Source organism: Arthrobacter sp. SAFR-044, from assembly GCF_059414985.1.
This window is the reverse complement of sequence record NZ_JBPFDN010000011.1, coordinates 1-57,210: the sequence shown is the minus strand read 5'-3', so window position 1 is coordinate 57,210 and position 57,210 is coordinate 1. Positions and strand designations below refer to the sequence as shown.

Annotated in this window: 51 protein-coding genes and 1 pseudogene (1 of these 52 only partly in view); 35 read left to right on the top strand and 17 right to left on the bottom strand. The window is 65.3% G+C overall.

Going from position 1 to position 57,210, the window contains the following annotated elements; all coding sequences use genetic code 11:
- From ACR65J_RS16540 to ACR65J_RS16520, 5 genes are all read left to right on the top strand, one after another.
- A protein-coding gene (locus ACR65J_RS16540) for a CoA-acylating methylmalonate-semialdehyde dehydrogenase (protein ID WP_440171113.1) crosses the window boundary here: on the top strand, positions 1-1,390 show its 3' portion. The gene continues 125 nt to the left of window position 1, outside the view; only the last 1,390 of its 1,515 coding nucleotides appear in the window; its start codon lies off the left edge, out of view; the stop codon is at positions 1,388-1,390.
- A 147-nt stretch (positions 1,391-1,537) separates the two neighbouring features.
- Positions 1,538-2,449, top strand: a complete 912-nt coding sequence (locus ACR65J_RS16535; protein WP_440171110.1) for a sugar phosphate isomerase/epimerase family protein — start codon at positions 1,538-1,540, stop codon at positions 2,447-2,449.
- Between the two features lie 30 nt (positions 2,450-2,479).
- Complete coding sequence (locus ACR65J_RS16530) at positions 2,480-3,493, top strand: Gfo/Idh/MocA family protein (protein WP_440171108.1); 1,014 nt, start codon at positions 2,480-2,482, stop codon at positions 3,491-3,493.
- A 73-nt stretch (positions 3,494-3,566) separates the two neighbouring features.
- Positions 3,567-4,442 carry a sugar phosphate isomerase/epimerase family protein gene (locus ACR65J_RS16525; protein ID WP_440171106.1) on the top strand — a complete coding sequence of 292 codons (876 nt, stop codon included), beginning with the start codon at positions 3,567-3,569 and terminating at the stop codon, positions 4,440-4,442.
- Complete coding sequence (locus ACR65J_RS16520) at positions 4,439-5,860, top strand: sugar porter family MFS transporter (protein WP_440171103.1); 1,422 nt, start codon at positions 4,439-4,441, stop codon at positions 5,858-5,860. The genes ACR65J_RS16525 and ACR65J_RS16520 overlap by 4 nt, the downstream gene beginning before the upstream one ends.
- A gap of 67 nt (positions 5,861-5,927) precedes the next feature.
- On the opposite strand, the gene ACR65J_RS16515 is transcribed toward ACR65J_RS16520, so the two are convergent.
- Both ACR65J_RS16515 and ACR65J_RS16510 read right to left on the bottom strand, forming a co-directional pair.
- Positions 5,928-6,947 carry a sugar phosphate isomerase/epimerase family protein gene (locus tag ACR65J_RS16515; RefSeq protein ID WP_440171101.1) on the bottom strand — a complete coding sequence of 340 codons (1,020 nt, stop codon included), beginning with the start codon at positions 6,945-6,947 and terminating at the stop codon, positions 5,928-5,930.
- Positions 6,944-8,122, bottom strand: a complete 1,179-nt coding sequence (locus tag ACR65J_RS16510; protein WP_440171099.1) for a Gfo/Idh/MocA family protein — start codon at positions 8,120-8,122, stop codon at positions 6,944-6,946. Before ACR65J_RS16510 ends, ACR65J_RS16515 begins: the two co-directional genes overlap by 4 nt.
- A 147-nt stretch (positions 8,123-8,269) precedes the next feature.
- Here ACR65J_RS16510 and ACR65J_RS16505 point away from each other — a divergent pair, with 147 nt between their 5' ends.
- The 9 genes from ACR65J_RS16505 to ACR65J_RS16465 all read left to right on the top strand — a co-directional run bounded on the left by ACR65J_RS16505 (position 8,270) and on the right by ACR65J_RS16465 (position 17,652).
- Positions 8,270-9,289: a LacI family DNA-binding transcriptional regulator gene (locus ACR65J_RS16505; RefSeq protein ID WP_440171097.1), complete on the top strand. Its 1,020-nt coding sequence runs from the start codon at positions 8,270-8,272 to the stop codon at positions 9,287-9,289.
- A gap of 130 nt (positions 9,290-9,419) precedes the next feature.
- Positions 9,420-10,412 (top strand): substrate-binding domain-containing protein, encoded by a 993-nt coding sequence (locus ACR65J_RS16500; protein ID WP_440171094.1) that lies wholly within the window; start codon positions 9,420-9,422, stop codon positions 10,410-10,412.
- Positions 10,413-10,490: 78 nt separating this feature from the next.
- Complete coding sequence (locus ACR65J_RS16495; RefSeq protein ID WP_440171092.1) at positions 10,491-11,561, top strand: ABC transporter permease; 1,071 nt, start codon at positions 10,491-10,493, stop codon at positions 11,559-11,561.
- A gap of 11 nt (positions 11,562-11,572) precedes the next feature.
- Positions 11,573-12,484, top strand: a complete 912-nt coding sequence (locus ACR65J_RS16490) for an ATP-binding cassette domain-containing protein (protein WP_440171090.1) — start codon at positions 11,573-11,575, stop codon at positions 12,482-12,484.
- Between the two features lie 131 nt (positions 12,485-12,615).
- Positions 12,616-13,611, top strand: coding sequence for a Gfo/Idh/MocA family oxidoreductase (locus tag ACR65J_RS16485; RefSeq protein ID WP_440171088.1), 996 nt, complete (start codon positions 12,616-12,618; stop codon positions 13,609-13,611).
- On the top strand, positions 13,611-14,651 hold the full coding sequence (locus ACR65J_RS16480) for a Gfo/Idh/MocA family protein (protein WP_440171086.1): 1,041 nt from the start codon (positions 13,611-13,613) through the stop codon (positions 14,649-14,651). The genes ACR65J_RS16485 and ACR65J_RS16480 overlap by 1 nt, the downstream gene beginning before the upstream one ends.
- 36 nt (positions 14,652-14,687) lie before the next feature.
- On the top strand, positions 14,688-15,794 hold the full coding sequence (locus ACR65J_RS16475) for a Gfo/Idh/MocA family oxidoreductase (RefSeq protein WP_440171084.1): 1,107 nt from the start codon (positions 14,688-14,690) through the stop codon (positions 15,792-15,794).
- Positions 15,794-16,621, top strand: coding sequence for a TIM barrel protein (locus tag ACR65J_RS16470; protein WP_440171081.1), 828 nt, complete (start codon positions 15,794-15,796; stop codon positions 16,619-16,621). The genes ACR65J_RS16475 and ACR65J_RS16470 overlap by 1 nt, the downstream gene beginning before the upstream one ends.
- Positions 16,618-17,652, top strand: a complete 1,035-nt coding sequence (locus ACR65J_RS16465; protein WP_440171079.1) for a Gfo/Idh/MocA family oxidoreductase — start codon at positions 16,618-16,620, stop codon at positions 17,650-17,652. The genes ACR65J_RS16470 and ACR65J_RS16465 overlap by 4 nt, the downstream gene beginning before the upstream one ends.
- Positions 17,653-17,663: 11 nt before the next feature.
- On the opposite strand, the gene ACR65J_RS16460 is transcribed toward ACR65J_RS16465, so the two are convergent.
- From ACR65J_RS16460 to ACR65J_RS16450, 3 genes are read right to left on the bottom strand one after another with little or no spacing between them, the layout of a single operon-like run.
- The gene (locus ACR65J_RS16460; RefSeq protein ID WP_440171076.1) at positions 17,664-18,683 is read right to left on the bottom strand and encodes a LacI family DNA-binding transcriptional regulator; all 1,020 of its coding nucleotides are present in this window, start codon (positions 18,681-18,683) and stop codon (positions 17,664-17,666) included.
- 29 nt (positions 18,684-18,712) lie between these two features.
- Positions 18,713-19,606, bottom strand: a complete 894-nt coding sequence (iolB, locus tag ACR65J_RS16455) for a 5-deoxy-glucuronate isomerase (RefSeq protein ID WP_440171075.1) — start codon at positions 19,604-19,606, stop codon at positions 18,713-18,715.
- Between the two features lie 18 nt (positions 19,607-19,624).
- On the bottom strand, positions 19,625-20,365 hold the full coding sequence (locus tag ACR65J_RS16450; protein WP_440171073.1) for a GntR family transcriptional regulator: 741 nt from the start codon (positions 20,363-20,365) through the stop codon (positions 19,625-19,627).
- 315 nt (positions 20,366-20,680) lie between these two features.
- Here ACR65J_RS16450 and ACR65J_RS16445 point away from each other — a divergent pair, with 315 nt between their 5' ends.
- The gene (locus ACR65J_RS16445; protein ID WP_440171072.1) at positions 20,681-22,078 is read left to right on the top strand and encodes a sugar porter family MFS transporter; all 1,398 of its coding nucleotides are present in this window, start codon (positions 20,681-20,683) and stop codon (positions 22,076-22,078) included.
- A 155-nt stretch (positions 22,079-22,233) separates the two neighbouring features.
- Positions 22,234-23,370: an LOG family protein gene (locus tag ACR65J_RS16440; RefSeq protein WP_440171070.1), complete on the top strand. Its 1,137-nt coding sequence runs from the start codon at positions 22,234-22,236 to the stop codon at positions 23,368-23,370.
- A 41-nt stretch (positions 23,371-23,411) separates the two neighbouring features.
- Here the strand turns inward: ACR65J_RS16440 and ACR65J_RS16435 are convergent, their stop codons facing one another.
- Positions 23,412-24,551: a VIT1/CCC1 transporter family protein gene (locus ACR65J_RS16435; protein ID WP_440171067.1), complete on the bottom strand. Its 1,140-nt coding sequence runs from the start codon at positions 24,549-24,551 to the stop codon at positions 23,412-23,414.
- A 266-nt stretch (positions 24,552-24,817) separates the two neighbouring features.
- Here ACR65J_RS16435 and ACR65J_RS16430 point away from each other — a divergent pair, with 266 nt between their 5' ends.
- A complete protein-coding gene (locus ACR65J_RS16430) occupies positions 24,818-25,042 on the top strand; it encodes a hypothetical protein (protein ID WP_440171065.1) in 225 nt (74 codons plus the stop codon).
- Positions 25,043-25,117: 75 nt separating this feature from the next.
- Here the strand turns inward: ACR65J_RS16430 and ACR65J_RS16425 are convergent, their stop codons facing one another.
- A complete protein-coding gene (locus ACR65J_RS16425; protein WP_440171063.1) occupies positions 25,118-26,644 on the bottom strand; it encodes a sodium:solute symporter family protein in 1,527 nt (508 codons plus the stop codon).
- 260 nt (positions 26,645-26,904) lie between these two features.
- On the opposite strand from ACR65J_RS16425, the gene ACR65J_RS16420 reads away from it, so the two are divergent.
- The 11 genes from ACR65J_RS16420 (at position 26,905) to ACR65J_RS16370 (ending at position 41,660) form a co-directional block, all read left to right on the top strand.
- Positions 26,905-27,480 (top strand): helix-turn-helix domain-containing protein, encoded by a 576-nt coding sequence (locus tag ACR65J_RS16420; RefSeq protein WP_440171060.1) that lies wholly within the window; start codon positions 26,905-26,907, stop codon positions 27,478-27,480.
- A 240-nt stretch (positions 27,481-27,720) separates the two neighbouring features.
- Entirely contained in the window at positions 27,721-28,785 is a 1,065-nt protein-coding gene (speB, locus tag ACR65J_RS16415) for an agmatinase (protein WP_440171237.1), read from the top strand.
- 3 nt (positions 28,786-28,788) lie between these two features.
- Positions 28,789-30,522: a thiamine pyrophosphate-binding protein gene (locus ACR65J_RS16410; RefSeq protein WP_440171057.1), complete on the top strand. Its 1,734-nt coding sequence runs from the start codon at positions 28,789-28,791 to the stop codon at positions 30,520-30,522.
- A gap of 154 nt (positions 30,523-30,676) precedes the next feature.
- Positions 30,677-31,171, top strand: a complete 495-nt coding sequence (locus ACR65J_RS16405; RefSeq protein ID WP_440171054.1) for a MarR family winged helix-turn-helix transcriptional regulator — start codon at positions 30,677-30,679, stop codon at positions 31,169-31,171.
- Positions 31,164-33,365 (top strand): MDR family MFS transporter, encoded by a 2,202-nt coding sequence (locus ACR65J_RS16400; protein WP_440171052.1) that lies wholly within the window; start codon positions 31,164-31,166, stop codon positions 33,363-33,365. The genes ACR65J_RS16405 and ACR65J_RS16400 overlap by 8 nt, the downstream gene beginning before the upstream one ends.
- Positions 33,366-33,581: 216 nt before the next feature.
- The gene (locus ACR65J_RS16395; RefSeq protein ID WP_440171049.1) at positions 33,582-35,315 is read left to right on the top strand and encodes an ABC transporter ATP-binding protein; all 1,734 of its coding nucleotides are present in this window, start codon (positions 33,582-33,584) and stop codon (positions 35,313-35,315) included.
- On the top strand, positions 35,312-37,360 hold the full coding sequence (locus ACR65J_RS16390) for an ABC transporter ATP-binding protein (protein ID WP_440171047.1): 2,049 nt from the start codon (positions 35,312-35,314) through the stop codon (positions 37,358-37,360). Before ACR65J_RS16395 ends, ACR65J_RS16390 begins: the two co-directional genes overlap by 4 nt.
- Positions 37,361-37,398: 38 nt before the next feature.
- Positions 37,399-37,815: an acyl-CoA thioesterase gene (locus ACR65J_RS16385; RefSeq protein ID WP_440171045.1), complete on the top strand. Its 417-nt coding sequence runs from the start codon at positions 37,399-37,401 to the stop codon at positions 37,813-37,815.
- A 67-nt stretch (positions 37,816-37,882) separates the two neighbouring features.
- Entirely contained in the window at positions 37,883-38,140 is a 258-nt protein-coding gene (locus tag ACR65J_RS16380) for a PLD nuclease N-terminal domain-containing protein (protein ID WP_440171042.1), read from the top strand.
- 69 nt (positions 38,141-38,209) lie between these two features.
- Positions 38,210-40,441: an McrB family protein gene (locus ACR65J_RS16375; RefSeq protein ID WP_440171039.1), complete on the top strand. Its 2,232-nt coding sequence runs from the start codon at positions 38,210-38,212 to the stop codon at positions 40,439-40,441.
- Positions 40,428-41,660 (top strand): 5-methylcytosine restriction system specificity protein McrC, encoded by a 1,233-nt coding sequence (locus ACR65J_RS16370; RefSeq protein ID WP_440171036.1) that lies wholly within the window; start codon positions 40,428-40,430, stop codon positions 41,658-41,660. Before ACR65J_RS16375 ends, ACR65J_RS16370 begins: the two co-directional genes overlap by 14 nt.
- A 12-nt stretch (positions 41,661-41,672) precedes the next feature.
- On the opposite strand, the gene ACR65J_RS16365 is transcribed toward ACR65J_RS16370, so the two are convergent.
- Positions 41,673-43,328, bottom strand: coding sequence for a sensor histidine kinase (locus tag ACR65J_RS16365; protein ID WP_440171035.1), 1,656 nt, complete (start codon positions 43,326-43,328; stop codon positions 41,673-41,675).
- A gap of 94 nt (positions 43,329-43,422) precedes the next feature.
- On the opposite strand from ACR65J_RS16365, the gene ACR65J_RS16360 reads away from it, so the two are divergent.
- The gene (locus ACR65J_RS16360; RefSeq protein WP_440171033.1) at positions 43,423-44,187 is read left to right on the top strand and encodes a response regulator transcription factor; all 765 of its coding nucleotides are present in this window, start codon (positions 43,423-43,425) and stop codon (positions 44,185-44,187) included.
- Here ACR65J_RS16360 and ACR65J_RS16355 read toward each other — a convergent pair.
- From ACR65J_RS16355 to bioB, 5 genes are all read right to left on the bottom strand, one after another.
- Entirely contained in the window at positions 44,160-44,570 is a 411-nt protein-coding gene (locus ACR65J_RS16355) for an Hpt domain-containing protein (RefSeq protein ID WP_440171031.1), read from the bottom strand. The two genes, ACR65J_RS16360 and ACR65J_RS16355, sit on opposite strands and share 28 nt — an antisense overlap.
- 170 nt (positions 44,571-44,740) lie before the next feature.
- The gene (locus ACR65J_RS16350; protein ID WP_440171028.1) at positions 44,741-45,211 is read right to left on the bottom strand and encodes a very short patch repair endonuclease; all 471 of its coding nucleotides are present in this window, start codon (positions 45,209-45,211) and stop codon (positions 44,741-44,743) included.
- Between the two features lie 19 nt (positions 45,212-45,230).
- Positions 45,231-45,665 carry a pyridoxamine 5'-phosphate oxidase family protein gene (locus ACR65J_RS16345; protein WP_440171025.1) on the bottom strand — a complete coding sequence of 145 codons (435 nt, stop codon included), beginning with the start codon at positions 45,663-45,665 and terminating at the stop codon, positions 45,231-45,233.
- Between the two features lie 70 nt (positions 45,666-45,735).
- A complete protein-coding gene (gene bsaP, locus ACR65J_RS16340; RefSeq protein WP_440171023.1) occupies positions 45,736-46,011 on the bottom strand; it encodes a biotin synthase auxiliary protein BsaP in 276 nt (91 codons plus the stop codon).
- The gene (bioB, locus tag ACR65J_RS16335; RefSeq protein WP_440171020.1) at positions 46,008-47,027 is read right to left on the bottom strand and encodes a biotin synthase BioB; all 1,020 of its coding nucleotides are present in this window, start codon (positions 47,025-47,027) and stop codon (positions 46,008-46,010) included. The genes bsaP and bioB overlap by 4 nt, the downstream gene beginning before the upstream one ends.
- Before the next feature lie 215 nt (positions 47,028-47,242).
- Here bioB and ACR65J_RS16330 point away from each other — a divergent pair, with 215 nt between their 5' ends.
- The 4 genes from ACR65J_RS16330 to ACR65J_RS16315 all read left to right on the top strand — a co-directional run bounded on the left by ACR65J_RS16330 (position 47,243) and on the right by ACR65J_RS16315 (position 51,966).
- Entirely contained in the window at positions 47,243-48,970 is a 1,728-nt protein-coding gene (locus ACR65J_RS16330) for a purine-cytosine permease family protein (protein ID WP_440171018.1), read from the top strand.
- Positions 48,971-49,160: 190 nt separating this feature from the next.
- Positions 49,161-49,856: a DUF6318 family protein gene (locus ACR65J_RS16325; protein WP_440171016.1), complete on the top strand. Its 696-nt coding sequence runs from the start codon at positions 49,161-49,163 to the stop codon at positions 49,854-49,856.
- Positions 49,857-49,897: 41 nt separating this feature from the next.
- Positions 49,898-50,779: a PKD domain-containing protein gene (locus tag ACR65J_RS16320; protein ID WP_440171014.1), complete on the top strand. Its 882-nt coding sequence runs from the start codon at positions 49,898-49,900 to the stop codon at positions 50,777-50,779.
- Between the two features lie 116 nt (positions 50,780-50,895).
- Positions 50,896-51,966, top strand: coding sequence for an alkene reductase (locus ACR65J_RS16315; RefSeq protein WP_440171012.1), 1,071 nt, complete (start codon positions 50,896-50,898; stop codon positions 51,964-51,966).
- Between the two features lie 237 nt (positions 51,967-52,203).
- On the opposite strand, the gene ACR65J_RS16310 is transcribed toward ACR65J_RS16315, so the two are convergent.
- Positions 52,204-52,500, bottom strand: a complete 297-nt coding sequence (locus tag ACR65J_RS16310) for a hypothetical protein (protein WP_440171235.1) — start codon at positions 52,498-52,500, stop codon at positions 52,204-52,206.
- Between the two features lie 160 nt (positions 52,501-52,660).
- Between ACR65J_RS16310 and ACR65J_RS16305 the strand changes: the two genes are divergently transcribed.
- The gene (locus ACR65J_RS16305) at positions 52,661-55,057 is read left to right on the top strand and encodes a Tex family protein (RefSeq protein WP_440171233.1); all 2,397 of its coding nucleotides are present in this window, start codon (positions 52,661-52,663) and stop codon (positions 55,055-55,057) included.
- Between the two features lie 45 nt (positions 55,058-55,102).
- Positions 55,103-55,438 carry a hypothetical protein gene (locus ACR65J_RS16300; RefSeq protein WP_440171010.1) on the top strand — a complete coding sequence of 112 codons (336 nt, stop codon included), beginning with the start codon at positions 55,103-55,105 and terminating at the stop codon, positions 55,436-55,438.
- On the opposite strand, the gene ACR65J_RS16295 is transcribed toward ACR65J_RS16300, so the two are convergent.
- From ACR65J_RS16295 to ACR65J_RS16285, 3 genes and pseudogenes are all read right to left on the bottom strand, one after another.
- The gene (locus ACR65J_RS16295; protein WP_440171007.1) at positions 55,435-55,860 is read right to left on the bottom strand and encodes a DUF2071 domain-containing protein; all 426 of its coding nucleotides are present in this window, start codon (positions 55,858-55,860) and stop codon (positions 55,435-55,437) included. The two genes, ACR65J_RS16300 and ACR65J_RS16295, sit on opposite strands and share 4 nt — an antisense overlap.
- Positions 55,861-55,895: 35 nt before the next feature.
- A pseudogene (locus tag ACR65J_RS16290) lies at positions 55,896-56,150 on the bottom strand (DUF2071 domain-containing protein); the annotation flags it as partial.
- Between the two features lie 152 nt (positions 56,151-56,302).
- Positions 56,303-57,082 (bottom strand): isocitrate lyase/PEP mutase family protein, encoded by a 780-nt coding sequence (locus ACR65J_RS16285; protein ID WP_440171005.1) that lies wholly within the window; start codon positions 57,080-57,082, stop codon positions 56,303-56,305.
- Between the last annotated feature and the right edge of the window lie 128 nt (positions 57,083-57,210).

Sequence of the window (57,210 nt, the reverse complement as noted above, 5' to 3'; positions counted from 1 at the left end):
GCGCCTGGCCAACCGGGCCGACCTGGACACCGCCGTCGCCGCAGCCCGCAAGGCCGCCGACACCTGGGGCGACATCTCCCTGGCCAAGCGCACCGCCGTGCTGTTCAAGTTCCGCGAACTCGTCGCTTCCCACATCGAGGAACTCGCGCAGCTCGTCACCGCCGAGCACGGCAAGGTCCTCTCCGACGCCAAGGGCGAGATCGGCCGCGGCCTGGAAGTCATCGAATACGCCTGCGGTATCCCCACCCTGCTCAAGGGCGACTACTCCGACCAGGTCTCCACCGGCATCGACGTGTTCAACTTCCGCGAACCCCTCGGCGTGGTCGCCGGCATCACGCCGTTCAACTTCCCCGTCATGGTGCCGCTGTGGATGGCCCCGATGGCGATCGCCACCGGCAACGCCTTCATCCTCAAACCCTCGGAGCGCGACCCCTCAGCATCGCTGCTGCTGGCCAAGCTCTGGAAGGAAGCCGGCCTGCCCGACGGTGTCTTCCAGGTCCTGCACGGCGACAAGGAAACCGTCGACGGGCTGCTGACCCACCCGGACGTGGACGGCATCTCCTTCGTCGGCTCCACCCCGATCGCCCAGTACGTCCACGAGACCGCCACCAAGCACGGCAAGCGCGTCCAGGCCCTGGGCGGGGCAAAGAACCACGCCATCATCCTGCCCGACGCCGACCTGGACAACGCCGCCGACCACCTCGCCGCCGCCGCGTTCGGCTCCGCCGGTGAACGCTGCATGGCCATCTCCGTTGCCGTGGCCGTCGGCGACGCCGCGGACCTGCTGGTCAAGAAGGTCGAAGAACGCGCCCTGGCCGTGAAGGTCAACAACGGCACCGAACCCGACGCCGAAATGGGCCCGGTCATCACCCCCGCCTCCAAGGAACGCATCGTACGGATCGTCACCGAAGCCGAAGCTGCCGGCGCAGCCATGGTCGTGGACGGCCGCGACCTCGTCGTCCCCGGCCACGAAGACGGCTTCTGGGTAGGCCCCACCGTCCTGGACCACGTCAAAACCGAAATGACCGCCTACACCGAGGAAATCTTCGGACCCGTCCTCGTGGTGGTCCGCGTCGACACCCTCGAAGAGGGCATCAAGCTGATCAACGCCAACCCCTACGGCAACGGCACCGCCATCTTCACCTCCTCCGGCGCCGCCGCCCGCAAGTTCCAGCGCTCCGTCACCGTGGGCATGATCGGTATCAACGTGCCCCTGCCCGTCCCGGTGGCCTACCACTCCTTCGGCGGCTGGAAAGCATCCCTCTTCGGCGACAAGCACATCTACGGACCCGAAGGCGTATCCTTCTACACCCGCGGCAAGGTAGTCACCTCCCGCTGGCCCGAAACCCACCACGCCTCCGGCGCCTCCTACAACTTCCCCTCCAACTGACCCCACCGCCACCCTCGCCTCGCAAGCTCGGCCAGGGAACCCTGGCGGCGGGGGCCCACCCACCACTTACCGTCGATTGCTCCGTAAACGCCGTTTTGAGCGTCCAAAACGACACCTGCGGAGCAATCGATGCAAAGGAAAAGACAAATGACTGAAAACAAGCTGATCATCGGCACGGCGCCCGACTCCTGGGGCGTCTGGTTCGCGGACGATCCCAAGCAGACCCCGTGGGAACGCTTCCTCGACGAGGTGGCCGAGTCCGGCTACAAGTGGATCGAACTGGGCCCGTACGGCTACCTGCCCACGGACCCCACCCGGCTGGCGGAGGAACTCAAGGCCCGTGACCTGCAGGTCACTGCCGGCACCGTGTTTACGGCCTTCCACCGGGGCCTGGACCAGTGGGAAACCGCCTGGGAGCCGGCCCGCAAGGTGGCCGAGCTGACGGCAGCAATGGGCGGTGAGCACATCGTGGTCATCCCGGCGATGTGGCGCGATGACGTCACCGGCGAAGCCGTGGAAAGCGGCACGCTAAGCGAGAAGGCCTGGAGTGACCTGTTCGCCGGACACAACCGCCTGGGCAAGACGCTCCTGGAAGATTTCGGCCTGAAGCAGCAGTTCCACTCCCACGCCGATTCCCACGTTGGCGCCCAGGAGGACATCGAGACGCTGCTGGCGGCCACCGACCCGAAGTACCTGAACCTCTGCCTGGACACCGGACACGCCGAGTACTGCGGCGCCTCCAGCCTGGAACTGATCAAGAACTACCCGGACCGCATCGGCTACCTGCACCTGAAGCAGATCAACCCGGACATCCTCAAGAAGGTCAACGAGGAGAACATGACGTGGGCCGCTGCCAACCTGGCCGGCGTCATGACCGAACCGCCCAACGGCCTGCCGGACCTGCGCGCGGTGATTGAAGCCGTGGAAGCCCTGGACCGTCCCATCTTCGGCATCGTGGAGCAGGACATGTACCCCGTGGCGTTCGACGTTCCCATGCCGATCGCCAAGCGCACCCGCAATTACCTGCTGTCCTGCGGCTCCCGCACCGCCGTCAGCTAATCCCGCCACAGACACCAGAAGGACAAAACAATGACTGAAACCCTCCGCGTTGCCGTCGTCGGCGCAGGCCGCATGGGCGCCGACCACATCCAGCGACTCAGCAAGCGCATCCACGGAGCCGAAGTTGCCGCGGTCGTGGACGTGGACCTGGCACGCGCCCAGGCTGCCATCGAAGGCATTCCCGGAGCAGTGGCCCTCGCCGACGCCGAGGAGGCCCTCAACAACGGTGACGTCAACGCCGTCCTGATCGCCACCCCCGGATTCCTGCACGAGGACATCCTGCTCAAAGCCCTCGCCAAGGACATCCCCATCCTCTGCGAAAAGCCCCTCACCCCCGACGCGGAATCCTCCTGGAAGATCGTGGAGGCCGAGGTGGCGCTGGGCCACAAGCGGATCCAGGTGGGCTTCATGCGCCGCTTCGACGCCGAATATGCCACCTTGGGCTCGATCATCCGCAACCACGAACTGGGCGAACTGCTGATGCTGCACCACCAGCACCGCAACCCGAGCACCCCCGCGGGCTTCACCAACGAGATGCTCATCAACGACTCCGTGGTCCACGAGTTCGACGCCATCCGGTTCTTCACCGGTGAGGAAATCACCAGCGTCCAGGTCCGCCTGGGCAAGGCCACCAGGAACGCGCCGTCCGGCCAGCACGATCCCCAGCACGTCCTGCTCGGGACCGAATCCGGCGTCCTGGCCGACGTCGAAATCTACGTCAACGCCAAGTTTGGCTATGAGGTGGCCACCCAGGCGTCCTTCGAGGACGGCATCGTCAGCATTGGCGGTGACAAGGGCCCGTATACCCGGAGCTCGGGCCGCTGGGGCGGCAACGTCACCCCCGGTTTCGAGGAGCGCTTCGGCGCGGCGTACGACGTCGAAATCCAGTCATGGGTGGACGCGGCACTTAAGGGCGAAATCGGTGGCCCCTCCGCCTGGGACGGGTACGCCACCGCCGCGTGCTGCGAAGCAGGCGTCGAAGCGCAGAAGAACGGCGAAAAAGTCGCCGTGAAGCTGGCTCCCAAGCCCGACCTCTACAAGTAGCACCGGAAAGGGGGCGGAGCCATCCGCCCCCTTTCGTGTCTCCACCCTTCCTGATCCACAATGGAGTGTTTACGTGAAAATCGCACTTGACCCTACCCCGTTCCACCACTCGCACAGCCTGCTGGAGTTCCCCCGGGTGGTGGCGGACCTCGGCTACAAGTACATGCAGATGACCCCGCACGCGGACTTCATCCCGTTCTACAACCACCCCAAAGCGGACGATGAACTGGTGGGCCAACTGGGCAGGGCCTGCAAGGATGCCGGGATTGAGATCGCCTCGATCCTCCCCGTGCTCCGCTGGTCCGGTCCGGACGAGGACGCCCGTGAAGCTGCCGTGCGCTACTGGAAGCGTGCCATCCAGATCGCCGTGGACCTGGGCGTCAGCACCATGAACACCGAGTTCAGCGGCCGGCCCGAGAAGGCGGAGGAGTCCGAGCGGGCGTTCTACCGTTCCATGGAGGAACTGCTGCCGGTCATCGAGCGGGAAGGCATCCACCTGCTCATCGACCCGCACCCGGACGATTTCGTAGAAGAAGGCCTGGCCGCCATCCGCGTGATCCGGGGCGTGAACTCGAAGAACGTGGGCATGGTCTATGTGGCGTCGCACAGCTTCCACATGAAGAACTCCCCGCTGGACATCATGCGCGCCGCGGGCGACAAGCTGCGCCTGGTCCACGTGGCCGACACCATGGACCACCACGCCTCGCACGGCCTGCGGTACATCACCAACCCGCCGGGCAACCCGGTCCGCGTCCACCAGCATTTGAAGATCGGCGACGGCGACGTTAACTGGGACGAATTCTTCGGCGGGCTGAAGGAGATCGGCTTCCTGGACCGCGACGACACCGTCATGGTGTCCAGTGTGTTCGCGGAGGACGAGAACGCCGACGAGGTCTCCCGCTACCAGCTCGAAACCATGAAGCAGTACGTCCAAAAGGTAAGCCTATGAGTTCGCCTGCGCATACCGCGCCGCGGGCCGGCAACCATCGACGGGCCCTGCGCACGGTCACCATCATTTCCACGTTCGGCGGCCTGCTGTTCGGCTATGACACGGGCGTCATCAACGGCGCCCTGCCGTACATGCAAGAGGACCTGGGCCTCACCCCGCTGACCGAAGGCCTGGTGACTTCGTCCCTGCTGTTCGGTGCCGCCTTCGGCGCCCTGTTCGGCGGACGGCTGGCAGACCGCAACGGCCGGCGCAGGATGATCATGGTGCTGGCAGTCATCTTCCTGGTGGGCACCATCGGCTGCACACTCTCGCCGAACACTGAGATGATGATCGCCGCCCGGTTCGTCCTGGGCCTCGCCGTGGGCGGGGCCTCGGTGACGGTTCCCGTGTACCTGGCCGAGGTATCACCCAGCAACCGGCGCGGCCGGATCGTCACCCAGAACGAACTCATGATCGTCACCGGGCAGCTGCTGGCGTTCATCTTCAACGCCTACCTGGGCAACTCGTTCGGCGAATCACACGGTATTTGGCGCTGGATGCTGGTCATCGCCACTCTGCCGGCCATCGCGCTGTGGATCGGGATGAACTTCATGCCCGAGAGTCCCCGCTGGCTGGCCTCCATGGGCAGCTTTGGCGAGACTCTCAGCGTGCTGCAGCGGATCCGGTCGCAGGCAGAAGCGCGGGCCGAGTTCGAGGAAGTCAAGGCCATGGCCGTGGAGGACTACAAGTCCAAAATGGGTTCCTGGAAGGACTTGGGCATTCCGTGGCTCCGCCGGATTTTCGTCGTGGGGCTCGGCCTTGCGGTGATCCAGCAGATCACCGGCGTGAACTCGATCATGTACTACGGGACCCAGATCCTGTCGCAGTCCGGTTTTGGGCGTGAAGCGGCACTGACTGCCAACATCGCCAACGGAGTCATCTCGGTACTGGCCACATTCGTCGGGATTTGGCTGCTGGGCAAGGTGGGGCGCCGCAGGATGCTGATCACCGGCCAGGTGGGTACCACCACGGCGTTGCTGCTGATCGGCTTCTTCTCCCTCATCCTGCCGGAAGGCTCCGCCCGGGGATTTGTCATCCTGGCCCTCACCGTAACGTTCCTGGCCTTCCAGCAGGGCGCCATCTCCCCGGTGACCTGGCTCATGCTCTCGGAGATCTTCCCGCTGAAGATCCGCGGCCTGGGCATGGGGGCTTCGGCCTTCCTGCTGTGGATCGTCAACTTCCTGATCGGGTTCGGGTTCCCGCAGCTGCTGGCGGCCATCGGCCTCTCCAACACGTTCTTCGTGTTTGCCGTCCTTGGCCTCGGTGCCATTGCGTTTGCCGCGAAATATGTTCCCGAGACCAAGGACAAAAGCCTTGAAGACCTGGAGCACTACTTCAAGTCCACGGCACAGGGGCATCCAGAACGCGTCACTGCCTGACAACTGCTGTGCTCCGTCAAGGGGAGGGAACCGGCCGGTTCCCTCCCCTTGACGTGCAGCTTGCTGCCTAAGGAGCGACCGCCAGTGATGCGCTGAGTGCGGCGTCCGCATCACGCAGGACCTTGGCGGCGACTTGGAGGCCTTCGATCCGCCCGAGGGAAGTGTCTTCGTGCTCGATGTTGACCAGCATGCCGGGGTCTATCGAGTACAAAGCCCGCAGGAACTCCGTCCAGTAGGCGGTGTCGTGGCCCCGGCCCAGGGCTACGAAGTCCCATGCGGAGTTTTTGGGCCATTCGTTGGCCCATTCGTCACCGCCCAGGTTGGTGCGGTTTTCCTCGGCCGAGAGCCTGCGGAAGCTGTTGTCGAGGACTCCGTACAGGGCGGCGTTGTCCCTGTTGATTCGCACGTCCTTGGCTGCTGCCTGGAAGACCAGCGGCCCCAGTTCGCGGACGACGGCCACGGGGTCCATCTGCTGCCAGAACAGGTGTGACGCGTCCAGTTCGACGCCGACGTGGGTTGCACCCGTGAGTTCGATGAGCTTGTGGACGTCGGCGGTGTTGAACACGATGTTTTGGGGGTGCAGCTCAAGTGCCACTTTGACGCCGTGGTCGGCGGCAAGCCGGTCGGTTTCCTTCCAGAATTTCGCAGCTATACCCCACTGGTAGTCGAGCACGTCGAGGGCGGCGGAGTTCCAGGCGTTGACCACCCAGTTGACCGTCGTGGCGCCCGGCTCACCACCTGGGAGGCCGGACATGGTCACAATGCGGTCCTGTCCCAGCCTTTGCGCCAGTCGGATGGAGCGCCGAATATCCTCCGCGTGCTTCAAGCCGATTTCCGGCTTGGGATGCAAGGGGTTGCCGTTGCAGTTAAGCCCTGCGATTGAGACCCCGCTGCCGGCGAAGATTTCCAGATAGTCGTCCCGGGCGGCGTCGCTTTCGAGGATCTGGTCCATCGTGGGGACGTGCACGGCCGGCAGGAAGCCTCCCGTATTGATCTCGATCCCAGTCAGGCCCAGGTCTGCGATGACCTTCAGGGCTTCAGGGAGGGGCCGGTCGTGCAGGATTGCATTGTAGACGCCGAGCTTCACAGCGTGACCTTCTTCCCGTTGTTCAAAGCGGATTCAGTGACGGCACCGAGGAGCTCCATGTTGCGGACGCCCTCGTCGAATGTGGCGCAGCGGGGGAGTGAGTTGTCTTCGCTGAGGCCGGCGACTTCTTCGAGGAATGCCCGGGCCTGGTATCCGAAGGCGTCATTTTGGCCGAACCCCACTTCGGGGGCGTCCATGGCCAGGCCACCGGCGATGTAGGGGTGCCCGGGGCCGAGGATGACCTGGCGGTAGCCGTTTTCGTTTCCGGAGCCATCGTTGAGGAACAGTTGGATTTCCGACGGGCGGCGTTGGTCGAACTTCGCCGCACCGTTTTCACAGAAGACTTCGAAGTTGAGGCTGTTGGCGTGCCCTGCCGCTACGCGCGATACTTCAAAGCTTCCGGCTCCGTTTTCGAACTCGGCCGAGAAGGCGGCGTAGTCGTCGTTTTCCACTGCCTCGTAGGTGTCACTGACGGCAGCGTGGTCGTGGCCCATGACCGCGCCAAGCGGCAGGGGCCGCTTGCCGATGACAGTGCTGAGACGGCCGCCCGTGATGGATTTGATGTCCCCGCAGAGGAACTCGGAAACGTAGGCCAAGTGGCTTCCCACGTCGGCCAGGGCGCCGGAACCCGGACCGCCCTTGTAGCGCCAGCTCATGGGGGCCGACGGGCTGAAACCGTAGTCTGTCCAGTAGCGGCCGCTGAAGTGCAGCACGTTCCCCAGGACACCGGTGCGGATGAGGTCCCGGATGTAGGCGATGCCGGGGGTGCGGCGGAAAGTGAAACCGATCCGGGCGATGGAGGAGGCCGCGCGGGCTGCATCAGCCATGGCACGGGCGTCCTCAAGTGAGTCACTCAGGGGCTTCTCGCACAGGACGTGCTTCCCTGCCGCCAGGAGCCCCTCGACCACTTCCCGGTGAAGGGAGTTCGCGATGACCACGCTGACCACGTCGACGTCGTCGGCCTCCGCGATCGCCTGCCAGGAGGTGTCGTTGCGCTCGTACCCGAAGCGGCGGGCGGCGAGGGAGCCGAACTCGGCATTCACGTCGCCGATGGAGACCAGCTTCACGGCTGGTAGAACGGGGCTGTAGAGGGTGGATGCGGTCCGGTAAGCGGCGGCATGCGCCTTCCCCGCCATCCCCGCGCCGATGACGGCCACCCCTAGGCTTGCAGCCATTGATTTCTCCTTTGAAAGTGCGTTCCGAGCAATCGCCGGTAACTTTTGGAGCGCTACAATTAGCGCTGGAGTCAAAGACTATTTATGTCCATATGTCCTGTCAATAGCCCGGCTCCCAACGGCCTTCAAGAGAGGAAGTGCTCCAGCATGCCAACCGGCGCTCCGGGTGCCCGTCGCCCGACCATCTATGACGTTGCCAAGCACGCCGGCGTCTCGCCCTCATTGGTGTCCCTCGTGCTGCAGGAGCCCGGCAGGGTCAGTGAGAAGCGGCGCGAGGCTGTCAAAGCGGCCATCGCCGAGCTTGGGTACCGGCCCAGCCGGGCCGCCACCGCACTCGCAAGCAGCCGGACCAAGAGCGTTGGCCTGGTCATTGATGATTACCGAAATCTCTGGTTCGTGGACCTGCTGCGCAGCATGCAGGCGGAGTTGTCCGGCCATGGCTACCAGGTCACGCTGGCTGATTCGCAGCCCGGGGAAGGCCGGATACAGGAGGCTGTTGGCGGGTTACTGGCCATGCACGTCGATGCGCTGGTGATCGCCGCCGAGCTGGAGGAAGCGCTGGCTGCCCCGGACGGACTGCCCCTGGTGGTGGCGGGCTGGCGTGAACAGGTACCTGGGCGGGCGGCCTTGATCGCCAGTGACGACGACGCCGGTGGAGGCATGGCCGCGGCATACCTGCTGGGGCTTGGCCACAGCGCCATAGCGCACCTTTCGGGAGCCGGCGGTGCCGCTGCGCACCGCCGCGACGGCTTTCGACATCGAATCCTGGAGGCCGGGCTTGAAGTGCGGATCGCTGGAGAGTCCGGTGGTACCTCGGAAGAAGACGGCTATGCCTCGGCCTGCTGGGTCCTGGATCGTTTTCCGGACACCACTGCCATCTTTGCTGCGAATGACACGATGGCCCTCGGGGTGTTGGCAGCCCTCAAAGCGCGCGGGTTGACGGTTCCATACGACGTGTCCGTCCTCGGGTATGACAACTCCGCGCTGGCCAAGTCGCGCTTCCTCGACATCACAACGATCGACAGCCGCAATGACCTGGTGGGCGTTGCCGCTGCCCGAATGCTCCTGGCGCGGCTCGGGAATCCCTCGCTCGGTCCTGACCGGCAGTTGATCGACCCGGAACTGGTGGTTCGGAGCACAACGGGACCACGAAATTTCCAACGATAGAGACGTAAAAACATTCTGATGTCAGGACAAAGTCTTGACAAAGTGTGATCCGACTCACGATGATCTCTGTAGAGGGCCTCGAGTTCCTGCAGTGAGGCAGGGCAGCAACCCTTATCAAAGGAGATATATCGTGAAGAAGTTTTCCTGGCGGAAGGCGACCCTTGTGGCGGCCGTCGTTCCGATGCTGGCACTGAGCGCTTGCTCCAGCAGCGGCGGCAAGGCAGAGACCGCCAACACCGGTGCTGCGGGCCAGGTGGCCGGCACCGCCCGTATCAAGGTGGCACTGATCACCCACGCAGCAGCAGGCGACACGTTCTGGGACATCGTCCGCAAGGGTGCGGAGGAAGCCTCGGCGAAGGACAACGTCGAACTGCTCTACACGTCCGACCCGGAAGCGGGGCGGCAGGCGCAGCTGGTCCAGCAGGCCATCGACCAGAAGGTTGACGGCATCGCCGTCACGCTTGCCACGCCTGACGCCCTGAAGGACGTTCTCAAAAAGGCCAGCGACGCCGGTATCCCAGTGGTGAGCCTCAACGCAGGTGAGAGCATCTCATCGCAGTTGGGCGCTTTCACCCACTTCGGCTCAAATGAAAAGCTCGCCGGCGAAGCTGTGGGTACCCGGCTTGCCGGCGAGGGCTACAAGCACCCTGTATGCGTGATCCAGCAGCAGGGCCACGTGGGCCTTGAAGCGCGGTGCGCAGGCGTGAAGGCGAAGGTCGCCGGAACAGAAATCCTCTACGTCGACGGCAAGGACATGACCGCAGTGCAGTCCACAGCCACGGCCAAGCTGCAGGCGTCCAAGGACGCCGACGTCATCATTGGCCTCGGCGCACCCATCACCCTCACCCTCCTCAAGTCCGTTACCGACGCCGGCAGCTCCGCCAAGGTTGCCAGCTTCGACCTGAACGCCGACCTTGCGCAGAAGATCGTCGACGGCGCCGTCATTTTCACCGTGGACCAGCAGCCGTGGCTCCAGGGCTACATGTCCGTTGACTCGCTGTGGCAGGCCAAGCGTGGCGGCTTCAAGCTCGGCGGCGGACAACCCGTCCTGACCGGCCCGACCATTGTGGATAAGTCCAACGCGTCCGACGTCCTCAAATTCGCCCAGCAGGGCGTTCGCTAAATCCGGGAACCAGGCCGCGCGGCTAGTTCAGGCCGCGCGGCCTGACCAACAAGGCATTACCAACAAGGAGTCCTTCCTATGGCAAACACAGCAACCCTGCCCCCGGCACCCGCGCCGGCGGCCCCTGGGCGGCACGGCGATGAACGGATCGGCCGGCGCAGCCCGTTCCAGAAGCTCCTGGGGCGGCCTGAGGTGGGCGCGCTCGTGGGAGCGGTGGTCCTCTTCGTCTTTTTCGCACTCGTTTCGGGCACCTTCACGCAGCCCAACGCGCTGGCCACGATCCTGTATGGATCCTCGACCATCGGGATCATGGCGGTAGGCGTATCGCTGTTGATGATCGGTGGGGAATTCGACCTTTCCACCGGCGTGGCCGTGATCTCGTCCGCGTTGACGGCCTCGCTCTTCAGCTGGAACTTCTCAATGAACGCGTGGGTCGGTGTCGTGCTGGCCCTGGTCGTTTCCCTGGGCATCGGCTTCATCAACGGATGGATCCTCATCAAGACGAAACTGCCCAGCTTTATCGTCACCCTCGCCACGTTCCTCATGCTGACCGGTTTGAACCTGGCGCTGACCCGCCTCATCGGCGGCAGCGTGTCCTCGCCGTCCATTTCCAAGCTGGACGGGTTCGACTCTGCCCGGGCTGTCTTCGCTTCCTCCATCAGCATTGGCGGTGTTGAGGTCAAGATCACCGTGTTCTTCTGGATCGTCCTTGTTGCCGTCGCGTCCTGGGTCCTGCTGCGGACCAGGGTGGGTAACTGGATCTTCGCCGTTGGCGGCGACGACAACGCCGCCCGTGCTGTAGGGGTGCCGGTGAACAAGACCAAGATCGGCCTGTTCATGGCCGTTGGCTTCTGCGGCTGGATCCTGGGTATGCACAACCTGTTCGCGTTCGATGCCGTGCAGTCGGGGGAGGGTGTGGGCAATGAGTTCCTGTACATCATCGCGGCCGTGATCGGCGGTTGCCTGCTCACGGGCGGCTATGGCTCGGCCGTGGGCGGTGCGATCGGTGCGTTCATCTTCGGCATGGCCAACAAGGGCATCGTTTATGCGCAGTGGAATCCCGACTGGTTCAAGTTCTTCCTGGGCCTGATGCTGCTGCTGGCCACCATCGTCAACCTGATCGTCAAGCGCCGAGCAGAGCTCAAGTAAGGGGCAGATCCATGAATGGCAACCAGATTGACCAGCAAACGCTGCTCAAAGACGAAAAAGATCCCCTGACCCACACCCCGGTCCACTTGCTGTCACTCGAGGGGGTGGGCAAGCATTACGGCAACATCATCGCCCTGCGCGATGTCACCATGGCCGTGGACAACGGCCGCGTCACCTGCGTGCTGGGCGATAACGGCGCCGGTAAGTCCACCCTCATCAAAATCATTGCCGGCCTGCACCAGCATGACGAGGGCACCTTGAACGTGATGGGGGATGCCCGGAAGTTTTCCTCGCCCAGGGACGCCCTGGACGCCGGGATCGCCACTGTCTACCAGGACCTCGCGGTGGTTCCCCTGATGCCGATTTGGCGGAACTTCTTCCTCGGTTCCGAACTGACCAGCGGCTTCGGTCCGTTCAAGAGCATGGATGTCCAGAAGATGAAGGACATCACCAAGCATGAGCTGTCCGAGATGGGCATTGACCTGCGCGACGTGGACCAGCCCATCGGCCAGCTGTCCGGCGGTGAGCGCCAGTGTGTGGCTATTGCCCGTGCGGTGTACTTCGGTGCGAAGGTGCTCATCCTGGACGAACCCACCGCGGCGCTGGGCGTCAAGCAGTCCGGCGTGGTGCTCCGGTACATCCTCCAGGCCCGCGACCGGGGCCTGGGCGTCATCTTCATCACCCACAACCCGCACCACGCCTTCCCTGTCGGTGACCGGTTCCTGCTCCTCAAACGCGGCAAGTCCATCGGCTACTACGACAAGAAAGACATCACCCTCGACGAACTCACGGCCCAAATGGCCGGCGGCGCCGAACTGGCCGAACTCGCCCACGAACTCGAACAGCTCGGCGGACACGGTGAGATCGTCAAGGAAGTAAAAGCCGAAGTCGCGGAAGTAGCCGAGGTCAGCGAAGCCCGCTGACGCCTGGGTATCAGCGCAAGGAAGCCTGCCCGTCCTTACGCAACCGCGACCGGGGCCCGCCGGAACTCCGGCGGGCCCGGCAAAGGTGTCCGGCAGGCTGAATGGAAGCAAGAATCAGACGGGAAGAAAGCATGCCGATCCGAGTGGGCGTCATCGGCGCCGGCGTCATGGGCGCGGACCACATCAGGAACCTTAACACCAGCGTCAGCGGGGCGGAAGTCAGCTATGTGGCCGACCTTGACGCCGACCGGGCGGCAGCCGTTGCGCCACCGTCCGCACGCATAACCACCGATCCTTCGGAGCTCATCAACTCCAGCGAGGTGGACGCCGTGGTGGTTGCGTCGCATGATTCCACCCACGCCGGGCTTGTATTGGAGTGCTTTGAGGCGATGACTCCGGTGCTGTGTGAAAAGCCGTTGGCCCCTACGCTCCTGGAAAGCATCGAAGTAGTGGAAGCCGACGCCGACATGGTGGCCGCCACCGGAGCGTCGCTCTTGTCCCTGGGCTTCATGCGGCGGTTCGACCCGGGCTACCTGGCGTTGCGGGAGGCCGTCACTTCCCGTGCCCAGGGTGATCCCCTGATGGTCCACTGCACCAGCCGGACCGCCGCCGCCGGACCGGGAACCAGCTCGGAATCCGCGATCACCAATTCGGCAATCCACGAGCTCGACATCCTTCCGTGGCTCCTGGACTCGCCCATCACGGAAGTTTCGTGGCAGGCGGGCCGGAGTTCCCGGCACAGCCTGGAGGGACTCCGGGACCCTGCATTCATGCTGCTGAGGACGGCGGACGGCACGCTGTCCACCCTCGAGCTTTTCCTCAACGCCCGCTACGGCTACACGACTGGTTGCGAGGTGGTTTCGGAGCTGGGCACCACCGCCCTCCCTGAACCCCCTGCCCTCGCCCTGAGGGAAGACGGGCAGCGCCGCGCCGGAATCCCGGCTGACTGGCGACCGCGTTTCGCCGACGCCTACCGCCTGCAGCTGCAGGCCTGGATCTCTGCGCTCGAAAAGGGGGAACCGGCACCCCTGGCTACGGCACAGGACGGTTTGCGTGCCGCCCAGGTTGCCCAGGCCATGACACGTTCACTGCACAGCGATGGTGCCTTCACCAAGGTGGCCTACTGATGGTGCATCCATCGCTGCCCGCATCCCGGGTCAAAGAGCCACGTGATGCCCCCGTACTTCGCTGGGGCATCATGGGCCCGGGCTGGATCGCTGAGCGCTTCACGGAATCCGTCCAGGCGCACACAGGGCAGGTGATCGCCGCTGTCGGTTCCCGTTCCCTGGAACGGTCGAAAGCATTCGCCGATACTTTCGGCGTGCCGGCCGCCTATGGAAGCTATGAGGAACTGGCCTGTGCTCCGGACATCGACATCGTCTATGTCTGCACGCCGCACAACTTCCACCACGGGGCAGCCGTGCTCGCCGTCGACGCCGGAAAGCACGTGCTGGTGGAGAAGCCCATCGGTGTTAATGCAGGGCAGGCCCGGGACATCGCCCGCCGGGCCGGGACCGCCGGGGTGTTCGCAGCGGAAGCCATGTGGAGTTTCTTCCTCCCCAAGTTCGACGTCATCCGGCAGGTGCTTGACGACGGCATCCTCGGAACGGTCACTACCGTCTTTGCGGAGTACGGCGAACACTTCCAGGCAAGCCACCGCATTTTCGATGCCAAACTGGCCGGGGGACCGCTGCTTGACCTTGGCACCTACCCGCTTGCCCTCATTACCGAGGTCCTGGGATCGCCCACCGGCCTGCACGCGTTTGGCCAGCCGCACGAATCCGGAGTGAACGCGCAAGTGTCCGCCGTGCTGCAGTTCGCGGACGGAAGCCAGGCCATGACCAACACCCAGCTGCACAACTTCACGCCTGCCACGGCCACGATCGTGGGCACAAAAGCCACGCTGACTATCGACGGCCCCTTCAACATGCCGGGCGGGTTCGAGGTCCGGTTCCCCGACGGTAATCGGCTTCGCTACGACGAGCCGGCCGGAGCCCACTTTGAAGGGCTGCACTATGAGGCCGCTGCCGTCGCCCGTGCGGTCGCAAGCGGTGAAACCCAGGTTCCGCAACGCCCCCTTGCCGCCTCCATCCGGACCCTTGAGGCCGCTGACGAAATCCGCCGCCAGCTGGGCATAACCTTTCCCGGCGAAGACCGGCCCCTCTGACTGACCCATAGCACCATCGACCGAAAGGACAGGCCCTTGGCCTACATCGAACAGCACACCCTCCAGGCCTCCGTTCCTGTGCGCCTGGGCCTCATTGGCTCCGGCTGGATGGGAGCCTTCCACGGCGAGAGCATTGCACGCCGGATACCGGGTGCGGTCCTCGCTGCCGTTGCCGACCCCAACGTGGAGTCCGCATCCTCCGTGGCCGCGCAGCTTGGCGCTGCAAAGGTCACCGCGGACGCCGCGGACATCCTGGCGGACCCCGACATCGACGCCGTGATCATCGCCAGCCCTGCCCGCTTCCACGCCGACCTGATTTCCCGGGCCGCGGCCGCCGGTAAGCACGTGTTCTGTGAAAAGCCCGCCGGGCAAAGCCTGGCAGAGCTTGATGCAGCCCTGCTCGCCGTCGAAAACGGCGGCGTCCACTTCCAGATCGGCTTCAACCGCCGCTACGCAGCCGACTTCCAGGCGGCCAAGAAGGACCTTGCAGAAGGAATCGTCGGAGAACCGCAGCTCCTGCGCTCGCTGACCCGGGACCCAGGCACGGGAAGCATTGGGCACGCTGCCAGGATTCCCGCCTGGACCATCTTCCTTGAAACCCTCATCCACGACTTCGATACGCTCAACTGGTTTAACGAGGGAGCCGAACCTGTGGAGGTCTACGCCGTCGCGGACGCCTTGGTGGAGCCTGGCCTGCGCGACCAGGGGTTCCTGGACACTGCCGTAGTCACCATCCGGTACAGCAATGGTGCGTTGGCGGTAGCAGAAGCAAACTTCAGTGCGCTCTACGGTTACGACGTCAGGGGAGAAGTGTTCGGCTCCAAGGGCATGGTCCAGGCCGGACGGCCCACCGAAACGGCAGCCCTGCGGTTCACGGCAGACGGGCTCTCAGCCGACACTCCGCGGCTGAATGTGGAGTTGTTCCGTGACGCCTACACAGACGAACTCGCTGACTTCACCGCAACGGTGCGGGCACTCCGGGATGGCGACGTGCCGCCGGGCGCCTTCACCCTCACGCCTGGTGCCTCCGACGCCCACCGGGCCCTGGCCATCGCGCTCGCCTGCATCGAATCCGTCCAGCAGGGCCGGCCGGTGGCTGTTCCGGCCCGCGCAGCCGCAGGCGCTGCAAAGGACGGTGCCTGATGCGGCTGGCAGTCTGCGCGGAAATGGTCTTCACGGGTTTGCCGTTCACCGAACGGGTGCGGCTGATCTCCGAGGCCGGGTTCGACGTCGAACTCTGGGATTCGAGGACCAAGGACATCCGTGCACTCAAGGCAACGGGCGCCGAATTTTCCTCCATGACCGGCTACACCGCCGGCAGCCTCGTGGACCCGGACACGGCCGATGACGTGGTGCGCACGGCCGAAGCGCTGGTTCCCACCGCCCTGGAACTCGGCGTCAAGCGGATGGTGGTGCATTCCGCGGAGCTCATCGACGGCAAGGCAGCCAGGCCCGCCTACCGTTCCACCGGCAGCATGTGGATCACCGGAGCCCGGACTCTCGAACGCCTGGGTGCGCTCGGCGAAAAGCACGGGCTCACGTTCTGCCTGGAGAACCTCAACACCGTCCTGGACCACCCGGGGATCCCGCTGGCACGGGCCAAGGACACCCTGACACTGGTGGAGGCGGCGGGGCACCCGAACGTCAAGCTCATGCTGGACCTTTACCACGCACAGTTGGGCGAGGGGAACCTGATCGAACTGGTCCGCAGCGCGCTGCCGCATATCGGCGAGATCCAGGTGGCGGACGTCCCCGGCCGCTGCGAGCCCGGCACCGGCGAGGTCAATTATGCAGCAGTGGCCCGGGCCCTGGCCGCCGCCGGCTATGACGGAACAGTGGGCATGGAGGCCTACGCCAGCGGCGACGACGGCGCCGCGCTTGAGGCTTTCCGCCGGGCCTTCACCGTCCCCGGCCCCGTGACCGCCCCTGGGCCGGATTCAACCCCTGTTTCCGCGGGGGCAACACTGTGAAGCACGTCGTTCTTGGCCTGGTCGGGGTGGGGCGCATCGGAGTGATGCACGCCCGCAACATCGCATCACTCAATGGGAAACTGAATCCGCAGGGCATCGCCGTGGGGTTGCGGCTCACTGACGTGGCGGCGGACCACGCCCGATCTGTGGCGGCGGAACTGGGCGCGGAATACCTCCCCTCCGTGGAAGCCCTGATTGCTTCCGGCATCGATGGCCTGGTCATTGCCACCGGGACCGGAACCCACCCGGAGCTGATCCGTGCAGGCGTGGAAGCAGGGATACCGGTGTTTTGTGAAAAACCGGTGGCCATGTCCGTGGCTGATGCCCTTCCTGTGCTTGATGACATCCGGGACCGGCAGGGTGTGGTGCAGATCGGCCACCAGCGCCGGTTCGACGCAGGCTACCTGGAAGCGAGGCGGGCCTACCAGGCGGGGGAGCTGGGCTGGATCCATTCCCTGCGGGCAGTCACCTGCGACATGACCCCGCCGCCTGTGGAGTTCCTCGCCACCTCAGGGGGCCTGTTCCGCGACTGCTCCGTCCACGACTTCGACATCCTCCGGTGGTTGACGGGCCGCGAAATCGTGGAGGTCTTCGCCAAGGGGTCCAACAACGGAGACCCGGCCATCGGTGCCGTGGGGGACGTGGACACGGCGCTCGCCGTGGTGACATTCGACGACGGTACGGTAGGTACCGTTTCGGCCAGCCGCTACAACGGGGCCGGCCACGACGTCCGGCTGGAAATCCAGGGCTCGCGGAGCTCCCTCATGGTGGGCCTGGATGACAAGGCAGCCATGGCGTCCGCAGAGACCGGGGTAACGTTTCCGGCGGGCCATCCCCACCAGACATTCGCGGAACGTTTCGACCAGGCCTACCGCTCCGAGATGGAGGCCTTCGTGGAGGTCATCCTGGGGCAGCGGGAGAACCCGTGCACGCCCGAGGACGCGGTTGCGGCCTCAAGGGTGGCCGATGCAGCCCAGGAGTCGCTGGCGACTGGTTTGCCCGTGAGCCTCGCCCGGACAGCCCTCGCGTAGCCAGCCGGCTCTCAGCGCACAGCGGGGACAGTGGAGTTTCGCACCACAAGGGACGGGGCCAGTTTCTCGACGACGGCTGGCCCCGTCCGCCCGTCCAGGCGCTCAAGCATGAGCCGGGCAGCCACCCGGCCCAGTTCGCCGGCGTGCTGGTCGATGGAGGTCAGCCCGATCAGGGGAGATGCTGCCACTTCGATGTTGTCGCAGCCCATCACCGCCACATCCCCAGGTACCGCAATGCCGCGGGAGGCCAAGGCTTCCATGGTGCCCAGTGCGGTGAGGTCGTTATGGGCAAAGACAGCTGTGGGCCGGGTGCCGCCTGAGTCGAGGAACTGCTCCATCACCGCCCGGCCGCCGCGTTCGGTCATGTCGCTGTGCACGAGCTGCGGCTCCAGCCCGAATTCCCTCATCGCGTGCAGGTAGCCTTCCCGCCGGGCAGTGTAGGGGAGCCAGTCGGAAATGCCCATGTGCGCGATCCGCCGGTGCCCGAGTCCATACAGGTGCTCCACGGCCAGCGCTCCGGAACGGAAGTCGTCGGTCAGGACGGAATCGACGCCGTCGACATCCATCTCCCTTGTGATGACGACGCCGGGCGTCCCGCGCAGGGCGGCTGCCAGTTCCTCCGATGAGCCGGTGTAGCCGGCGAGCAGCACACCGTCCACGCGCAGGTCCACGAAGGAGCGGACGGCCTCCAGTTCGGTTCCGGGATCAGCGGAGCCGACGGCGACCATCACCTGGTTGCCGCTGCCCGCCAGTCCTTCGGTGATGCCGTCATAGATGTCGGCAAAGACCGAGTTGTGCAGGTCGAGGAAGAGGACGCCCAGTGTGTTGGTCCGGTGACTCGCCAGCCGGCTCGCCAGCCGGTTGGGGGAATAGCCCAGGGCGGCGGCGCTTTCCAGCACCGCCGCCCGCTTCGCAGGTGAGACCTTGGGCGAGTCCCGCATCACCAGGGAAACCAGGGCGCGGCTCACGCCGGCGTCACGCGCCACGTCCTCCATGGTGACTGAACGCGAGGCGGGGAACGTCTGCTTCACAGGGCCTCACTTTGCCTGGCGGAGCGGTATCAGGCGCCGAACGGCAGTCGGGGATCGATGTTCTGGCTTTCCCAGGTCTGCCGGACCCAGCCGTGGTGCGGGTCGTCGCTGATCAGCCATTCGCGCACGGGGCCCGGGCCTGCCATGACGTTCAAGTAGTAGAGGTCGTAGCCGGGTGCGGCCATGGCTGGGCCGTGCCAGCCGTAGGGGACCAGGACGACGTCTCCGGTGCGGACTTCCGCGGCCACGTCTATGGGCCGCTCGTCCGAGGCGTAGACGCGCTGGTAGCCGATGGCATCGGTGTCAGCGGGTGCGCCCAATCCGACTGAAACCTGGGTCTCGAAGTAGTAGATCTCCTCGAGGTGTGTCTCGCCGTCCTTCTCCTCGTCGTGCTTGTGGGGAGGGTAGGAGGACCAGTTCCCGGCGGGCGTGAGGACTTCGCAGACGATAAACCGGTCTGCTTCCAGGGCGGCCGGAGTGCCGAAGTTGTGGACTTGGCGTGAGCAGTTGCCGGCCCCGCGCAGTTCCACCGGGGTCTCCGCGGCGGACACCAGGCGGGTGGGGTACGAAGCCTTGGCGGGCGCGGTTGCCACGGCCACGCGTCCGCCGTCGGCCGAACTGATGCTCACGGCGCGCCCGGTGCCCGAGTACAGCACGTCGCTGGGGCCCGAAAAGGCCGAGCGGCGTCCCGCAAGCGGGTAGTCCGTGCCGTCCACGGTCACGGTAAAGGACCCGTTGAGGGGCACCACGATGCGTTCCTCGTCCGCTGCGGGAAGATCGACGGCGGCGCCCGCCGGCAGGGTGGCCACCTTCAGGCCAGTGTGTGCCCAGCCGTCCACGGTGAGGGAGGAATCGGAGGTTCCGATCGAAACGTCCCATTTGCCGTCGGTGGCGGTGCCCAGGGGGTAGACCCAGTTGGTCATGAAAAGTGCTCCTTGCGGTTAGCGCTGTACGAGTGTCATTTCGAAGCTGTAGGAATCGGCCCGGTATACGTGCTGGCCGGTTTCCACCCTGCGGCCGGTGTCGTCCACTGCCGTGCGCTCCATGGTGACCAGTGCTGATCCCGGCGCGGTGTCCAACATGGAGGCCTGGTACTCGTTGGCTGTCACTGCCCCGATCCGCTGGGTTGCCAGGCGGAAGTTGACCCCGCCCCGGCGGAGAATGGAATAGAGGCCCTCCGCGCCAAGGGTTGCCTCGTCCATGTCGGCGATGTCGTCGCGGACCCAGTTCTCCATCAGCGCCAGCGGTTTGCCGCCGACCTTCCGCAGCCGGGTGAAATGGTAGACCTTGGATCCGGCGGGAAGCTGGAGCGTGCTCAGGATGGCTTCGTCCGCCTCCACATGCGAGAAGCTCAGGACTTCGGTGGTGGGCTTCTTGCCGTTGTTGGTGAGGTCGTCGTAGAGGCTGGACAGCTCCAGCGGTCGCCGGACCTGGCTGGAGACCACCTGCGTTCCCACGCCACGTTTGCGCACCAGCAACCCCGAGCGGACCAGTTCATCCATGGCCTTGCGCATGGTGGGCCGCGAGAGGTTGAGCTGGGCGGCGAGGTCGATCTCGTTATCCAGCCGGCTGCCGGGCTCCAGGACCCCGCTGTAGATGGCGGCCTCGATGCCCTGGACCACCTGGTGGTACAGGGGGACAGGGGAGGAGCGGTCAATACTGAGACCCAAGTTGTTCGCCACGATGCGTTCCCTCATGTTGTTTGGCAGCCCCTTTGTCCAGCCAGGACGCCGGTGCCGTCGGCGCTAGGCCGCATATGTCCGCTTGATAGGACATACTTTCTCCCTTGATCGTAGCAGGCGTCCATGGCGGGTCAAGGGATCAGGCCATGCGACCTGCAAAGCCGGGACGAAACCCTATTTGTTCTGACATTAGGACTTTTGCTTGACCGTGGCGTTAGAGCGCTCTAAAGTGGGTGTCACGCATCACATTCCTGGCCGGTCGTTCCGGTCCCCGAGAGAATTTGAGAGGCAACAATGCTGTTGCAGAAACAAACCATGGGCGCCACCGGCAGCAGGCGCCGCGGATACCTTGCCCGGCTCACCGTCATCTCCACCCTTGGCGGCCTGCTCTTTGGGTACGACACCGGCGTCATCTCCGGCGCCCTGCTGTACATGAACGACTCCCTCAACATGACTTCCGTCGAGGAAGCAACTGTGGTGAGCGCACTGCTGTTCCCTGGTGCCGCCGTCGGCGCCCTCACCGGCGGCCGCATGGCCGACAAGCTGGGCCGGCGCGGCTCGCTGCTGGTCTGCGCACTGCTCTTCCTGGTCGGGGCCATGGGTTGCGCCCTTGCGCCCACCGTGACCTTCATGATTGCCGCCCGCATCGTGCTCGGCCTGGGCGTGGGCGCCGCCGCCGTGACCTGCCCGCTGTACCTGGCGGAGATGGCCCCCGCCAACCTCCGTGGCCGGATGGTCACCATCAACGAGCTCATGATCGTGACCGGCCAGATGCTCGCCTTCGCCATCAACGCCCTCCTGGACGCGCTCATCCACGACAACGAAGTCTGGCGCACCATGCTGGGCATCGCCTCCGTCCCTGCCATCGCACTTCTGGCGGGCATGCTGATGCTCCCCGAATCCCCGCGGTGGTACGCCATCCGTGGCCGCCTGGAAGACAGCCGCCGCGTCCTTAACCTGAGCCGCAGCCCGGAAGAAGCCGCTGCCGAATTCGAAGAAATTGCCTTGGCAGCGCGCACGGCGAAGGAAGAACGGGGCCATGCCCTGCGCGACCTCCGCAACAACCCCTGGATGCGGCGTCTGCTCTGGATCGGCATCGGCCTGGCTGCCGTCCAGCAGGCCACCGGCATCAACACTGTGAACTACTACGCCCCCACCATCCTGGAAAAGAGCGGGCTCGGCGTCAGCGCATCACTCGTTGCCACCATCGGCGTGGGCGTGACCTCGGTGCTGATGACCATCCTGGGCATCTGGCTGCTCGGCTTTGTTGGCCGCCGCCGGATGCTGGTCATCGGATTCTCCGGAGTGGTCGGCTCCCAGGCCCTGCTGGCCATCGTCTTCCTCCTCCCGCAGTCCGACCTGGCCAGCTACACCATCCTGGCCGCCATGATGCTTTTCGTGGCCTTCGTCCAGTGCTTCATCGGCACCTGCGTCTGGCTCCTGCTCTCCGAAATGTTCCCGCTGGCCATCCGCGGCTTCGCCATGGGCATCGCGGTCTTCGCACTGTGGACCGTCAACGCGGCCATCTCCTTCCTGTTCCCCATCGTGGTCAACGCGCTGGGTTCCACGGGCACCTTCGGCCTGTTCGTCCTGGTCAACCTCGCCTCCCTGGCCTTCGTCATCAAGTTCGTTCCGGAGACCAAGGGCCACTCGCTCGAGGACCTCGAGGCGCACTTCCGCGACGGTGAGGTTCCGGCAAAGGTCACCGCCTAACCGCTTCTCCACCTGGCACTGAACCAGCAACGCGGGGTTCGGACCCAGCTCTTCCGGTACCAACCGGAGGGCCGCGGTCCGGCCCCGCTTTTGCGCCGGTTGGCCTAGGCTGGCTCCATGACCAGGACCGGGCTGACCTTCGCCGCGAGGCAGCCATGAACTTCGCCGGAAGCCTTGGTCCCCGCCCCCGCAACCTCGAAGTCCAGGACCTGGCCAGCTTCGACCGCTTGGTGGCCGGTGGCGCCGTCAACCTGCACGGCTGGCATGCGCAGTCGCTGGACCTGCGCGGCCGGTCCGCGGCGCTCAAGAGCGTCAGCGTCGAGGGCGCGATGTTCCTGGGCTGCATCTTCGATGACGGCATGGAAACCAACCTCCGCAGCCGCGGCGCCCTCATCTTCCCCAGGCTTGAAGGCGTCCCGTTCGACCCGTACCGTGGTTCGTTGTATTCCCCGGCCGAACTGTACGCCGGACTGGCAACTTCGCCCTATGAGGAGCTGCCGGATGCGCGCATCTACCACTGGAGCATCCAGCCCGGCCAGCGCCACCGGGTGGACTCAACGCTGGCCTCGGCACTGCACGACCATGCAATCGGCGACGCACTGGATGAGCTGACCCGGTCCGGGGCCTGGCCCCGCCGGACCATCGTCGGCGTGATGGGCGGCCACGCGGCACCCCGCGGCAGCAGGGATTTTGCGGAGGCGGCCCGGCTGGGCAGGCTGCTGGCCCTCGACGGCCACTCGGTGGCCACCGGCGGTGGCCCCGGAGCCATGGAGGCAGCGAACCTCGGGGCCTACCTCAGCCAGGCGTCCGACGGCGACGTGCAGGCAGCCCTTGCCACGCTCGCCTCTGTTCCCGGGTTCCGTCCCTCGGTGTCGGCGTGGGCACGTGCGGCCGCCGCCGTCGTCGAACGCCATCCGGACGGTACGCCGTCCCTCGGGATCCCCACCTGGTTCTACGGACATGAACCGCCCAACTACTTCGCCACGCACATTGCCAAGTACTTCGCCAACGCCATCCGCGAGGCCATCCTGCTGGAACTGTGCCATGGCGGAATCGTCTTCCTGCCGGGAGCGGCCGGCACCGTACAGGAGATTTTCCAGGACGCCTGCGAGAACTACTATGGCGCCCGCGAGAAGGTGGCACCCATGGTGCTGGTGGGGCGCCGGCACTGGGAGCAGGAGTATCCCGCGTGGCCCATGCTCCGCAGCCTTGCCGCCGGCCGGGCCATGGCGGACTACATCCACCTGGTGGACACGGTGGAAGAAGCAGTGGAGGTCCTCCGGCAGCGCTGAACGCTGCCCGAGGACCTCCATGAAGTGTCCTTTGACTGGGACTAGCCGACCGCCGTGCCGAAGAGCAGGCCCAGCAGGTACGTGATGGCTGCCGCGCCCAGGCCGATGGCAAGCTGCCGCAGGCCGCGGGTCAGCGGGGAAGTGCCGGACAGCAGGCCGACGGCGGCACCGGTCGCCAGGAGTGCGATACCCACCAGTGCGCCTGCCACCACGAGGGCAGCGACACCGGTGAGGCCGAAAAGGAACGGCAGGATGGGGACGATGGCGCCGGAGGCGAAGAAGCAGAAGCTGGACAGCGCCGCGCCCCAGGCCGTGCCCACCGCTTCGTGCTGGTCTTCTTCCTCCGGCAGGTCCGGCTGCAGTGACAGGCTGGGATCGCAGTCGCAGGGCAGCAGGCCCATGCGCTCGGCCACCCGGTGTTCCGCCGCCTCCCGGGACATGCCGCGGGCCAGGTACACCAGGAGCAGTTCGTTGTGTTCGAGGTCAAGCTGGGGCGCGGCCGCCAGCGTGACCTGCGTGGGCCGGGTGGCGGCCAACAGTTCGCGCTGGGAGCGCACGGAAATGAATTCGCCGGCGCCCATGGACATGGCACCGGCCAGGAGCCCCGCGATGCCGCTGAGCAGCACCACGCTGCTGGCCACGCCGGACGCGGCCATGCCCATCACCAGCGAGAGATTGCTGACCAGGCCGTCGTTCGCGCCAAAGACCGCGGCACGGAAGGTGCCGGCCAGGCGGTTGCGGCCGCGGGTTGCCAGTCCCCGCACCACTTCCTCATGGATCTGCTCATCGGCAGCCATGGCGGCGGTGGCGTTCGGGTCCTTGGCGTAAGGGGAACGGCCCTCGGCGCGCTGGGCCAGGGCCAGGACGAAGACGGAGCCGAAGTGGCGGGCCAGGAACCCAAGGAACCGGCTGCGGGCGGACGCCCTTTTCGGTTTGCCCGCCTGGTCGCCCAGCAGCGCCAGCCAGTGGGCCTCGTGCCGGCCCTCGGCCTCGGCCAGGGCAAGGAGGATGGCCCGTTCCTCGCCCTCGCGGTTCTGGGCCAGGTCCCGGTAGACCGCGGCTTCCGCGCGCTCGTCGGCCAGGTACTGGCGCCACCGCTTGATGTTCGACGGCGAGGGCTGGGCTGGGTCGGCGGACTCCGGGGGCGTAGCGTGGGATTCGGGCTGGGCGTGCTGCGACACTGAAACTCCTGGGCTGGAAAGGGCATGAACTCGCGCCTTTGCCCTGCCAGCCTACTGCGGATTCCCGCGGATTTTTGGCTGGCAAACCTCGCTGGGAAGTTTCGGTTGACCGTAAAACCTGCGGTTCTCTGCATCGCCGTGATGCGGTCCTTGGGGGACTGTTGTGGCTATTGACCCGTCCGCCCGGCCGGTGCTGTGATGAAGGTGTGGCGCAGGCTGCGCCCTACCTGAAAGAGCACGTCAGGCGAACACACGGAGGTTGAATCATGAGCACCACCGGACAGCACCCGGACATGCCGCACCTGGACGCCGTGGAAGCGGACCCCGCCTACGATTACGCCGAGGATGCACCGGTAGACGACGCGGACTGGGACGCGGAGGACGACTTGATCGACGAGGAAGAGCCGGTGGTCCAGCCGGCGCCGGTAGTCATCGACGCCGAGGACCGCGAGGTCCCGATGGATGACGAAGAGCGCGACACGGGGGAGTAGGACTGACGACGGCGGCACCTCCCCGCGCTGTCGAGCAAAAGGAGGTGCCGCCGTCGTACTTTTAATCGCTGCAGGTCAGCGGCCGGCGGGGACTTCCTCGGGAGTGGCTTCCTGCTCCTGCCCGGCAACGCGGAGCTGCCAGGCGCGCATGATCGTGGGAGCGGTGGGACTCGTCAGCAGCGAGGTGGCGACATACACCACGGCGGAGGTCAGCAGGCCGTAGTAGATCGGTTCGTTGGCGTAGATGCCGTCCAGCGGGACCTCGGCGTTTATCTCAAGGATGATCATGGTGCCGAGGGTGACGACCGAGCCGACGGCCATCGAAGCAGCGGCGGCGATGCCGGTGCCGCGCTTCCACACTAGGCCGCCGAGGATCGCGACCAGCAGGCCGCCCACCAGGATGTCGTAGGCGATGGTGAGCGCGGCGACTACGTCCTTGGTGATGATGGCGATGACGATCGCGACGATGCCCAGGCCAAGGACCCAGAGACGGTTGGCCTTGACGTCGTGCTCCGGGTTGTCCGTGTCGTCGGTGCTGATGGTCTTGCCGAACCAACCGGCGACGAAGGGCACGACGTCGGCACGGGCCACCGTGGCGGCCGCGATCAGCGCGCCGGACGCTGTGGACATCATGGCGGCGACTGCGGCGGCCAGCACCAGGCCGCCGATGCCGATGGGCAGCAGGTTGGTGGCTACCTCCGCGTACACAACGTCCTTGCCAAGGGCCTTCACATCGATGGCGGGCAGCGCCACTCGGGCCCCCAGGCCGATCATCGCGCCGGCGGCGCCGTAGAGGATGCAGTAGATGCCCGCCGTCGAACCGCCCCACCGGGCCACCTTGGGAGTCTTGGCGGTAAACACGCGCTGCCAGATGTCCTGGCCGATCAGCAGGCCCAGGGTGTAGACCACGAAGTAGGTGATGATCGTCTGGACGCCGATGCCGTCGATCTGGAAGAAGCTGGCATCCACCCGGCTGCGGATTCCGTCGAGGCCGCCGGCGGCGTTCAGCGTGAAGGGCAGCATCAGGAAGAAGATGCCTACGGTCTTGATGACGAACTGCACCTGGTCGGCAAGGGTGATGGACCACATGCCGCCGATGGTGGAATAGACCACGACGATGGCGCCGCCGACCGCGATGGCCAGCGCCCGGTCCCAGCCGAAGAGGACGACGAAGATGGTGGCGTAGGCCCCGGTGGAGGTAGCGCAGAGCATCAGCGTGTACGCGAGCATGACGATGCCCGACGCCTCGGTGGCCCTGCTTCCGTAGCGGAGGGTGAGCATTTGGGACACCGTATAGATCTTCAGCTTCTGGATGGTCCCGGCAAAGAGCAGGCTCAGCAGCAGGACACCGGCGCCGATGGCCACCACCAGCCACATTCCTGAGATTCCAAACTTATAGCCCAGCCCCACGCCGCCCACGGTCGAGGCTCCGCCCAGGACGACGGCGGCCATGGTTCCGGTGTAGAGGAACGGGCCCAGGCGGCGGCCGGCCACCAGGAAGTCGCTGTTGTTCCGGGTGCGCGACTTGCCCCACCAGCCGAAGGCCAGCATTGCGAGCAGATACACCACCACAATGGCGATGTTGATGGCACTTGCATCCATAAAGGGCTCCTTGGAGCTGTTGGGGCCGGGTGTGGGACCTTGCGCGGGTACGCCCGGAACCGCCGCGGACAAATACGGGGACCGTCCTGTAATTGCCTTATAGGCAACAGGAGTTTCCAAAGACTAGGGTGTGACGTGGACGACAGTCAAGGAGGTCCCGCCTGCGGCGCGGGGTGTGTGGCATGGGCGCGTCACAAAAGCCGGGCCTATTAGGATGGCTCGAGAGTGGAGCCGGACTGCCGGCCATGAAAGGTTCGTAGATGAAGGCACTGCCAGTTGAGCCGAGCAATGTCCCTGTTGCCATTGGCTCCAGGATCCGGGCCGCCAGGCAGTCCCAGCGGCTCACCATTGAACAGGTGGCGGACGCCACCGGGTTGACCAAGGGGTTCCTCAGCCGGGTGGAGCGGGACCTGACGTCCCCGTCCGTGGCTTCCCTGGTGACGCTCTGCCAGGTGCTCTCCATCTCCATCGGCGACCTTTTCGTGGCGCCGGAAACCCACCTGACCAAGCGGAACGACGGTCCGCGCATCTCGCTCGGCGGCCAGGGCATCGTGGAGCGGCTTCTGACAGCCCGCTCCGAACGCCGGGTCCAGATCATCCAGGCGGTGATCGAGCCGCGCGGCCGCGGTGAGTCCGAGCTGTACGCGGTGGACTGCGACGTGGATGTCCTGCACGTGATCAAGGGGTCCATCAAGCTGATCCTCACCAATGAGGAATACGACCTCGACACGGGCGATACCGTGACTTTCCCGGGCCGGGAGCCCCACACCTGGGTCAATCCCACGGACAAGCCGGTCGAGGTGCTCTGGGTCCTGGTGCCCGCGGCCAGCCGCTGATCCGCTAATTGCACGCTGCCGGCCTTGATCGGCGTCACGTGGAGCACTCTTTGGGCGCTTGCCTGCCTGGCTTTCCTTTAGAACCCGGGTTTCCTACAGCTTCCGGCTGCCCAAAAAGTGCTCTGCGTGACGAGGTATCCCAGGGTCGGGTCGGTTGGTAAACACTTGGTGCTCATTGGAAAACCGGGGTGTATGATGGCCGTCACACCGTCCCTCAACTCCTCGAAGGAGTGGCCTCCATTGGAAGAGCTGCGCATTGAAGCCAACGGCCACCTTGGCCCCATCGATTCATCCCGGATCCCCCGCTATGCCGGAGCTGCCACGTATGCCCGCCTCCCGCGGCTGGACCAGGTGGCCAAGGCTGATGTGACAGTGGTCGGCGTACCCTTCGACTCGGGGGTTTCCTATCGTCCTGGTGCCCGCTTCGGGGCAAACCACGTCCGCGAGGCCAGCCGTCTTTTGCGCCCCTACAACCCCGCCTGGGACGTTAGCCCGTTCGAGAACATCCAGGTGGCCGACGCTGGGGACATGGCGGTTAACCCGTTCAACATCAACGAAGCAATCGAAACCATCCAGCAGAACGCGCTGGACCTCACGGCCGCGGGCAGCAAGCTGCTGACCCTGGGTGGCGACCACACCATCGCCCTGCCACTGCTTCGCGCCGCCGCCGAGCGCGCCGGTGGTCCCATCGCCATGCTCCACTTCGACGCCCACCTGGACACCTGGGACACCTACTTCGGCGCCGAATACACCCACGGCACGCCCTTCCGCCGTGCGGTGGAGGAAGGCATCCTGGACACCGAAGCCATCAGCCACATCGGCACGCGCGGCCCCCTCTACGGCAAGAAGGACCTCGACGACGACCACCGCTTTGGGTTCGGCATCGTCACCTCCGCGGACGTCTACTACCAGGGCGTCCTGGAAACCGTTGCCAAGGTCCGGGACCGGATCGGCAACCGCCCGCTCTACATCTCGGTGGACATCGACGTCCTGGATCCCGCCCACGCGCCCGGCACCGGGACCCCCGAAGCCGGCGGCATCACCAGCCGCGAACTCCTGGAAATCATCCGGGGCTTCCGCGGCATGAACCTGGTGGGCGCCGACGTCGTCGAGGTATCACCGGCCTATGACCACGCCGAGATCACGGGCGTTGCCGCCAGCCACGTCGCCTACGAACTGGTGACCCTCATGGCGGACAACGCGGCGCCCGGCAGCCGTTTCGGAGCAGGGACGGGATACCAGGCCCAGGCCCTCGGCCAGGAAGCCCGCCGCCCCGCCGGCTTCGCTGCCGCCACCAAGGAGTAGGCCGTGACGGAATTGGCCACGCCCGCCCCGGTACAGGCAGGCGGTGTCCGCAACGGCGGGGACCTCGTCGTCGAGACCCTTGAAGCGCTGGGTGCGAAGACTGTTTTCGGCATCCCCGGCCAGCATGCACTGGGACTCTTCGACGCCATGGGCCGAGGCAACCTGCACTTTGTTTCCTCCCGGGTGGAGAACAACAGCGCCTTTGCGGCGGACGGGTATTCCCGCGCCACCGGCGAGGTGGGGGTGCTGTTCCTGTCCACCGGCCCCGGCGCGCTGACCTCGCTGGCCGGCCTGCAGGAGGCCTATGCCACCGGCGTGCCCATGGTGGTGGTGGCCAGCCAGATTCCCCTGGAGGGACTCGGCGCCCGGCGCAAGGGAATGCTGCACCAGCTCGATGACCAGAAGGCCTCCGCCGCCAATGTCACCAAGAGCCAGCGGCTGATCCAGCACGCCTCCGGGATCCCGTCGGCCATCCAGGACGCCTGGACCGAGGCCATCTCCTCCCCGCAGGGCCCTGTGTGGCTCGAGATTCCGCAAAACGTGCTCCTGGATCCGATCATGGTGCCGCCGGTGGAGGACGCGCTCGCCGAGGCAGCGGACAACCCGCCCCGGATTGAGCTGGTCCGCGAGGCCGTGAAGTGGTTGGAAGCGGCCAAACGCCCCGCCATCATCGCCGGCGGCGGCACGCGGCGCGGCAAGGCGGAGAAGTCCCTGCTTTCCATTGCCGAAAAGCTGCGGGCGCCGGTGATCTGCACTCCCGGCGGCAACGGCGCGTTCCCGTGGAACCACGAACTGTCCCTGCAGTCCTGGATCGAGGACCGGCACATGACCGACCTCCTCGAGGACGCGGACGTCCTGGTGGTCATCGGTTCGTCCCTGGGCGAGGTCACCTCCAACTACTTCACCTTCGAACCGCGCGGCAGGATCATCCAGATCGACGCCGAGCCCCGGGTCCTGGAGTCCAACCGCCCAGGTTTGGGGATCCGCGCCGACGCCGGCCAGGCCCTCGCTGCCCTGGACGAGGCCCTGGACGAGGCCCTGGATGTGGCCGGTGAGGCGGTCGTTGAGCCGGGCAGGACAACCACGCCGGACTGGCACGGCAGCACCCCGGAAGAGCTGGTCAGGAAGTCACTCGCCAAGGTCCGGGCCCGGCTGGAGTCGCAGGACCTGGCAAAGGAGCTGAAGTTCATGGCCGACATCCGCGAGGCCGTGCCCGCGGAGATGCAGACGTTCTGGGACATGACCATCGCTGCCTACTGGGGCTGGTCCTGCTGGGACGCGCGTGACGGCCAGTTCCACTCCGCCCAGGGCGCCGGTGGCCTGGGCTACGCGTTTCCCGGTGCCATCGGCGCGGCCGTGGGCCTGGAGACGCTGGGCAGGCCGGCTGGTTCTGCTCGCGTACTCGCTGTCTCCGGCGACGGCTCGTCCATGTACTCCATCGCCGAACTCGCCACCGCCAAGCAGCACAACGTGCCGGTCACCTGGCTGATTGTGGACGACGGCGGCTACGGGATCCTGCGCGAATACATGGTGGGTGCCTTCGGAAAGGCCACCGCCACCGAACTCGCCCGGCCGGACTTCGTGAAGCTCGCGGAATCCTTCGGCGTACCTGCCGTCCGGGTGGCCCCGGAGGATGTGGGGGACGCGCTGAGGGCAGCATTCGCTGCTGAGGGGCCCAACGTCGTCGTGGTTGAAACCCTCCTGAAGATGTTCGGCCCCACCCACCTGGCCCCCTGACCCAGCCGCCACCTGCAAGCTCCCTCACTTCCTGGACCCCGTCCGGCTGAAGCGGGGGAGCTTGCTGTTTAAGATCAACCGCAACAACTTCGTTTCCCTAAGCAACCTTTTTCTGATACAGTTGCTTGCAGCAACTAATTCTTTAGGGAGCATCATGTCTGTCGCACCGGCCACCGCAGCCGATCTCGTCGGCCATATCTTTGACCTCCAGCGCGCACTGCGCTGCGTGACCATGGTCAACGTGAAGGGCCAGGACACCGGCATCGCCCTCCAGGGCGTGCTCAAGTTCATCGGCGAAGGGGAAACCCGCGCGGCGCACCTGGCGGAGCGCCTGGGCGTCAGCCCGCCGGTGCTCAGCCGGCACATCGCGGAACTCGCCGACGCGGGCCTGGTGGTCAGGACGCCGGACCCGGACGATGGCAGGGCCCAACTGCTGGCCCTGTCACCACGTGGCAAGGAGAAGCTCGCGGAGCTCATCCAACACCGGGCAGAGACGCTGCAGGGCTATCTTTCCGACTGGAACGAGGACGACGCCGTGGCAACGGCCGCAATGCTGAACAAGCTGACAGCTTCACTGAAGAATTCCATCCGGGCAAGGGCGGCCGGAACCACCACCGAACACAAAACGCAGGAGTCCATCAATGGCTAACGTCACCGCCGCCGCGGACCAGGAGCAGGAGCGCCAGCGCGAACGCACCGCCAGACAGGAATCGCGGCAGTCCAAGCGCCACGAACCCGGCGCACCCATGAACCACCGGCAGATCATGGAGGCACTGACCGGCCTCCTCGCTGCCTTCTTCACCGCCATCCTCAGCAGCACCATCGTTGCCAACGCGCTGCCCACCATCATGTCCGAGCTCAAGGGCACCCAGACGGACTTTGCGTGGGTCATCACTGCGGCGCTGCTGGCCAACGCGGCCACCACCCCCATCTGGGGCAAGCTCGCCGACCTCTTCGACAAGAAGGTCCTGGTCCAGCTGAGCATCGTGATCTTCGTTGCCGGGTCCGTCATGGCAGGTTTCTCCGAGAACATCCCGTTCCTGCTCACGGCCCGCGTCATCCAGGGCATCGCCATGGGTGGCCTCACCGCCCTGGCGCAAGCCATCATCGGCTCCATCATCCCGCCGCGCGAACGCGGCAAGTACTCCGGCTACATGGGTGCAGTCATGGCCGTTGGCACCGCCGGCGGCCCGCTGTTGGGCGGTTTCATCGTGGACAGCTCGCTGGGCTGGCGCTGGACCTTCTTTGTCTGCGTGCCGCTGGCCGTCGTCGCCCTGATCCTGCTCCAGATCACGCTGAAGATTCCGCACGTCAAACGCCCCGCCAAGATCGACTGGCTCGGTGCCATCCTGCTGACCTCCGGCGTCAGCCTGCTCCTGATCTGGGTTTCCTTCGCCGGCAAGGCCGACTACTACGACTGGTGGTCCTGGCAGTCCGCGGTCATGGTGGGCGGCGGCGTCCTGCTGCTTGCACTGCTGGTGCTGGTGGAGTCCAAGGTGTCCGCACCGATCATCCCGCTGAAGATCATCTCCGAGCGCACCACCGCGCTGGCCATCGTCGCCTCCGTGGCTGTGGGTATTGCCATGTTCGGTTCCTCCACCTTCCTGGGCCAGTACTACCAGGTTGCCCGCGGTGCAACACCCACCGAGGCCGGCCTGCTGACCCTGCCCATGATCGCCGGCAACCTTATCGGGTCGGTCGTCTCCGGCCAGCTGATCAGCCGCTACGGCAAGTGGAAGCGCTTCCTGATTGGCGGCACCGTCTTGCTGATCGGCGGCCTGGCACTCGCCGGCACCATGGACCACACCACCGAACTCTGGCTGACCGGCCTGTACACCGGCATCTTCGGCATCGGCCTGGGCATGCTCATGCAGAACCTGGTCCTCGCCGTCCAGAACACCGTCCAGGCCAAGGACATCGGCTCCGCCAGCGCCTCCGTTGCCTTCTTCCGTTCCGTAGGCGGTGCCATCGGCGTGTCCGTCCTGGGCGCGGTCATGGCCAACCATGTCAAGGACCTGGCCACCGACGGACTGTCCAAGCTGGGCATCCAGCCCGGCGGCAACAGCGGTGCCACGCTGGACCTCAAGGACCTGCCCGCACCGATCGCGGACGTCATGCGCGCCGCCTACGGTGACGCCACGGCCGGCATCTTCATGATCTCCGCCGTCGTCAGCGTGGTTGCCCTCATCGCCGTGATCTTCATCAACGAAGTCCCGCTGCGCAAGACCGTTGACATCACCCCCAAAGCCACCCTGCAGGCCAACGCCGCCGGTGAAGCGGGCATGACCGCCATGACCGGCCAGTTGCCGATGGTGTCCAGCTCGGCGCCGGACGGGGACGTTCCCGCCGGCGCCATGGCTGCCCGGAGTTCGGTGCGTGCGGCCGCGGCCCCCGCAAAGGTGTACGACGGCGGTGCTGCCGCTGCGGCAGCAGCGTCCGGGAGGGTTGCCACGGACGACTTCGAGGAAGCCTTCGCACGAAGCTTCCGCTCCGAAGAGCTGGACCTGCGGTCCGCTGACAATGCGGACAAGGCCGCCGACGCGATCGCCAGCGCCGCTGCGACCCTGCAGAAACTGCAGGACACCCAGCACCTGCTGGCCCGGCAGCAGGCTGAACTCGGAACGCTGGTGCTGGACATCCAGGAACAGCTGCGCTCCCAGCAGGACGTGGCTGCCCGCCAGGCAGCCACTGCGGCAGAGCTCAGCCGGCTGCAGCGAAAGCTCCTGAAGGAACGCAAGATCCAGGCGGCAGCGGCGCTGTACCTGGCCGGGCACGGCAAGCACAGTGCCGCAGCCCCGACACCGTCCACCGCAGGCGCTGCCGAGCCGGCCCAGGGACAGTAGGCGGAGAGCAGGCCGTCCCGGGGGCTGGCCAAGCCCTCGACGGACAAGCAGGAAAGCCGCAGCCCGTACCCGGAAAACCATCCGGATGCGGGCTGCGGCTTTCCTGCATGCTGCGCCTCGTTCGCCGCTTGAACCCGACATCGAACTGCCTGTTCCACTCGGAAAAGATGCTTCCACGGGACCCAATTGTCGGTGGTCATTACTAGAGTTGAGTCCATGCTCCTCACCCTCATACGGCGCTACTCCAAACCGTATTTGCCGTATATCGCTGCTGTCGTGATTTTCCAGCTCGCATCCACCATCGCCGCGCTGTACCTGCCCAGCCTGAACGCCCAGATCATCGACGAAGGCGTGGCCCGCGGGGACACCGATTTCATCTGGCGCACGGGCGCGGTGATGCTCCTGGTGGCCTTCGCCCAAGTGGCTGCGGCCATCGCGGGCGTCTACTTCGGCTCCCGCACGGCCATGGCCGTGGGCCGGGACCTCCGCCGGGCCGTATTCCGCAAGGTCACCAGCTTTTCCGCCAGGGACGTCAACGCGTTCGGCGCCCCCACGCTGATCACCCGGGGCACCAACGATGTCCAGCAGGTGCAGATGCTCCTCCTGATGGCGCTGAACTTCATGGTGGCCACTCCCATCATGTGCATCGGCGGCATCATCATGGCGCTGCGCGAGGACCTCAATCTGTCCTGGCTGGTCTGGGTGTCCGTCCCCCTCCTGGCGGTCGTGGTCGGATACCTGGTGGTCCGGCTCATGCCGCTCTTCCGCTCCATGCAGCGGAAGATCGACCGCATCAACGCCGTCTTGCGCGAACAGATCATCGGTATCCGCGTGGTCCGGGCCTTCGTGCGCGAACCCTACGAGACGGACCGCTTTGGCGGTGCCAACAAGGAACTTACGGACGTCTCGCTTCGGATCGGGGCCCTGTTCGTCCTCATGTTCCCGGCCATCAGCATGATCCTGCACCTGTCCACCGCCGCCGTGCTCTGGTTTGGCGGGCAGCGGGTGGACGCCGGCGCCATGCAGGTGGGGTCGCTCACCGCGTTCCTGCAGTACCTGCTGCAGATCCTGATGGCCGTCATGATGGGCACCTTCATGGCCATGATGATCCCGCGCGCCTCCGTTTGTGCCGACCGCATCGGCGAGGTACTCGACGTCGAGCCCTCCATCCACGACCCCCGACGCCCCGAAGCCCCGGCGTCCCTGACCGGGATGGTGGAGTACCGCAACGTGACCTTCGCGTACCCAGGCGCCGAGTCCCCGGTGCTCAGCAACATCAGCTTCACCGCGCGGCCGGGACAGACCATCGCCATCATCGGGTCCACGGGCGCCGGTAAGACATCCCTCCTGTCCCTCCTGCCACGGCTCTATGACCCCGTCGAAGGCCAGGTGCTGCTGGACGGTGTGCCTGTGGACAGGCTGGAACGTGCCGAAATCACCAAACGCGTGGCCCTGGTGCCGCAGCGTCCGTACCTGTTCTCCGGCACCATCGGGCACAATCTCCGGTTCGGCAAGACCGAGGCAACGGACCAGGAACTGTGGGACGCCCTTCGGGTAGCCCAGGGCGAGTCCTTCGTCCGCGACAAGAAGAACGGCCTGGACTCCCGGATCTCCCAGGGCGGCACCAACGTCTCCGGCGGCCAGCGCCAGCGCCTCTGCATCGCACGGGCCCTGGTGACCAAACCGCGGGTCTACCTGTTTGATGATTCTTTTTCCGCCCTTGACGTCGCTACTGACGCCCGGCTCCGCGCCGCCCTCAAGCGCACCACCTCAGATGCCACGGTGATCATCGTGGCCCAACGGATTTCCACCATCACCGAGGCCGACCAGATCCTGGTGCTGGACAACGGACGCATCGTTGACCGCGGCACGCACGAAGAACTCCTGGAAACCTCGCCCACCTACCAGGAAATTGTCGAATCCCAGCTGAGCGTGGAGGAAGTGGCATGAGCCCCAGCAGGAAGGACACCGCTTCCGTGGAACAGACCACGCAGCCCGCACCGCCGCCTGAAGACGATGACTACTTCGAGGAGGAATTCACGCCTTCCGAGGCGGACGGGGACATGTTCGGCGGCATGCCCGCCAAGAAGGCCCAGTACTTCTGGCCTTCAGCAAAGCGGCTTATGGGCCTGCTGAAGCCCGAGGCTATGGGCATTTACGCGGTGGTGGGCCTGGTGGTCATTTCCGTGGTCCTGAACGTGATTGCGCCGAAGATCCTTGGCCAGGCCATGGATGTCATCTTCGCCGGGGTCGTGGGCAAGCAACTGCCTGCCGGCGCCAGCCAGGAGCAGTTCGTGGCAGGCCTGCGCCAGCAGGGCCAGGACAACTTCGCCGACATGGTTTCCAGGATGGAACTGGTGCCCGGCACTGGCATCAACTTCGGCAAGCTCAGCATGCTCATCGCCATCGTCCTGCTCATGTACTTTGTGTCCAACATCTTCATGTGGCTGCAGGGGTACGTGCTGAACCGCATCGTCATGAAAGTGATCCGGCGGCTCCGCGACGATACCGAAAGCAAACTGAACCGCCTGCCGCTGAACTACTTCGACACCCGGCAGCGCGGCGACGTGCTGTCCCGCGTGACCAACGACGTCGACAACATCCAACAGGCACTCCAGCAGGCGTTCGCGCAGCTGGTGAACTCCGTGCTGACCGTGGTGGGCATCGTGATCATGATGTTCATCGTCTCCTGGCAGCTGGCGCTGATCGCCCTGGTCGCGCTCCCGCTGTCCGGGGTGGCGGCCGGCCTGATCGGTGCCCGGAGCCAGAAGCTCTTCGCCGCCCAGTGGAAAAACACCGGGTCACTGAACGGCCAGATCGAAGAATCCTTTTCCGGCCACGACCTGGTCCGCGTCTTCGGCCGGGACGCGGACATGCTGGCCCTGTTCGAGGAACGCAACGAGGCGCTGTACAAGGCAAGCTTCGGGGCGCAGTTCGTCTCCGGAATCATCTTCCCCGTGATGCAGTTCGTGTCCTACCTCAGCTACGTGGGCATCGCCGTGGTGGGCGGACTCCGGGTGGCTTCCGGCGCCATGTCCCTGGGCGATGCCACCGCGTTCATCCAGTACTCCCGGGAGTTCACGCAGCCGTTGGGCCAGATGGCGGGCATGGCCAACATGCTCCAGTCCGGCGTTGCTTCCTCGGAGCGCGTTTTCGAATTCCTGGACGCCGACGAACAGGACGTTGAAACGGCCACCGAACACCTGCCCGGCAAGACCGACGGGCACGTGGACTTCAGGGACGTCACCTTCAGCTACACCCCTGACAGGCAGCTCATCGAGAACCTGTCCTTCACCGCAGAGCCGGGCAACACAGTGGCCATCGTCGGGCCCACGGGAGCCGGCAAAACCACCCTGGTGAACCTCGTGATGCGCTTCTACGAGCTCAACGCCGGCTCCATCACGCTGGACGGGGTGGACATCACCCACCTCAGCCGCTCCGAACTGCGCTCCAAAGTGGGCATGGTGTTGCAGGACGCGTGGCTGTTTGGCGGGTCCATCTACGACAACATCCGCTACGGCAACCTTGACGCCACAGAGGAGCAGGTCATGGCAGCCGCCAAGGCCACTTTCGTGGACCGCTTCGTCCGGGCCCTGCCCGAGGGCTACAACACCGTGATCGACGAGGAGGGCAACAACGTCAGTGCCGGCGAGAAACAGCTGATCACTATCGCCCGCGCGTTCGTGGCCAACCCGTCGCTGCTGATCCTGGACGAGGCCACCAGTTCCGTGGACACCCGCACCGAGCTCCTGGTGCAGAAGGCCATGGCGGCGCTGCGCTCGGACCGGACCAGCTTCGTCATCGCGCACCGGCTCTCCACCATCCGGGATGCCGATACGATCCTGGTTATGGAGAACGGACGAATCGTGGAACAGGGCAACCACCAGGTGCTGCTCGCTGCCGGCGGGGCCTACCACCGCCTCTACATGTCGCAGTTTGCCGGTGCGGACGCCGGGGACGCGCCGGTTGACGATTCGACGGCGGTGCGCAGCTGAGCGCGCACGGCAGCCAGCGGATCGAGGTGCTGGTGCCGATGCGCTGGGGCGACATGGACGCCTATGGCCACATCAACAACGTCCAGATCGTGCGGATGCTGGAGGAGGCCCGGATCGCAGCTTTCGGACCCCCGCGCGGTGCGGGCCTTCAGGGCATTGAGCCGCCGGTGTCGCTGTTCAACGATGTCCCAACCGGGACGCTTGCCCTGGTGGTGGACCACAAGATCCGTTACGTCCGGACACTGGAATACCGCAACGTTCCGGCGGTGGTCCAGGTATGGATCGGCGCCGTCAAGGGCGCCAGCTTCGACATCCACTACCTGCTCCAGGACCCCGTCACGGGGGAGGATTGCGTGAAGGCAAGCAGCCACCTCGCATTTGTGGATGAGGCCACGGGCCGGGTGCAACGGCTTACGCAGGAGCAAAAAGACCGGATGGCCCCCTACAGGCACTAAGACTCTGGACAGGACTGCACCGCACCCACTGGACTGGAACCACGTTTGTACAGCGAAAGGAAGCCCCATGGCCAGCAACAAGAACCGTACCGCCCGGAAGAAGAAGACCTGGAAGGAAATGTCACCTTCCGCCAAGGTGGGCACCATTGTGACGGCGTTCGTGCAGCTGTCCCTGCTGGTTGCCGCCCAGCGGGACATTTCCCGGCGGCCGGCAGAACTCATCAACGGGCCCAAGGCCGCATGGCGGGCGGCGTCCTTCGTCAATTTCATAGGGCCCATGGGGTACTTCATCTTCGGCCGGAAGCACTCCGCCACCGGCAAGTAGCCCTGTCCGGCGGGAGGACGGCTGCCCGGGTGGAGCGGCCGCCCAGCTTGACCCTGTAAATTTGAGGGCATGACCCCCACTGCCACTGTTGCCATGACCCGCGCCCTCGGCATCTCCAAGGAGATTGAGGATGCGGCGTGGTTCGTGCTGGGTCCCGGCCTCCAAGGCAAGGCCTCGCCCCTGGACGGCCGCACCAGGACATGGTCCGTTCCCGCGGCGACGGAGCTGCTGGACCGGCTGGATCGCGGCATCGCGGACCCCAAGGCCCCGATGATGACCAACCTCCGGGAAAACCTGGACGGTGCCACGCGCGGGGCCAAACAGCTGGCCGTCGAGCTGCTCTTCCTGCAGTCACTTCCGCTGGCCCACGAAGTGAAGTCACTCAAGGTCAAGCGCGCCCGCGTGGCCGAAGCCGCCGGCTGGCTGGAGCCGCCGCTGGAGCTTCCCGAGGAGTTGTACGCGGGGATGACCGACCACGGCGTGATCCGGGACCGGACCGCCGAATTCAACTGGACCATCTGGGACCACCTGAAGTGGCTGTGCCGGTTCGTGCGGAACGTCGCCCAGCGGCCGGCCGCGGTGGTGCAGGCGGCCATCAAGGACCCCTTGCAGTTCCACCGCCTCGCCGCTTCCACGCCCGACGACCAGCCCGCCATCCGCCGGAGCATCGAATTCCTGGCCTGGCCCAGCTACTTCGAGCCCGTGGTGGCGGACGTGGAGCGGCAGGAGATCCGCGACGCCTTCGCCTCCCTGGTGGGCGGGGCCAAGGGCGACACCGAAGAGGACATCACCGCGGACATCCACCGCATCCGGCTGCACCTGGACGAACAGGCGGGCCAGCGAATCGACTGGTACTCGCGCCAACTGGTCAGCCAGTGGCGCAAAGTGGGCGACCCCGGCCGGCGCGCCTGGCTGCTCCGGACCCACAGCGACCACGCCGAGCTGCTCACCGCCTGGCACGGCGAGGAGAAGGTGACCCTCGACGTCGAACATCTCCGGACGCTGGACCCCGGTGTCACCGCCGGCCTGGTCCAGCACGCCGTGGACGAGGACTACAAACACCTCGGTTACGTGGAACGCGAGGACACCAAAACCGCGGTCTTTGCCTTCCTGACCGTCATGAAGCCCGGCGACCTGGTGCTGTACCAGCACGCCGGAACCGTACGGCTGGGCGGCGTCCTGGGCGAGCCCGAGTACAACGACGACAACCGGCGCCTGCGCCGCAAGGTGCGCTGGTTCGACGACGGCCACACCGCCACCACCCTTCCCCGCCACGTTCAGCGTCAGCTCGCCACTCCCGGCATCGTGGTGGACGTGACCCGCGTGGTCCAGGCGCTGCAGGCGCTGCTGCCGGCCGAGGCGGAAACCGAGCCCGACGGCGATACGGACGGCGCCGCCGTCGTCCTCCCTGTGCAGGAGGGCTTCCGCCCGCTGACGCAGGAATTCGCGGCCTCGCTGCACATGGAGCTGGAACCGCTCCAGGAGATCGCCGACCTGCTTGAGGAGAACCGCCAGATGGTCCTCTACGGCCCTCCCGGCACGGGCAAGACCTACCTGGCCAAGCACCTCGCCGCGGAACTGGCGGATGACACCACGGACGAACGCGTCAAACTGGTCCAGTTCCACCCGTCCTACGCCTACGAGGACTTCTTCGAGGGCTACCGGCCTGATAAGACGGACGAGGGGCAGGTGTCCTTCAAGCTGGTGGCCGGGCCGCTGCGCAGGCTGGCGGAGGAAGCCGCGAAGCCAGGGAACGAGAAGAAGCCGTACTTCCTGATCATCGATGAGATGAACCGCGCCAACCTGGCCAAGGTGTTCGGCGAGCTGTATTTCCTGCTGGAGTACCGCGATGACCGGATTTACCTGCAGTACAGCCCCAACGAGCCGTTCACGCTGCCGGACAACCTCTACATCATCGGCACCATGAACACCGCGGACCGGTCCATCGCCATGATGGACGCGGCCATCCGTCGCCGTTTCTCCTTCATTGAGCTGCACCCCCAGACGGAGCCGGTCAAGGGCTCCCTGCTCCGGTTCCTGCAGGCCAGGCAGCTGGACACCACGCCGGCGCTGCTGCTGGACGCACTGAACGGCGCCATTGACGAGTGGGACCGGGACCTGATGATCGGCCCGTCCTACTTCATGAAGCCGGCAGCCCAGACCCCTGCCGGATTGCGGCGGATCTGGAAGTACGAGCTCATGCCGCTGCTGGAGGAGCACTACCACGGGCAGCTGACGCGGGCGCAGCTGGAGGAGCGGTTCGGGCTGGACCAGCTGCTGGGACGCATTGCAGCGCGCTGACCCCAGGACGTCCGTCCGGCACCTGGTCCTGGACGAGCTGTCCAGCGGGATGGTGGAACGGTTGGATGCGTCCACCGCTTCCACCCTGAACTCCAGTGGCCTGGCCAAGGCTTCCCCCATGGGGCTGGGGCTGTACCGGATCGAGCCGGTGGGCAAGGTGGGCTCGGTGCGCACCTCAACGGTCCAGCTGGACGTCCGGCCCAAGGACCGGCTGGGGCTCAGCCGGCTCCTGTTCCTGCTCAGCTACGCGGGGGAGCAAGGGTTCAGGCCCGAGCTGGTGGCGGCGGACGAAGACCGGGAGCTGTGGAGCGCGCTGGCGGAGTCGTTGGCCCAGTTGGCCGAGCGGGCCCTGGGCCGCGGCGTCCTGCAGGGCTACCTCACCGTGGACGAATCCCTGCGCACCGTCAAGGGACGGATCCGCATCTCGGACCAAATCTCCCGCCGCCCCGGGATGCTGGTTCCCCTGGAGGTCTCCTATGACGAGTTCACCGAGGACATCGCCGAAAACCGGCTCCTGCGCGCAGCCCTGGAACGGATGGGGCAGGTGCCGGGGGTCCGGCCCGAGGTTCTGGGGCGGCTGCGCCAGCTGAAGGGAAAGCTCGACGCCGTCACCCGCCTTCCAGCGGGCGCTCCAGTGCCGCCGTGGACGCCGACCAGGATGAACCTGCGTTACCACGCAGTGCTGCGCCTGGCGGAGCTGATCCTGCGCAATGCCTCCGCGGAAGCGGGTGCGGGGAAGCAACAGACGGCCTCGTTCGTGGTGGACATGGCGCAGGTTTTCGAGGACTTCGTGGGAACGGCACTGCGCAGTGCGATGGCTTCCTATCCGGGGGAGCTGCGGCTGCGGTACAACGCCCTCCTCAGCGAGGCCGTGCGCGATTCCGACCGGCTTTCCGTGCGCCCGGATGCCGTCCACATGCTCGGCGGACGCCCGGTGGTGGCCTACAACGCCAAATACCGTGCTGCGTCGGACGCCGGCGCGTCGCTGACCGCCGACCACTACCAGATGCTGGCGCACTGCACCGCCCTGGCCGTGCCCACCGCCTGGCTGGTCTACGCGGGAAAGGGCGAGATGAAACTCCGCCGCATCCTGAACACCGACATCGACATAGTGGAGTTTCCGCTGGACCTCAGCCAGCCGCCGTCGGCCATCCTGGCATCAATCCGGGAGCTTGCCTCCCAGTCCTGGGGCGAGGTGCTCAGGACAGCGGGAGATTGAAACTGCCGAAAGTCAGACCGGTACCCGGAAGGTAAACGTCGTCCCCTCGCCCAGCGTGCTGTCGACGTCGATGGTCCCGCCGTGCGCCTCCACGATCGCCTTGCTGATGGGCAGGCCCAGGCCCACGCCGGGAATGGCCGTGCGCCGGACGTTGCTGGTGCGGAAGAACTTGGCGAAGACCTCGGACGCGTCCTCCGGGCTCATGCCCATCCCGGTGTCCGTGACCCGGCAGGCCAGGTGCCCGTCTTCCTGTGCCAGCGATACCACTACCTCGCCGCCGTCCGGTGAGTACTTGATGGCGTTGGACACCAGGTTGTCCAGGACCTGGGAGATCCTGGCGCCGTCCACGCGGGCCTCCAGCCGTTCCGGGGTTTCCGCCCGCAGTTCGACGCCGGCTGCTGCTGCGCGGGGCATGGCCGAGGACACGCTGCTGCGCACCAGTTCGGCAACATCCGCGGCGTCCGGCGAGACGATCAGCTGGCCGTTCCGGCTGGCCAGCAGGTCTGACACCAGGGTCAGGAGCCGCTCGGAATTCCGGTGGATGATCTCCAGCATCCTGTGCTGGGGCTGGTCCGGTTCATCGGCCAGCAGCATCTCCACGTAGCCCAGGATGGACGTCAGCGGGGTGCGGAATTCGTGGGAGACGCTCGAGACGAAGTCGTCCTTGGCGGAGAGCGCGTTGACCAGGTCCGTGACGTCGCTGAAGGCGATCACGGAGCCGGTGAAGTTGCCGTCGGAGTCCCTCATGGCCCGTGCCGTGGTCACCACCGCCCTCTGGTCCTTACCGTCGCCCAGCCAGACCAGGTAATCGGTGAAGGTTTCCCCCAGGACGGCGCGGCGCACCGGTCGCTCCTGGACGGGGACCAGGGTTTTCCGGTCCGGCCCGTAGACCAGCAGCTGTGGTTCATTGGGGTCCGCAACGTTCCTTGGCCGGGCCAGTTCATGGTTGGCCCGCTGCTTCCGGTTCATCAGGATGTCATGGCCGTCGGCATCAACAGCAAGGACCCCCAGGTGCACGGTGTCCAGCACCGTGTTCAACAGGGATTCCTGGCGCTTGCTGGTGCGCAGGTTGGCCTGGAGCTGCTCGTCCTTTTCTTCGAGCTGCTCCTGCTGGCGCATCATGCTCAAGGTCAGGACGCTCACGGATACACCGATGCCCAGCATCATGACGGGCAGCAGCAGGGAACGGGCGAAGTCCTGCGGCATGTAGTTGCCCTTCAGGAGCAGCGGCACCCAGATGATGGCCAGCGGGCCAAGGAAGGAGAACCACAGGGCAGCGCGGGGGTAGTACCCGGACGCACAGAGCCAAATGACGGGGAACACGGCAAGGAGGGTGATGCCCGTCAGGCTTTCCTGGCCGCCTTCCCTGCCCGCTGCGATGGAGACGAAGTCCAGCAGCGGGATCACCAGGAAACTGGTGTAGGGCAGGCGTTCCCAGGGGATGGCGTAGCAGAGCGCCATGAGGGCCAGCTGCGAGACGAGGAACGTGACGAACAAGGGGCTGTTCATCGTGGCTGGGAAGAATGCCCACATGAGCACGGCCGTCAAGATGGTGGTCACGAACAGCGGCATCTGGCTCATGGCCACCCGGTCCGTCAGCCGGTATTCGTGGAAGGGCCGTTTGAAAAACTGCAGCCTTCCCGAGGACCAGGCCGTGCGGCTGCTCATGGCTCGGAGGACGCGGACGTCGTGGTGTGCGGGACCATACCAGCAGGATATCCGCAGCCAGCTATACTTCTGACGTTGGCACTGAGGGGGCTCTATGAGTGAGGCACGTGTGGGTCTGGTCATCGAGGATGACCACGACATTCGGGAACTGGTTCGCACTGTGCTGACCCAAGCTGGATTCGACGTGTCCGTCGCCAGCGGCGGCGCCGAGGGCGTCCTGATGGCCAAGAGCCTGAATCCCGATGTCATCACCCTTGACCTGGGCCTGCCGGACATCGACGGCTTTGAGGTCTCGCGGCAGATCCGCGAGTTCTCGGATGCCTACATCGTGATGCTGACGGCGCGCACCGAGGAACTGGATACCCTGATCGGGCTCGAGTCCGGGGCTGACGACTACCTCACTAAGCCGTTCCGGCCGCGGGAACTGCGTGCCCGGGTGGCGGCCATGATGCGCCGGCCGCGGTCCGTTCCGGACCCGCGCGAGGTTGCCGTTGACGCTTCCGCTGACAGCGCCGCCCACCCCGAGCGGGGGAACTTCAACCACAACGGGCTTGAACTCAGCTACGCCTCCCGCACCGTCATGGTGGACGGCAAGGAGATGAACCTGACCCGCACGGAGTTTGAACTCCTGTACGCGCTCCTGGAAGCCGGGCGGACGGTCAGGACGAAGTCCGACCTGGTACGCCGGCTCCGGGATGAGGATTACGACGTCGGCAGTTACATCAGCGAGGCCGACGAACGTTCCGTGGAGGTCCACATGGGAAACCTGCGCAAGAAGCTGGGTGACTCGCCGCAGCAGCCGCGGTGGCTGCAGACAGTTCGCGGGGTGGGCTACCGCTTGGCGCCCGGGCAGCACTGAGCCTGCAGCCGGTGGGTGGTTTGGCGGCTGCACTGGGTAACGGGCCGCAGATATGTGGCCGCCAACCTGGGTAACGCTACCGCCATGTCAGCGTGGCGGGCCTCCGCCCGGATTTCGTTCTCCAACTCGAGGGCCAGTCCTGCCAGGCGCTCCGCCCCCACCATTTGGCTCGAGGTCTTCAGGCTCAGGACCGCGTCGATGGATCCCTCAAGGTCTCCGGTGGTCAGGGCTAGCCGAAGCCGGTCCAGCCGCTGCGGCAGGTACGCGATGAAGTTTCCCACGAAGACCATCGTGTACCCCTCTTCCTCCTCGAGTTCTTCGCGCAACCGGTCCAGGACGGACTGGTCCACCAGCGGCCTCGGCGCATCGTCTGACGTGCTCATGACACTCCTTTCCGCCGGAATCGCGGTCCCTGGAATCAACGCGGTTGTGCGTGGCTGCTTGCTGTTTTTTCAGGTTAGGACCGTGTGCCTGAGGTGGCAGGAGACCGGGCAAGAATTGTGGTTTTCTTGATGGGAGTGCGGTGTTTGGCCGAGTAGTGGGGCCGAGGACCTCAGGTGTTCTTCGTCAGGCCGGCGTCCAGGAAATGGACCAGCTGGGCTTCGAGGGCTGAACGGTCCTTGAGTTCGCATTCCCAGACGGTCAGCACCTCCCAGCCGGCCGCTTCGAGCTCGCGGCGCTGGCCGGCGTCCCGCTCGCGGGTCCGGGTGCGTTTGGCAGCCCAAAAGTCAGCATTGGCTTTGGGGGCGTGCAGGCCCACCCTGCAGTCGTGGAAATGCCAGAAGCAACCGTTCACGAAGATCACCTTGTGGCGCCCCGCGAACACGAGGTCAGGATTGCCGGGAAGTTTTTTGCTGCCGGACCTTCCGTGCAGGCGGTAGCGGTAGCCTTTGGCGTGAAGGAGCCGGCGGACCAGCAGTTCGGGTTTGGTGTGCTTGCCGCGGATCCGGGACATGTTCCAGCTGCGTTGCTCTGGGGTGAGCTTGTCCGCGCTGGTTGCGTCGGTGCTGGAAGTGTCCGGCATTCCTCCAGTCTAGGAGCGCCTAGATCTCCCGTTCCGGTTGTTCGCCGAACACGAAGTGCCGGCCGCTGACCGACTTCGGCTGGATCTCCACATAGAAGTCCTTGAGCGTGGGTACCCACGTCTTCAGGCCAAGCTCTTCAATGGCTGCAAGCTCACTCGAGTTGCTGAGGACCCGCGCTGTTCCCCGGAGGACAACGGACCAGGCCTCCTGCGACAGGATGCCGTCGGTTTCGAACAACACCTGGTCGTTGATGGTCAGTTGTGCGAGCTTGTTCCCGGGCGCCGTGCGCAGGTAGAGCTTCCGGTTGGACGTCACATAGTTGACCGGGAAGATGTCCGGTTCCCCTGCAACGGAGACCACCAGCCGACCATGTTGGGTTGCAGCAAGGAGGCGCCATGACTGATCATCATCAAGTTCCAGGACGGGATTGCCGTCTGCGTGTTCAAACATCATGCGGCCATTCTTCACAGCCGGGCAGGAACGCACCAGAGGCCGGAGGCCCCTTTACGAAGCGTTCCTGCCTTTACCGGGCGTTCATGCCGTGCCGCGCGCAACTGGCCCACCACCCCATGGGCGAGACCTGGACTTTGAGCCGGCGCCCGCAGGACGCGCAATAGCGCGGCGGTTCCAGCTGCAGAAGGTCAGCGCACCTGGAGTGCTGGTACGACGGCGGTGCGTCGCCGCCGTCGTACTTTTCCTCCTTGGGCGCGTCCTTCTGCCGGGAGGACGGCTGAAGCGGAAGGCCGCAGAGTTCGCAGTAAGGGGTTTCGGCCGTGTGGGGCTGGCTTTGGGTGCTCATAGGGTTTTCTGGAGTTCCTTGATGGGCATGTTGAGGTCCACCAGGAGGTCGAGGTCGGCGGCGGCGGGGCGTCCCAAGGTAGTCAGGTAGTTGCCCACGATCACGGCGTTGATGCCGCCGAGCAGGCCACCGCGGGTGCCGAGGTCGCCGAGGGTGAGTTCCCTGCCGCCGGCATAGCGCAGGACGGTGCGGGGCATGGCCAGCCGGAAGGCCGCGATGGCGCGCAGCGCGTCTTTGCCGTCCATGATTTCCTGCTTTTCCAGCGGCGTACCGGGTCTCGGGTTGAGGAAGTTGAGGGGAACCTCGTGCGGCTCCAACGCTGCAAGCTGGGCGGCGAGCTCGGCGCGCTGCTCCAGCGTTTCCCCCATGCCGATCAGCGCGCCGCAGCACAGCTCCATTCCGGCGTCCTTGACCATGGCGCAGGTCTCCAGCCGTTCCTCATACGTGTGGGTGGTGACCACGTGGGGGAAGTAGCTGCGCGCGGTTTCGAGGTTGTGGTTGTAGCGGTGCACGCCCCATGAGGCCAACTGGTCCACTTGCTCCTGCGTGAGCATGCCCAGGGAACAGGCGATGTTGATGTCCACTTCCTGGCGGATGCGGTCGATGGCGAACTTGATTTGGTTCATCAGCTTGATGTCGGGCCCCCGGACTGCCGCCACAATGCAGAATTCGGTGGCGCCGGTTGCGGCGGTTTCCTTTGCGGCCCTGACGAGCTCGGGGATATCCAGCCAGACGCCGCGGACGGGGGAGTCGAACACCCCGGACTGGCTGCAGAAGTGGCAGTCTTCGGGGCAGCCGCCCGTCTTGATCGAGATGATGCCTTCAACCTCCACGTCCTCACCACAGTGTCGCAGGCGCACCTGGTGGGCCAGCTCCAAGGCGGCCGGGAGGGCGGCATCGGGGAGGCGGAGGACTTCCAGGAGCTGTTCCTCGGTGAGGCCGATGCCCATTTCGAGGACCTGTTGGCGGGCTGCTTCCAGGATTGGGTGGCCCTGGTGGTTTGGGGAGAAGTTCATAGCCGTCCTTTTGGCTTTGGGATATGTCTTCTTTGACGCTAGTTCCGCTGTGCCATCCCGATTTTGTGGGCTGCCCACAATGCGTGCGGGCACCTTTTGTTGACAATGTGAGTCAAGGCTTTACAGAGCTGAAACAAAACGGTGATCAGCCTGTCTTGTCGGGTGGATAGCGTCGGTCGCAACCTTCGAACCTCGAACGAAAGCGACGCACCAAAATGGCCAATGACTCGGAGACAACGCAACTACTGGAACCGTCCGCACCGCCGGGTGCCGCCGTCGTCGGACGTTCTCCGGCAATCCCCACGGCGGGCAACACCTCAGCTCTGAACGCCACCAAAGAGAGTCTGGAGGACTACACTCTGCGGTTCGCGCCGCGGTCGTACCGCAAATGGAGTGCAGGTGTGGTGGCCACCAGTGCGCTGGGCGGCATAGCCTACCTGGCGGACTTCTCCATCGGGGCGAACATTGGCATCTCCTACGGCACGGTCAACGCGATCCTGGGCATCCTGGTGGCCGCCGTGGTCATCTTCGCCACGGGCTTTCCCCTGGCGTACTACGCGGCCCGCTACAACATCGACCTGGACCTGATCACCCGCGGCTCCGGCTTTGGCTACTACGGGTCGGTGGTCACCAACGTCATTTTTGCCACGTTCACTTTCATCTTCTTCGCGCTGGAGGGCTCCATCATGGCGCAGGGGCTGGAACTGGGGCTGGGGATTCCGCAGTGGCTGGGGTACTTTGCGTCGACGGTCATCATCATGCCGCTGGTCATCTACGGCATGAACACGCTGGCGAAGCTGCAGGTATGGACCACTCCGTTGTGGCTGCTGCTGATGGTGGTGCCTGTCGGTTACCTGCTGATCTCGCACCCGGAGAGCATCGACAGCTTCTTCGCGTACACCGGTGCGACAGGCGACGGCGGCCCGAATCTGGCCTCCGTCATGCTCGCCGCCGGCGTGTGCCTGTCCCTGATGGCGCAGATCGCCGAGCAGATCGACTACCTGCGGTTCATGCCGCCGCGCACCGACGCCAACCGGGGCGCGTGGTGGCGGGCAGTGATCCTGGCCGGGCCGGGATGGGTGATTTTCGGGGCGATCAAGCAGATCGTCGGCCTGTTCATCGCCATCTATCTCATTGCCACGCTGGACCCTGCCGCCTCTTCCACGGCGAACGAGCCCGTCCACCAGTTCCTGGGGGTGTACCAGGAGATGATGCCCGCGTGGCTGGCGATGACGCTGGCGGTGGTTTTGGTGGTCATCTCACAGATCAAGATCAACGTCACCAACGCGTATTCCGGCTCCCTGGCGTGGACCAACTCCTTCACGCGCATCACCAAAACGTACCCCGGCCGCATGGTGTTCGTGGCCGTGAACCTGCTGATCGCTCTGGTCCTGATGGAAGCCAACATGTTCGACTTCCTCAACACCATCCTCGGTTTCTACGCCAACTGCGCCATGGCCTGGGTGGTCACCGTGGCGTCCGACATCGCCATCAACAAGTACCTGCTCAAGGTTTCCCCCAAGGTGCCGGAGTTCCGCCGCGGCATGCTGTACGCGGTGAACCCCGTTGGCTTCGTGTCCATGCTGGTGTCCGCAGGGGTTTCGATTGCCGTGTTCTTCGGGGCCTTCGGTGCCGCGATCCAGCCGTACTCACCGATCTCCGCGGTGGGGCTGGCGTTGGTGCTGCCGCCGGTCCTGGCCGTGCTGACCCGCGGTAAGTTCTACCTGCGGCGGATTGACGATGGAATCGACCTACCGATGTTCGATGGCGACGGGAACCCGAGCGACGCCAAGCTCCTCTGCCACGTGACCGGCCTGGAGTTCGAACGGCCGGACATGGTGCGCTCCGCGCAGGACGCGGCCGACGGCGGCCCGCAGTATGTTTCGTCGCTCGCCTTGTCCACGGACAAGACGGGGGAGTTGGTGCTGCCCGCCCAAAAGTAGGGTTTTTCTTCTGAAGGAAGCCGGTGCAATTCCTGCACCGGCTTCCTTCATGAATTTTTGCTTTCCGGGCTGGTGGTAGAACGTTTGGCGGTGCCTGTGGATAAGCCTGACCACCGGATTGTGACGTGGGCTACCCTTAAGGCACTGTTCGGAGCAAGCCGTCTTGAAAGTACTGGGGGAATAGCGGCCCATGACATCACAGAGCTTTTTTACTTCCCGCTTTTCAGGGTCCAGTGTTGCGCGGTCCCGTGTTGGGCGGTCAAGTGCGGCGGCGGCGCTTGTTATTGGTTGTGCGCTCGCTTTGTCCGGCTGCAACTCCGGCGGCTCGCCGGGGCCGGGCAGTACTTCGTCCCAGGTGGCTGCCGAGACACCTACTGCCAGCGCCACGGCTACTCCCACACCCACGCCAACAGCCGTCTATAAGCCAGCCGACGCGACCGGTCCCGCCCAGAACGTCCCGGTCCCCGTGCTTCCCGAGGTGGCCAAGACGGAGACGAAGGAAGGGCTTGAGGCGTTCACACGGTACTGGTTCGAGCTCCTGAACTATGCGTACCAAACAGGCGACATAGCGCCTGTTCAAGCTGTAACTTCACCAGCCTGTGAGTTCTGTTCGAACATTACTAGTTCCCTGACAACGAACTACCGGGGGGACCGGTGGCTTGCTGGAGGCAGAATTACAATTCCAGCCGCAAGCACCTCTTTCGAGCGCTCAGCAGACGCCAACTACCAAGTGATCCTCCAGGTTCTGCAAGACACGATCACCTATTATGAGAGAGGCGGATCAGAATTTAGGGCGGCCACGAAGTCGTCAAATACCGGCAATGTAATTCTGGTTGGATTTGAGAACTCGGCATGGCGTGTCAACGGCCTGCACCCGCTTCGCTAATGAGTACTTCAAATGTGGGCCGGGGCGTTGTACAAACTGTTTTGGTTTTTGTCATCATGCTCACCGCGCTTCAACCGGCGATCGCAGATAGCGGTACTGATTCCGGTTTCATCGACAACGGGGTGGGCGTTGATACTTGGGTCGTTGACAAAAACACGGGTAAGGGGACCTTGGAAACGCCAAGCTCAGGAGTTGACGACCCCAACGAGTACAAATATGAACTTCAATGCCATCTCGGCGGGGGCGACTTTGATACGCCCTGCCTTGCCCGCCAGCTCGACTGCAAGGACCGGGAGGACGGCGCCAAAGGCATTCCGGTCATGTGGCTGTCACGGCCGCGAGGCGTACCGGGTGCGGTGTGGGCGCATCACTCCGGCCCTACCTGCCTCTATGATCCGAAGCCCGAGGACCTCCTGCCCCGGATCGCCGCGGATATCCAGCGGCAGTTCCAGAACCTGCCGGTGAACGCCGGGGTGGTCGTGGCCCAGCCCAGCCCCAACACGTTGCGCGGCGCCGAGACGAACTTTTACGCGGAAGCGGTTGAGCAGCAGTTCGACATCACCATGTTTGGCCAGAAGGTTCACGTTGTGGCGACGCCGGTGCAGTACACGTGGAACTACGGTGACGGCACAGTGTTCGGCCCGCAGCCTTCCATGGGCGGCCCGTTGCCGCAGGATCGGTGGGGCGAGAAGACCCGGACCAGCCACGCGTACGCCTCAACAGGGGATTTCCAGGTTGTCCTGACCACCTCGTTCCAGGGCACCTACTCGGTTAATTCCGGGCCGCCGCTGCCGATCCCCGGTCAAGGCCAGTTCAACGCCCCACCCCAAGGGATCAGTGTGTGGCGCTCGCTCACCCGCAACTACGCCGACGACTGCAACACCAATCCACAGGGCCAGGGATGCCCGGGTGTTGGAGGATAGCCCAGGAACAGAAGGGAGCATGTGATCCCGATCCCACCGGTCAAAGACCGGAATAGTTGCACGGGCCCCAAAGTTGGCAAAGACAGTACGTCTTCAGCCTTCGAAAGGAACTGCGCATGCTGTTTTCTCCACTCACCCTCGGCGAACTTGAACTTCCCAACCGACTGGTGATGGCACCCCTGACCCGCCTCCGCGCGGGTGAGAAAGGTATCCCCGGCCCGCTCCTGGCTGAGCACTACCGCCAGCGCGCCTCCCTGGGCCTCATCGTCAGCGAGGGCACGTACCCCGCCCCTGCCGGCCAGGCGTACCCGGGCCAGCCCGGCATCGTCACCGAGGAACAGGTTGCCGGATGGAAGAAAGTTACCGACGCCGTCCATGCCGAGGGCGGGCGCATGTTCGCTCAGATCATGCACGGCGGCCGGGTGTCCCACTCCGACATCACCGGCGGCCTGCCCATCGTCGCTCCCAGCGCCGTGGCCATTGGCGGCGTGGTCCGGACACCGGCCGGCAAGAAGCCGTATCCAGTTCCGCACGCACTGACCACCGACGAACTCCCCATGGTGATCCAGGAGTTCGTCAACGCTTCCCTGAACGCCATTGAGGCAGGGTTCGACGGCGTGGAGCTGCACTCGGCCAACGGTTACCTCCTGCACGAATTCCTGGCGCCGAACTCCAACGTCCGGACGGACAGCTACGGCGGATCGCCCGAGAACCGCGCCCGCTTTGTCATCGAAACCATCAATGCCGTGGTGGCAGCCCTGGGTGCCAACCGCGTGGGCGTGCGGATCTCCCCTGAGCACAATGTGCAGGGCATCGCGGAGACGGACGCGGCGGACGTCCGCGCCACCTACGAGGTCCTCGTGGACAGCATCGCACCGCTCAACCTGGCATACCTGAGCATCCTGCACCACGAGCCGGCGGGCGACCTTGTCCAGGACCTCCGTGCGCGCTTCGGCGGGACCTTCCTGGTCAACACCGGCTTCGGCGTCATCACCACACGGGAAGAAGCCGTGAACCTGGTGGCGGAAGGCCACGCTGACGCCGTTGTAGTGGGCCGGCCCGCGATCGCCAACCCGGACCTTGCACGGCGCTGGAAGGAAAGCCTCCCCCTCAACGAGCCGGATGCCTCCACGTTCTATGCGGATGGCGCCACTGGTTACACGGACTACCCGCTGTACCAAAGCTAAGCGCGGTCCCACCAGCCAACCTGCTGAATAAGACGACGACGGCGGCACCCATCACGGGTGCCGCCGTCGTCAGCTGTCAGGGGTGCTGGTCCCGGGCAGCGGCGCCGAAGGCCATCCGACGACCTCCGGCTCAAGACTTGTGTGGCCCGCCGGACTCCACTGGAAGCCGGCGGTGATCAGATGCTACTCCAACGAATGGACTCTTACCAGAGCCAGTTTTGCCACCTGGGAAGTTGGCTACAGAACAGCTTCGCGGCCAGTGCCTTCCTTCATCAGCAGGCGCCCGTCCTCAATCGATACCAGCACGCTTTTGGGTTTCCCACTGACCTTGGTAATGGCCTTCAGCCCCCGGTTGGTAACCTCGACTCCCACCTGTGCGCCCTTTGCCGGTAACTCCACGGACACCTCGGATGCGATGCCGAGCAACGGGTTGGTGGAAACCCCCAGGTCCCGGCGCACCTCCTTGCCGTTGACCGTCACGGTGATGTTGGCCTCGTCGAACCCCTCCTGAAAAACCACAAGCAGTTCCCGCATGATCGCCTCTTCCTCGAGCGTCGGCGCCAGTAACGGCATGTCCACTACAGCACTTTGCAGGGCCCAGCGGAATACCCTTTCTTTCCCCGCTGCACCCTCGTCAGCACACCGTTCGGTGGAGCCCGGCTGGCCGGTAGGGCAAGATGTTCTGGTGACTCAACTGCCTGCTCCCTCCGCCGTTCCCACCTCCTCCCGCGCATCGGAGGAGGACGCAATCTTCGACCAGATCGCTGCCGAGTTGGGCGTCAAGGCCTGGCAGGTGAAGGCGGCGGTTGGATTGCTCGACGGCGGGGCGACGGTCCCCTTCGTCGCCCGGTACCGCAAGGAAGCCACCGGCACGCTGGACGACACCCAGCTTCGCGACCTCGACGAACGGCTGCGCTACCTCCGCGAACTGGCAGACCGTCGTCGTGCAGTCCTCGAAGCGATTGAGGGGCAGGGCCAGCTGACGCCTGAACTGCGCAAGGCAATCCTGGCAGCGGACACCAAGTCGCGGCTCGAAGACATCTACCTGCCGTTCAAGTCCAAGCGCCGGACCAAAGCCCAGATCGCCCGGGAAGCAGGTTTGGAGCCGCTCGCGGACACCCTGCTGAAACGGCCGGACCTGGATCCCGAACACGAGGCCGGGAAGTACCTCAACAGTGAGCACGCCATCGGTGACCCCGCCGCCGCGCTCGCAGGTGCACGCGCCATCATGGTGGAGCGGGTGGCCCAGGACCCTGACCTCGCCGCGACCCTGCGGGACAGGATGTGGACCCAGGGCAGGATGGTCTCCCGCGTCAAAAAGGGCAAGGAAGCCGAAGGCCAGAAATTCGCGGATTACTTCGAGTTCGCTCAGGCACCAGACCGGATGCCCTCGCACCGGACACTCGCGCTGTTCCGCGGCGAGAAGGACGGCGTCCTTGAACTTGACCTCGCCGAAGCCGACCCGTCGGACGACGCCGCCCTCACCGCCGCCCGCGCCCGCTACGAGTCCGCAGTGGCCAGGTTCCTCGGGGTCGCCGACCGTGGCCGTCCCGCCGACGCCTGGTTGATGCAGACAGCCCAGGTGGCCTGGCGCTCACGCGTGCTGGCCCGGCTCACCTCCGACCTCCGCGCCAGGTTGTTCGCAGCAGCTGAGGACGAAGCCGTCAGGGTGTTCGCCGCTAACCTCCGCGACGTCCTGCTGGCCGCCCCTGCCGGCAACCGTGCCACCCTGGGCCTGGACCCCGGCCTGCGGACCGGGGTAAAAGTCGCGGTGGTGGACGGCACCGGCAAGGTAGTGGCCACTGACACGGTCTACCCGCACGCCCCGGCGCGGAAATGGGACGAAGCCCTGGCCACCCTGGTGCGCTTGGCGCGGCAGCACGCCGTCGAACTTGTGGCTATCGGCAACGGGACGGCGTCGCGCGAGACAGACAAACTGGCTGCCGAACTGATCAAGCTGCTCCCGGAGGTGGACCGGAAACCCCAGAAAATCGTGGTGTCCGAGGCCGGTGCGTCCGTCTACTCCGCCTCCGCGCTCGCCGCCGCTGAACTGCCGGGAATGGACGTTTCGCTGCGCGGCGCCGTGTCCATTGCCCGGCGCCTGCAGGACCCGCTCGCCGAACTCGTCAAGATCGATCCCAAGTCCATCGGCGTGGGGCAGTACCAGCATGACGTGACAGCGTCCAAACTGGACCGCAGCCTGGACGGGGTGGTGGAGGACTGCGTCAATGCCGTGGGTGTTGACGTCAACACCGCCTCGCCCGCACTGCTGAGCCGCGTGGCCGGCGTCGGCCCCCTTCTGAGCGAAAACATCGTGGCCTACCGGAACGAGCACGGACCCTTCAGGAAGAGGACCGACCTCAAGAAAGTGCCGCGGTTGGGCGCCAAGGCGTTCGAACAGTGCGCAGGATTCCTGAGGATTACCGGGGGAGCGGAGCCCCTGGACGCATCAAGCGTGCACCCCGAGTCTTATGCGGTGGCGAGGAAGATCCTCGTGGCCGCCGGTTCGGCACCTGCCTCCTCCCTGGATCCGCAGAAATTCGTGGACGGCTCGGCCGGCCTTCCCACCGTCAAGGACATCCTCGCTGAGCTGGATAAACCGGGACGCGACCCACGTCCCGCCTTCACTACCGCCACGTTCTCGGAAGGCGTTGAGAAGATCTCGGACCTGGTGCCGGGCATGGTTCTCGAAGGAACGGTAACCAACGTGGCCGCGTTCGGCGCATTTGTGGACGTTGGAGTCCACCAGGACGGCCTGGTCCACGTGTCTGCCCTGTCCAACCGCTTTGTGTCCGACCCGCGCGAGGTGGTGAAGTCCGGCCAGGTGGTCCGGGTCAAGGTACTGGAGGCTGATCCGGAGCGGAAGCGGATTTCCCTGACGTTAAGGCTCGACGACGAACCAGCCGGCGGCGGTGCAGGTTCCGGGCGGCGGGACGCAGACGGCCGAAAGGCTGGGCGCGTTGGACGCCCCGACCGCCAACAAGCGGGGCAGCAGGGATCGACCACTGGTGGTGGCCGGCCGGGTCCCAAACCCCAGCCCGCCAATACGGCCATGGCCGAGGCACTCCGCAAGGCCGGCCTGGGCAAGTAGTCCGCGGGCCTTTTGACGGTGGCGGCTTTTCTGCAAGGGTGGGGTATGACCTACTTCCTGGAGTACACCGTTCCTGTTGCCCCCGGTGATGCCGAGTTCGCGTTCCCCAACGATGAGATCAACGCAGGCACCACGGTCCCGCTGACCCAGACGGAGGCCGACGTGGTGCACACGACGGTTCTTCCGGCGCGTACCGGGATTATCGGCGCAACGGTACCCGAGGCGAAGCTGGAGGCCGAGCAGCTGATTACGCACAGCCGGGCATCGGAGGGGGCCTTGTACTTCGATCCCTCCGACTCCCTCCAGGCTGGTGTGGGTACGTTGGTGAGCAGGTTCAGCGAAGGCCAGGGCTGGCAGGATGTCCAGGAGACTGGTCGCTAGCCGGCAGTCCCCAGGATGCGCGGCCTGCCGAATCTTGTCCGGACTCCAGGGGAGTAGAGGACCGACTCTGGCGGGCCGCTGACGCTGATGCCGGCAGCTCTCACCAATCCATCGCTGAGATGGTGGACCTCGGCGCCGAAGAGGGGCCATTCGTGGTGGGTGTTCGGAACGTAGATGGTTCTGCCCCGGAAGCGTCCGTGCATGCCATACCTGGCGGTCAGGAAGATGGACAACGGGTCGGCAGCCGCGGTCTGCAGCCTGGGAATGACCACGAACTTGCTGCGGGCGGCGGTGGCGCCAAACCGGTGGACCGAGTAGCCGACCGGAAGTTCCCCGCGCTGCCGGCTGTGGTCCGGCTGCTGCCATCCTGACGCCCGCTGTCGCTGCCCGGAAAGGGTTGCACCTGCAAAATACGCGACCACACGTAAGGGATTCCGGCAGCCCGGGTGGCCAGCACGACCGGCAGCCGGTTTGCGTCCAGGGTCAGGAACACCACCCCGCGGGTCCCATCCGGCTCACGGGAGTAAAGCCGGACATTGACCTCGTTGAAGCTTCCGAGGTAGGGAATGCCGGGACCGTGGCCGAGCCCGGCCTGCACCATGCGGAATCCGATGAGACCTACCCACGAACTCCCGTCGAAGACATCCGGTTGGAGCCCGTACGGCATGAACGTGGCCGCTAATGCTTCAGGGATCCGCCAGTGGAGGAACACTGCGTCAAGCCACCGCTGGTCGGAAAATACCGGCGTTGGCAATTCCGGCGGGCGCGGCCACAGGAAAGCCGCAGTCAGGTTCTTGGTCAACGTTCTTCCGCTCCTTTCTGGCCTGGCGCGACGGAGACCCGGATCATTGGGCCAGGCAGCGCTTAGCTCAGCGGGCGTGTGTCTTCGGGTAGCTGGCCACCGGCGAGAAGCTTGGCGGCTGTGTCAGCCAGGGCTGTCAGGGCTACCCGCTGCGTCCAAGGGCCGTACGAGATGCGTGCAACACCCAGTTCCTGCAGCTTGGCCGGCGGCAGGGAGCCGGGGACGCTAATGACCGAGATTTTGTTCCAGCCGATGCCCTCTACCAGTGCGGTGACCGTGGGCTCGTCCAGGAGCCCAGGGACAAAAACTGAGGTGGCGCCGACGTCCAGGAACGCCTTGCCGCGTTCGATCGCATCTGCAAGTACATCCTGAGGCTTACGGTCCTTCCCCTTGAGGAATGCGTCGGTCCGGGCGTTCAGGACGAAGCCGACTCCTTCTGCAGCGCCGGCATGAACAACGGCTGCCATCTGGTTGACGGCATCTGTCAGCGGGCGCATCTGGTCCTCTATGTTTGCGCCGACGATTCCGACTCCGATGGCCTTGCGGATGGTCTCGCCCGGATTGCCGTAACCGGATTCAAGATCGGCGCTGACAGGAAGGTGGGTGGCTGCGGCGATGCGCCCCACAAAGCCGATCATCTCGTCGACGGGAATGTTCTCGCCGTCCTGGTAACCCAGTGTTGCGGCGATGGAGTGGCTTGCCGTTGCCAGGGCAGTGGTTCCAGGAACGTCCGTTATGACTTTGGCCGTGATGGCATCCCACACGTTGACCACCTGGAGGATCTCAGGGGCCTCGTGGAGGCGGAGAAGTTCGGTGGCTTTTGCACTGCTGGTATCGGTCATGGGTGAAGCCTAACGGAGACTCTTTGGACACTCTTCATTGTCGTTGGTGGGGTGGTGGGGGTGGTTTGAAGTAGTGGTTTTGTTGGGGTGTTTGGGTGGGGTCGATGTGGGGTGGGGGGATGAATGTG

Bases quoted from the DNA above. Each gene is read 5' to 3' on its own strand.
- ACR65J_RS16470 (WP_440171081.1), top strand. From the start codon at position 15,794: ATGCGGCTGGCAGTCTGCGCGGAAATGGTCTTCACGGGTTTGCCGTTC.
- ACR65J_RS16300 (WP_440171010.1), top strand. From the start codon at position 55,103: ATGACCTACTTCCTGGAGTACACCGTTCCTGTTGCCCCCGGTGATGCC.
- ACR65J_RS16285 (WP_440171005.1), bottom strand. From the start codon at position 57,082: ATGACCGATACCAGCAGTGCAAAAGCCACCGAACTTCTCCGCCTCCAC.
- ACR65J_RS16385 (WP_440171045.1), top strand. From the start codon at position 37,399: ATGCGCTGGGGCGACATGGACGCCTATGGCCACATCAACAACGTCCAG.
- ACR65J_RS16365 (WP_440171035.1), bottom strand. From the start codon at position 43,328: ATGAGCAGCCGCACGGCCTGGTCCTCGGGAAGGCTGCAGTTTTTCAAA.
- ACR65J_RS16310 (WP_440171235.1), bottom strand. From the start codon at position 52,500: ATGCGGGAACTGCTTGTGGTTTTTCAGGAGGGGTTCGACGAGGCCAAC.
- ACR65J_RS16375 (WP_440171039.1), top strand. From the start codon at position 38,210: ATGACCCCCACTGCCACTGTTGCCATGACCCGCGCCCTCGGCATCTCC.
- iolB (WP_440171075.1), bottom strand. From the start codon at position 19,606: ATGACCAACTGGGTCTACCCCCTGGGCACCGCCACCGACGGCAAATGG.
- ACR65J_RS16425 (WP_440171063.1), bottom strand. From the start codon at position 26,644: ATGGATGCAAGTGCCATCAACATCGCCATTGTGGTGGTGTATCTGCTC.
- ACR65J_RS16345 (WP_440171025.1), bottom strand. From the start codon at position 45,665: ATGATGTTTGAACACGCAGACGGCAATCCCGTCCTGGAACTTGATGAT.
- ACR65J_RS16520 (WP_440171103.1), top strand. From the start codon at position 4,439: ATGAGTTCGCCTGCGCATACCGCGCCGCGGGCCGGCAACCATCGACGG.
- ACR65J_RS16325 (WP_440171016.1), top strand. From the start codon at position 49,161: ATGACATCACAGAGCTTTTTTACTTCCCGCTTTTCAGGGTCCAGTGTT.
- ACR65J_RS16420 (WP_440171060.1), top strand. From the start codon at position 26,905: ATGAAGGCACTGCCAGTTGAGCCGAGCAATGTCCCTGTTGCCATTGGC.
- ACR65J_RS16330 (WP_440171018.1), top strand. From the start codon at position 47,243: ATGGCCAATGACTCGGAGACAACGCAACTACTGGAACCGTCCGCACCG.
- ACR65J_RS16440 (WP_440171070.1), top strand. From the start codon at position 22,234: ATGAACTTCGCCGGAAGCCTTGGTCCCCGCCCCCGCAACCTCGAAGTC.
- bioB (WP_440171020.1), bottom strand. From the start codon at position 47,027: ATGAACTTCTCCCCAAACCACCAGGGCCACCCAATCCTGGAAGCAGCC.
- ACR65J_RS16535 (WP_440171110.1), top strand. From the start codon at position 1,538: ATGACTGAAAACAAGCTGATCATCGGCACGGCGCCCGACTCCTGGGGC.
- ACR65J_RS16490 (WP_440171090.1), top strand. From the start codon at position 11,573: ATGAATGGCAACCAGATTGACCAGCAAACGCTGCTCAAAGACGAAAAA.
- ACR65J_RS16405 (WP_440171054.1), top strand. From the start codon at position 30,677: ATGTCTGTCGCACCGGCCACCGCAGCCGATCTCGTCGGCCATATCTTT.
- ACR65J_RS16480 (WP_440171086.1), top strand. From the start codon at position 13,611: ATGGTGCATCCATCGCTGCCCGCATCCCGGGTCAAAGAGCCACGTGAT.
- ACR65J_RS16400 (WP_440171052.1), top strand. From the start codon at position 31,164: ATGGCTAACGTCACCGCCGCCGCGGACCAGGAGCAGGAGCGCCAGCGC.
- ACR65J_RS16390 (WP_440171047.1), top strand. From the start codon at position 35,312: ATGAGCCCCAGCAGGAAGGACACCGCTTCCGTGGAACAGACCACGCAG.
- ACR65J_RS16355 (WP_440171031.1), bottom strand. From the start codon at position 44,570: ATGAGCACGTCAGACGATGCGCCGAGGCCGCTGGTGGACCAGTCCGTC.
- ACR65J_RS16485 (WP_440171088.1), top strand. From the start codon at position 12,616: ATGCCGATCCGAGTGGGCGTCATCGGCGCCGGCGTCATGGGCGCGGAC.
- ACR65J_RS16430 (WP_440171065.1), top strand. From the start codon at position 24,818: ATGAGCACCACCGGACAGCACCCGGACATGCCGCACCTGGACGCCGTG.
- ACR65J_RS16360 (WP_440171033.1), top strand. From the start codon at position 43,423: ATGAGTGAGGCACGTGTGGGTCTGGTCATCGAGGATGACCACGACATT.
- ACR65J_RS16315 (WP_440171012.1), top strand. From the start codon at position 50,896: ATGCTGTTTTCTCCACTCACCCTCGGCGAACTTGAACTTCCCAACCGA.
- ACR65J_RS16505 (WP_440171097.1), top strand. From the start codon at position 8,270: ATGCCAACCGGCGCTCCGGGTGCCCGTCGCCCGACCATCTATGACGTT.
- ACR65J_RS16530 (WP_440171108.1), top strand. From the start codon at position 2,480: ATGACTGAAACCCTCCGCGTTGCCGTCGTCGGCGCAGGCCGCATGGGC.
- bsaP (WP_440171023.1), bottom strand. From the start codon at position 46,011: ATGAGCACCCAAAGCCAGCCCCACACGGCCGAAACCCCTTACTGCGAA.
- ACR65J_RS16495 (WP_440171092.1), top strand. From the start codon at position 10,491: ATGGCAAACACAGCAACCCTGCCCCCGGCACCCGCGCCGGCGGCCCCT.
- ACR65J_RS16380 (WP_440171042.1), top strand. From the start codon at position 37,883: ATGGCCAGCAACAAGAACCGTACCGCCCGGAAGAAGAAGACCTGGAAG.
- ACR65J_RS16350 (WP_440171028.1), bottom strand. From the start codon at position 45,211: ATGCCGGACACTTCCAGCACCGACGCAACCAGCGCGGACAAGCTCACC.
- ACR65J_RS16445 (WP_440171072.1), top strand. From the start codon at position 20,681: ATGGGCGCCACCGGCAGCAGGCGCCGCGGATACCTTGCCCGGCTCACC.
- ACR65J_RS16395 (WP_440171049.1), top strand. From the start codon at position 33,582: ATGCTCCTCACCCTCATACGGCGCTACTCCAAACCGTATTTGCCGTAT.
- ACR65J_RS16510 (WP_440171099.1), bottom strand. From the start codon at position 8,122: ATGGCTGCAAGCCTAGGGGTGGCCGTCATCGGCGCGGGGATGGCGGGG.